The sequence below is a fragment of the Roseobacter sp. HKCCD7870 genome (genome assembly GCF_037830315.1).
Lineage (GTDB): Bacteria > Pseudomonadota > Alphaproteobacteria > Rhodobacterales > Rhodobacteraceae > M30B80.
In genome coordinates, this window is sequence record NZ_JBBLYO010000002.1 from 448,329 (window position 1) to 505,560 (window position 57,232).

The following is a 57,232-nucleotide window of genomic DNA, read 5'->3' on the forward strand; positions in this document are numbered from 1 at the left end:
AGTCGAAAAACCGCGAGATTGCGGATGGTGCGGGCTATATCGAACCCCATCTTTGGACGGGTGTTGGCCGCGCGCGGTCTGGCTGTGGGGCGGCGCTTGTTGGCTCTACCGATCAGGTTTTGTCACGGCTTGAGGATTACCAGAAAATGGGCATCCGCGCCTTTATTCTTTCGGGGTATCCGCACAAAGGCGAGGCAGAGCATTTTGGCGGCCGCGTGTTGCCGCAGATGAAAACTTGCTCTTTGCCCCATGAATATGGCCGCGTGCCCGCTACATTGCCGAATACACCCCTAGGCGGAGGCGTTCGCAAATGACCAAAACACCCCCTACCATGCCCCGCGTCCAAATCGCCGAGGGCCTGAGTTTTAGCCGTCTTGTCTACGGGATGTGGCGGCTTGGCGATGACACGGATACCTCCACCGATCATGTCATCGCAAAAATCGAAACCTGCCTTGCCCAAGGGATCACAACCTTTGATCAGGCGGATATTTATGGCGCTTATACCGCTGAGGCCATTTTGGGTGCAGCGTTGCGCGCGCGGCCCGATCTGCGCGCCAAAATAGAAATCGTCACAAAATGCGATATCGTGGCCCCGATTGGCCGCTATTCCGATGCGCCCGTAAAATATTACGACACATCCGCAGCTCATATCACGCAATCTGTTGATACCTCATTGCGCGAGATGGGGATTGATCAGATTGATCTGTTGCTCATCCACCGCCCCGATCCGCTGATGGATCACCACGAGACGGGGGCCTGCCTTGATGGATTGATCAAAGCGGGCAAGATCCGCGCAGCGGGCGTGTCGAACTTCCGCCCTTGGGATTGGGAGTTGCTGCAATCTGCGATGAGCGCGAAATTGGTGACCAACCAAATTGAGCTGTCGCTGTCCCATGTCGCGCCCTTCACAAATGGGGATTTGAGTTTCCATCAACGCCATGCACAGCCCGTTATGGCGTGGTCGCCTTTGGGGGGTGGTGCGCTGATGACTACACGCGAGGGGCTGTTGGCCACGCGTCTTGACGCGATTGCGGCAGAGCAGGGCGTGGATCGTGCGGCTGTTGCTGCGGCCTTTCTCTTGGCCCATCCTTCGACAATCTTGCCTGTGCTTGGCACCAATGCGTTGCCGCGCATTGCCACTATTTCAGACGCGCTGCGCGTGCGTCTTGATCGGCGCGATTGGTTCTCGCTTTACGAGGCCGCACTTGGTCACGAGGTCGCCTGATGGATCAGAAGATGCGCCGCCACCCCCTCAGCAGCTTTGTGCCTGACCCGGCAAACCCGCGCGCCTTTCGCACGGCGCTTGGGTGTTTTGCAACGGGTGTGACCATTGTCACAGTCGCAAGCGATGAGGGGCCGGTGGCCATCACGGCGAATAGTTTTACATCCGTGTCGCTCGATCCTGCATTGGTCTTATGGTCGATTGATCGCGCTTCGCGCCGATACCCCTATTTCGGTGCGGCCCCAGCCTATGCCATTCATGTTTTGGGGGCGGATCAAGAAGATCTTTGCTGGCGCATCGCGCGCGATGCAAAGGGGCTTGGGCCCGATGATTTTGATATGAATGCCGAAGGTGTGCCCGTGCTGCATGACTGTCTTGCGCGGTTTGAATGCACAGCTTGGGCCAATTACGCGGGCGGTGACCATGATATCATGGTCGGCCAAGTGCAGCGTGCGGGCTATCGCGACTTCGGTGGGTCGCTGGGATTTTTCCGCGGCAAACTTGGCACGTTCACCGTGAGGGAGACTGAGCCCGCATAACTAAGTTACCCCGATCAAAAGGGGGAAAGTGAGACGACCAAAACCAACGGGAATGTTTAAGGGAGGAATTACATGACCGCTAAGTTTACCAGCACTGCAATTGCAGCACTTATGGTTGCAAGCGCAGCCCCCGCTTTTGCGGATGAAATTACGTTTTTGTGCTACCAAGACGGCAATGAATGCGATGTGATTGGCGAAATGCTGCCCGAATTCACCGCTGCCACAGGCCATACTGTTAACATGGAGACCGTTGCCTATGACGTGATCCGTGATCAGTTGGAAAACCAGTTGCAAACGGATGCGGCCCCTGATGTCGCGCGCGTGACCAATTTGGGCGGCTTGAACCAGTATTACCTTGATCTCGCGCCCTATGTCGATCGTGGCACATGGGAAGCCGCCTATGGCGCGACCCTGCCGTGGTTCCGCGCACCAGGTGTGGGGGATGATGGGATTTACGGGTGGATGACCCAGCTGACTGTGACAGGCCCCTATGTCAACGTCTCGCTCTTTGAAGATGCGGGCGTGGATATGCCAGGGGATGGCGCAACATGGGACGATTGGGCAACGGCCTTGGCCGAAGTTCAGGCCGCAACAGGCGTGACTGCAGGCTTGGCAATGGATCGCACGGCGCATCGTATGGCGGGCCCCGCGTTTTCCTATGGCGCGCGCTTCTTTGATGATGCGGGCAACCCGATCCTCGTGGATGAAGGGTTCCGTAACTTTGCAGAAACATTTGTGGGTTGGCACGCCTCAGGCCTGATGCCTGCTGAAGGTTGGCCTGCGGGTGAGGGCACGCAATATCGCAACGCTGCACCGCTGTTCCAATCGGGCGAAGCTGTGATGCATATGTCGGGCTCGTGGATGATCAATTCCTACTCGGAAAACATCACCGATTTCGAATGGCGCGCGGTTCCAGCGCCATGTGGCGTAGGTGGCTGTGGCGCAATGCCAGGGGGTGCCGCGATCACGGCGTTCAAATCGACCGATGCACCTGAAGCAGCTGCGGCCTTTATCGATTTCCTCGCCTCTGAGGAAAATGCAGCCCGCTTTGCATCTGCAACCCGCAACATCACCGCGCATCAGGGCCTTCAGGCTTCGGGTGTTGATTATGGTGATGCATCCCCCGCGGTTGCGGCGGCGCTGTCTGTCTTTGCGGCAAATGCTGGCAAGGCAGCAGAAACCACACCACAGGCTTACACCTTCCAAGGTTATGCCAAGAATTTCGTAATCTATGGTGTTGTGCCTGACTACCTGACCAAAGCGATCACAGGCGAAATGAGCCTTGATGATGCCTTGGCCGCGATTGATGCGGATGTTGCCGCACAAATCGCCCAGTAAGTGAACCAAAGGACGACCCTGCAATGATTGACGCCTTCATCGCCGCATTTGCAGGGTCACCTTGGCCGCTTTATCTGGCCCTCTACTTGGCCGTGGGGTGGGTGTTGATCCGCCCCACTGGCCCAATTATGGGGCAATTGGCCTCGATCATGGGATGGCCGATTGAGATGACACAGCGCCTCGCCGGCGCGACTGGTCTGCCCTATTTGTTCCTTTTGCCCAATATGTTGGTCTTTGGCCTATTCACCTTTGCCCCGATGTTTATCAATTTGGGTTTCGCGGTGACCGAAGGCCAATCCATTCTCTTTGATGAGCGCGCCTTCGCAGGTCTTGATAACCTGCGCCGTCTTGTGGCCGAAACACAGATTGACACGGGCGCCGCCAATCTTGAGGACGACAAATTTTTCTCGGCCGTCTACGACACGGCGATCTTCGTGATTTTCCAAGTGCCCGTTATGATCCTCGTGGCGCTTTTATCTGCGCTTGCCCTGAACCGCCAAATCATCGCGCGCGGCTTTTGGCGGGCGGTGTTTTTCTACCCTGTGATGCTGTCGCCCGTGGTGGTCGGATTTTTGTGGAGTTTGATCCTCAAGCGGCAAGGCGTGTTGAGCCAAAGCCTGATCATCTGGGGCTGGATTGAGGAGCCGATCCAATGGCTCACCGATCCGTCATGGACAATGTTTTGGTCTGTCTTTGTCTACACTTGGGCGCATCTTGGTTTCTATATGCTGATCCTGCTTGCAGGGCTGCAGGCAATCCCGCGCGATGTGTATGAGGCTGCTGAAATGGATGGCACATCAGCCTTTCGGCAATTGACCCGCATCACCATCCCGCTGCTTGCGCCGACCCTGTTGGTGGTCACGGTTTTGTCGCTGATCAAAGCCTTTCAAGCATTTGAGGAACTCTATGCCATGTCGGTGCGGTGGTCTTCGCTTGTGGCGTATATTTTTGAAACATCAGGTCTGCGGGGGCAGGCCACAGCCAATGGTCTGGGGGTTGCGGCGATGGCATCGTTGATTGTGGCTGCGGTTTTGATCGTGCTGTCGTTGTTGCAGGTTTGGCTCTCATCGCGGGGGGCACGGCAATGAGCGGGGCATGGGCATTTCTGACCCGCAAGGCAGGCGGGCCACGCGCCAACTGGTTGGATTACCTCACCTATGCCTATCTCTTGCTGGGTGTGGTTGTGATCCTCGTGCCTGTGCTGTGGCTGGGGTTGAATTCGCTGAAATCTTCGGCCCAGTTGGAGCGCCAAGACCTATCGCTTTTGCCTGCCCGCTATGAACAGGTGGCGCGCGCCACAGTCACAGGGCCGGAGGGCAAGCGCATTTTCTACATCAGTGATCTGCCCTATTGGGTTTTGGATTGGTCGGATCTGCCAGATGCGCAAAAGGCACGACACGATTTATCCGCCTTTTTGGCAGGGTATGAGGGGGATGCGCTTTATGCCTTGCGGGCGCATTTGGGCCTTTTGCCTAAGATGACGCGTGACTTGGTTGCACGGGAAAACCTGCCTGATTGGATTTTGCGCTATGTGTCCATGTCGGCGCAGGCCCGCAGTGAATACGATGTTGCGGCCATCATCGCGGGGCTTGGCCCCGAAGATCAGCGACTTTTGTCGGAATTTCTATCGCTTGATCCTTACGAGCCATCGGCCATTTCTGTTCAGATTTTGGCCCGCGCCCCTGATCCAGTTACAGGTATTGAGACACTGTTTGGGGTGTCGCGCATCAACCCCACGCGCGAAACAACGCCCGCGCGCTATGTTGATAACCGCAGCGCGGAGGTGGTGCAGCTTGCCACGGCCACCATTCGTACAGAGCGCAGCTTTGCCCCCAGTTGGGAAAACTACACCGATCCCCTTTTGGGGCGTGCCTTTGGCGTAAACGTGAATTTTGCGACCTGCTTTACCAATTCGGTTTTGGTCACGGCCATTGCCACGGCCCTGACCTTGCTCATCAATTCGATGGCGGCCTTTGCGCTGGCGAAATATAAATTCCGCGGCCAAGTTTTGTTCTTTGTGATCATCTTGGCCACGCTGATGGTGCCCCCCACCATCACGCTTGTGGGCTTGTTCAAGGCAATCAATGCCACGGGCCTGTCAGGGTCGATCTGGGGTGTTATCATTCCAGGGGCGGCCACCCCAACGGGGGTGTTTTTGCTCCGCCAATATATGCTGTCGATCCCTGATGAGTTGATCGAGGCAGCGCGCATGGATGCGGCGAGCGAATGGAAGGTCTATTGGCGCATCATTTTGCCTTTGGCCTTGCCCGCGATTGCAGCCTTGGCGATCCTATCGGTGATCTGGCGCTGGAATGATCTGATCTTGCCGATGGTGGCCATCGCGACCACCAAAGAGGCCTATACAATTCAACTTTGTCTGCTTGAATTCCGTGGCGAGCATCTCAGCCAAGAGCATTTCCGCCTCGCTATGACCATGGTCAGCCTCGTGCCTGCGACCTTGGTCTTTGTGTTCTTGCAGAAATACATCACCACGGGCATTGCCAATACGGGATTGAAATAGTGAGTGACCTACAGCTGAAATCAGTGATCAAGCGCTACGGCTCGGTCGAAGTGATCCATGGCATTGATCTTGAGATCAAGTCAGGCGAGTTTTGCGTCTTTGTTGGCCCATCTGGCTGCGGAAAATCCACGCTCCTGCGGATGATTTCGGGGCTTGAGGGGATCACGGGCGGCGATGTCGTGATCGATGGGGTTGTGGTCAACCACGTGCCCGCGGCACAGCGTGAATTGGCGATGGTGTTTCAATCCTATGCGCTTTACCCGCATATGTCGGTGCGCGGAAACTTGTCTTTCGGGCTTGAGAACCTCAAAATGCCGAAAGCCGAAATTTCCCGCCGCGTGGAGGAGGCCGCGCGTATGCTCCGCATTGAGGCGTATCTGAACCGCCGTCCTGGTCAATTGTCGGGCGGGCAGCGTCAGCGGGTTGCCATTGGTCGCGCGGTTGTGCGCGAGCCAAAGATTTTCCTTTTTGACGAGCCGCTGTCCAATCTTGATGCTGAGCTGCGCGTGACGATGCGCCGCGAGATTGGCAACCTCCATCGCCGCCTTGGGAACACGATGGTCTATGTGACCCATGATCAGGTCGAGGCGATGACAATGGCCGATAAAATCGCGGTTTTGCGCGATGGCAGGCTGGAACAATTTGGAACCCCGTTAGAGCTGTTCAATAATCCAGATAACCGCTTTGTTGCGGGCTTTATCGGGTCGCCTGCGATGAATTTCCTGAAGGGCGAAATCGCCGAAGGTGGGGTGGCTTTGGCCGCTGGGGGTCACATTCCCCTTGGGCCGCGCAGCGGTGTTGGTCAAGGCGATGCAATCGAATTGGGCATCCGCCCACGCGACATTAGCATTGCCAAAACAGGCGGCGTGAAGGGCGAAGTTACCGAAGTCGAACAATTGGGCAGCGAAAGCTATATCTTTGTCACCCTGCCGTCAGGGGAGCCGCTGGTGATCCACCAAGCGGGCCAGACTGATATCGCCATTGGCCAAACAGTTGCCGTCAAGCTTGCCCCTGAGGCCGTTCACATCTTCCGTGCCGATACAGGGCGTGTGTGTCGGTGACCCTGCGCAACGCTGACATCCTCTCTGGCCTTCAGCGCATTGGGCCAGGGTTTCTGATGGCGCTTTTGGTGGCGATGGCTGCGCAATTCCTGTCGGATCATTACGGCGCGCCTGTGATGCTGATTGCGATTTTGCTCGGCATCCCATTTCATTTCCTCTCGCAAGAGCCGCGTATGGCCGCAGGCATCCAATTTGCGGGCCGCACCGTTCTGCGCATTGGGGTGGCGCTGCTTGGCCTTCGCATTAGCGCGCAATTGTTAGAAGGCATTGGCGTGGCCGAAGCGGTCATGCTGGCGATGGCGGTCGTCACCACGATTGGCGCGGGAATTTGGCTGGCCCCGCGTTTTGGCAGATCGGGCTATTTTGGGTTTCTTGCGGGTGGCTCTGTTGCCATTTGTGGTGCCTCTGCGGCGCTTGCCATTTCAGCGTTGCTGCCAAAACGGCATGTGGCCGAAGATGATGTCACCTTCACTGTGGTGGGGGTGACGGTGCTCTCGAGTGTCGCGATGATCATCTATCCGATGATCGCCACCTCGCTTGGTCTGTCGACCCATATGGCAGGGATATTCTTAGGCGGCACCATTCACGATGTGGCCCAAGTTGTGGGGGCGGGCTATTCCATCTCGGATGAGACGGGGGATCTTTCCACCTTGGTCAAATTGTTTCGCGTGATCATGTTGGCCCCCGTGATTTTGGTGGCGTCTTTGATCCTGCGCAAAGCCCATCTTGAGGCGGGCGAGGGCGGGAAAGCCCCGCCGCTCATCCCTGCTTTCGTGGCGGGGTTCATTGTATTGGCCATTCTGGGCACGATGCAGCTTGTGCCGCCGTTGATCACAGAGAGCGTGAACATTGTCTCGCAAAGCTGCCTTGTGGTGGCCGTTGCCGCCGTTGGGATGAAAACCTCGTTGCAGGCATTTGCATCAGTTGGGCGCAGCGCCTTGGCGTTGTTGATCACACTGACGCTGCTGATTGCGGCTTTGGTGGCCATTGGCCTCGCGGTCTTAGTCTAGGCCTACTTGTTTTGCGGGGCTGATTTGCAGACCCGTATTTTGGCGCGCACCTTGTTCATGCCGATCTCAAAGGCGGCATGATCAGCCAATATCTTCGCGCGCGACCGATAGGGTTTTAAGGATGGCATAGACCGCCCGCCCTTCGTTCAGGCCCAATAGATGGGCCGAGCGGCGGGTCACACGGGCCAAGATCCGCCCCAATTTCGTGTCGACTGCGACCAAAACGGCGGGGCCATCGCCGCTGCGCATACTGTGAATTGTGCCTTCGATGACATTGAGCGCGGATAGTCCTTGTGGTTTTTGGGTGGCTAAAATCACTTCATGCGCGGCAATACGCAGTTGTAATTTTCGCCCCAAATCGCCACTCAGGCGCGGCACAAAAAGTGCCACATCGGCGTTGCGTAATTCGCTGACCCCATCCGCGTGATGCGCCGTCAGCGTGGCCTCAATAACGGCCCCCGCTTCGCGTGACCCTGCAGGCAGGCTATGGGGGTCAGAAAAGACCTCGCTTGGGCGCCCTTGCGCCTGTATCCGCCCCGCCTCAATCGTGATCACTTCTGTCGCTAAGCGCGCAACCTCGGTGGGGGCGTGACTTACATAAAGAATGGGAATGTCCATTTCATCGCGCAGACGTTCAAAATAGGGCAGGATTTCTTGCTTGCGCGCCTCATCAAGGGCTGCCAGTGGCTCATCTGCCAGAAGGATACGGGGGGCCGCTAACAACGCGCGCCCGATTGCCACGCGTTGCTTCTCGCCGCCTGATAGCATCGCGGGTCGCCGCTGCAAGAGGTGCCCGATCCCCAACATCTCGACAATATCTGCGAAATTCGGGGCAGGGCGCGCGCCGCGATAGCGCATCCCATAACGGAGATTTTTCGCAACGCTCAGATGCGGAAAGAGGCGCGCCTCTTGAAAAATATACCCGGCTTGGCGCTCATGCGCGGCAAGGTTTATCCCGCGCGCAGGGTCAAACAGATCCATATCCCCCACGCGGATATAGCCTTCATCAGGCGTGATAAGACCCGCGACTGCATTGATCACGGTGGTTTTGCCCGCGCCCGAGCGGCCAAAAAGGGCAGTGATCCCGCGGGCGGCTTGGAAGTTAAGATCAAGTGAAAACGCACCGATCTGGTGACGAAGCCTCAGATCAAGCATCACGTCCCCCGATACGTTTGGACAAAGCCCGCGCCAGAATTTCTGACAAAACGAGGGCAAGAATAGCGATAAAGATCGACACGGCAACTAAGATCAGTGCGCCCTGTTCCCCGCCTGGTTGCTGTAAAAATGTGTAAATCGCCGAAGGGATTGTGCGGGTTTGATTTGGAATATTCGAAACGAAGGTGATGGTGGCGCCAAATTCCCCCATGGCCTTTGCAAACCCCAAAATCGCGCCAGCCAGAACCCCGGGCAGGCTCAGAGGCAAGTTGAGGGTGGCAAAGACTGCCCAAGGCGGCGCGCCTAGGCTGCGGGCTGCATCCTCAAGTTTGGGGTCAACCGCCTCAAGGGATAGGCGCATCGCGCGCACCATCAGCGGAAAGGCCATGACCGCCGCGGCAAGGGCTGCACCCGTCCAATGAAAGGCAAAGCCCAGACCTAGTGCAGCCAAGGCTTGCCCCAAGGGGGCCTGCGCGCCAAAGGCCAAAAGCAGCACATATCCCGTCACCACAGGCGGCAAGATCAGGGGCAGATGAACCGCTGCATTCAATATTTGCTTTCCAAAAAAGTTACAGCGCGCCAACAGATAGGCAACCCAAAGTGCGACAGGCAGGCTGGCCAAGGTGGCCCAAAAACTGACCTTGAGGGATAGCGCGATTGCGGCCCATTCTGCGGGGCCGAGAAGATCACTCATTTCTCAGCCTCCGCCAGTGTCTCAAATCCATTCGCCGTGAAAATCATCGCCGCGTCATCCCCGCGCAGATAGGCGAGAAAAGCCGCGGCCGCAGGTTTTATCTCCGCACCAAGCGCGGCGGCAGGGTAGCGGATTGGGTCGTGACTGTCTGCCGGGAAGGTGCCAATGATATGCACCTGCGTGCTGATCATAGCATCGCTGCGATAGACCACTCCAAGGGGGGTTGCCCCCGCTGCAACTTGGGCAAGGGCGCTGCGCACATTGTCGAATTGCGCGACCCGATCTGCGACCGTGTCCCAAAGGTCGAGATGGCTGAGCGCGGCGCGACCATAAATCCCTGCAGGCACGGCATCAACAAGGGCCATGGTCAGATAACCGCCGTCTAGCAAATCGGCCAAATTGATCTCGGGCGTGATATTCTGATCCGATTGATCTAGACCTTCCCCATGCGCCACAAGAACCAATTGATTGCCCAAGAGATCAAACCTAGTATCCGGCGCAATCAATCCCGCTTGGGCGATGCGATCCATCCAGTCGGTATTGGCTGAGATAAAAATATCGGCAGGCGCGCCCTGTTCAATCTGACGGGCCAGCGTAGAGGACCCTGCATAAACCATGCTGACCTCGAAATCGCTTGCTGCCTCAAATTTCTGTTCGATTTCATCTAGGGCTGTCGCAAGGCTAGAGGCCGCGAACACCAATATCTCTTCAGCCCGTGTCAAAGTCGGGCTAAGGCACAGCATCAGGGCCAAAAACATAGGACGGATCGGGGCGTTCATAGGGGCAGAGTTTCCGCGACCAATGCCGCTTGTGCAAGGGTCTTATGCGCTATTGATAACCTCTGCTGGATAGCCACGCCACCGTGGGCGCGCATCGCCAACGCGGCGCGGTGTTATGACCAAAAGTCCCGCGGGGGGATATCTTTATGTGCATGATGCTGCCTCGGGCCATTTCTCTTTAACTGTATATCGACCCGCGCCCCCTGACAAGAAACCCCAACTTTAGCCCCCTTGTTGTTTCATGGCTTTGTCACCCTTCTGTTACGCGGTCGTAACTTAGATAGGGCAATGGCGTGGGGTACTCTGTTTTACCCAAGGGGGATACCTGATGAACCTGCGCATGCTTTTGGCCACAACAGGCCTTGCTTTGTTTGCAGGGCCTGCATTGGCCCAAGATATGAACTTTAACCGTATCGCGTCTTTTCCAGTTGCCGCGAATACGCCCGATGCCGAAGAAACCTCAGCCGAGATTATCGCGGCCACGGGCGATGGAATGACATTGGTCTATTCCGACAGCCCTGCAGGTGTGATCGGTTTTATCGACATCACCGATCCCGCGAACCCTGTTGCCGCAGGCGTATTCGCGCTGCCAAATGGCGAGCCAACAGCCGTATCCGCGCTTGGAAACACGGTGTTTGTCGCGGAAAACACATCGGAAAGCTTCACCAACCCGTCAGGCGTTTTGCATGCGATTGATGCAGGGAGCCGTGACGTTCTCGCCTCTTGTGATCTGGGTGGACAGCCCGACAGCACGGCTGTTGCCCCCGATGGCAGCTTCATCACTGTTGCGATTGAGAACGAGCGAGACGAGGATCTGGGCGATGGCCGCGTGCCGCAAATGCCTGCGGGTCATTTGGTGATCCAACCCTTGGGGGAAAATGGCGCGATGGATTGCGCGGCGCAGATCCGTGTTGATCTGACAGGGCTTGCTGATATCGCCCCAGAAGACCCTGAACCAGAATTCGTTGACGTGAACGCCAATGGCGACATCGTTGTGACGATGCAGGAAAACAACCACATGGTTGTCGTTTCTGCTACAGGTGAGGTGCTCAGCCATTTCTCGGCGGGTGAGGTGATGCTTAACGGCGTGGACACCGAGGAAGAACGCGCGCTGATCTTTGACCAGACCATCACAGTCCCGCGCGAGCCTGATGGGGTGCAGTGGATCGATACAGACCATTTCGCGATTGCAAATGAAGGCGATATGGATGGTGGCAGCCGCGGCTTTACCGTGTTCAACCGCGATGGCACCGAAGTTTTTGAGGCAGGCACGGCTTTTGAATACGCGATTGTGGAAATCGGCCATTACCCCGAGAAGCGCTCTGGCAACAAAGGTGTCGAGCCTGAAGGGATGGAATTTGCAACATTTGGCGGCGTGCCAATGATGTTCCTATTGGCCGAACGCTCCTCTATCGTGGGCGTCTATGATATGTCGAACCCTGCTCAGCCTGTATTGGCACAGCTTCTGCCCTCTGGCATTTCCCCTGAGGGTGCGATTGCGATCCCCTCGCGGAATATTTTGGCCACGGCCAATGAATATGACGCGCGGGGCGATGGCGGCGCGCCTGCCCATGTGATGATCTATGAATATCAAAACGCCCCTGCCGTATATCCGCATCTGACGAGCGCAGGTATGGATGAGTTGACAGGCTGGGGTGCGATCTCGGGGCAGGTTATGGCTGAAGATGGAACACTCTATGCAGTGGCTGACAGCTTCTATGCCATGCAGCCAACCATCTTCCACATCGATGTTAGCCAAACCCCTGCGCGTATTGTTGATGCAATTCGCCTCACCCGCGAAGGTCAGCCCGCGCAGTTGATGGATATGGAAGGCATCGCGCTTGATGGTGAGGGCGGTTTCTGGGTCGCCTCAGAAGGGCGCAGTGACCGCTTGGTGCCGCACGCGATCTATCACATTGGGGCCGATGGCGCGATTGAGGATTACATCGCCCTGCCAAATGAATTGCTGGCCGTGGAGCGGCGTTTCTCGTTTGAGGGGATCACCCGTGTTGACGATATGCTGTATATGGCCGTGCAGCGTGAATGGCGCGATGATCCTGAAAACCATGTGAAGGTTCTGGGCTATAACCTAGAAACCGAAGCGTGGAGCGTGGCACATTACCCGCTGACCGAAGCATCTACGGGTTGGGTTGGTCTTTCGGAAATCGTTGCGCATGGTGATGACCTCTACTTCCTCGAGCGTGACAATCAACTGGGTGACGCAGCAATGACCAAGCTGATCACCCGCGTCTCAATGGATCAGATGGCGGGGATGGTCGCGCTGGGCGAAACGCCACCCGTTCTGACCAAAGAGATTGTTGTCGATCTGCTGCCTTATCTGACCTCGACAGGCGGCTTTGTCTTGGACAAGGTCGAAGGCCTGGCAATCGCCGAAGATGGCACAATGTGGGTGTCCACCGACAATGATGGTGTGGACGACCATTCTGGCGAAACGATGCTGTTCGCGATCTCGGCGCAGTAACCATCGGTAGTTTGACTGAGCGAAAAACGCCCCTCGCAAAGCGATTTGCGGGGGGTTTTCTTATGCCAAATGTTGGCTTTCGATATGATGAAACCGCCCCGTCTCATCCTCGCCCATAAGGGCCAATGAGGCGACCTCAAAAGGCTGCGGGATCACAGGCGCGAAATGCGCATGCAGACGGGACACCAGATCATTAGCCTCGGATTGTGGCAGGCGGCCTGACAAGGTCAGATGAAAGCGGAATTCTTCCATCACATAGGGATAGCCCCATGCGACCAACATCTCCTCCTGACGGGGGGTGAGGTTGGCTGATCTGCGCTTGGCCAATTCCGCCTCGGATGCAGGCGCGCGAAACGGATCCAACCCTTTGACCATCGTTGCGGCCAGCTCTTGGAGCGCGGGATTATGACTTGCGGGGACAGCGGCGACAAAGCCCCCCAAACGGCGGATTTCCAAAACGGGGATTTCAACCCGCGATGTTGCTTTGCACAATTCCCGGAACCTTGCCGCAAGGTCATGGGCGCTTTGACCTTTGGCCAGTTTGAAAGGTGGCTTGATCGTAGCGTGAAACCCATATTTGCGGGGGGTGTCGGTGATTTGTGCGATGGGCCGCGATAGGCCCGCAAGCTCGGGATGCGTGCGCACAGCGCCTTGGCGGCTGCACCAGCCCAACCAATCCGCCCCAAGGCGATAAAACCCGCCATCAGGCAGAAAATATACCGCATATCGGCTATAGTCGGACATTCCGCGTTCCCCCTTTTGGCTTGGGGTCGGCCTAGGTTCTGCGTCCTGATTTGGCAATGATTAATTAACCAATAAGGTCTATCCTCTGGTTGTGGCAGATGGTGGACAACACTCCGCCTTTGGGGGCGCTGTCCCGAACACCGCTGCCCTCGGCCGAGTTTCACTTACCCGAACGGGGGATCGGTCGCACATATCATGGTTTAATCCTAATTCCGCTGCAAGGCATGCGCTATGGTCGCCCCTAATTCGTAATAGACCGCGCGCAATTGACCAAATCCCGTTACCGATTTTTGCAATGGTGGCATCGGCCAGAGGTTGCGGTTTTGTTGTAAAAGGGCCTGCGCGGCGGCTGTGCCAAATACGGTTCCAGGGCCTATCCCGCGCCCTGAATATCCAAACACCGCCGCACCATTTGACCTGATCTCCAAGACTTTGGGAATATGGTCGCCCGTCATGGCGATACGCCCTTGCCAGATATGGCTAAAGCCTTGACCTGCCAATTGCGGGAAGGTTTGCGCCAATTTGCGCGCTGCCCACGCGTGATGCGTGCCGCCCCCAAGCCGCCCTTCAACATTGCCAATCGCGCCCAAAATCAGGCGCCCTGCCGCATCCATGCGGAAGGAACTCATGACCATTGCCGTATCCCATGCCCCTTCACCGCCCGCTAGAATTTCGGCGCGCAAGCTCTGCGGCAGGGGTGTCGTGGCAAATTGGCTATAATAAACGGGGATGAAGCTGGGCCTGTAACTGGAAAATCTGGCCATGTGATAGGCATTGGTGGCAATCAAAGCGGATCGCGCGGTGATCTCGCGCCCTGCGGCGCGCGCCACCCAAGCGCGGCCCTGATGGGTTAAATCTTCAACTGTGAGGGGGGCAAAGATCTGTGCCCCTGCCGCTTGGGCCGCGCGGGCAAGCCCGCGTGCGTAAGCCAGAGGTTGAATCGTGCCAGCACGCGGATCAAACAGCGCGCCTGCAAAGTTAGGGCTGCCCGTGCGCACGGCGGTTTCCTCGACATCAAGCAACTGCAAGGGCGCGCCATATTGGTTGCCTTGGCGATGGCGGGTTTTCAGATCATCCAATCCCGCCGCGTTATGGGCCAGGTGCAAGGTGCCGTTACGCGTGGCTTCGCAGGCGATATTCTCGCGCGCGATCAGATCAAAGACACGGGCAGGGGCCGCGCCAAGCGTATCAATCAGCGCTTCACCCGTTTTGACGCCGAGGGTTTTGATGATCTCCTGCGGCGGCAACCACAGGCCTGCGTTCACGAGGCCCACATTGCGCCCCGATCCGCCATGGCCAATCTGTTGCGCCTCAAGAAGCGCGACCTTGGCGCCCATGCGTGCGGCCTCTAACGCCGCGGAAAGGCCCGTGAACCCGCCCCCGATGATCAAGAGATCAACCGCGCTTGGTAAAGCGTCTGCGCTGTCGGCTGTCACCTGCTCGCGCGCGGTGCTGTGCCACAGATTGCCCTTTGATCCAAAAGCCCTAGACGCCTGCATCGGCGCGCCCCTTTGTGATTAGAAAAACGCCTGAAGCCCTGTTTGCGCGCGCCCCAAAATCAGGGCATGCACGTCATGTGTGCCTTCATAGGTGTTGACCGTCTCAAGGTTCTGCGCGTGACGCATCACATGATATTCGGCCATGATCCCATTGCCGCCATGCATATCCCGCGCATCGCGCGCTACGGCCAAGGCTTTGCCGCAATTATTGCGTTTGATCAGGCTGATCAATTCGGGCGCGCAGCTGCCCTCATCCATCATGCGACCTGCACGCAAGGCCCCTTGTAGGCCAAGTGCGATTTCCGTCTGCATATCGGCCAGCTTTTTCTGAAACAGCTGTGTTTGCGCAAGGGGGCGGTCGAATTGGCGGCGGTCGAGCCCATATTGGCGGGCGCGATGCCAGCAATCTTCGGCGGCACCCATCACCCCCCACGCAATGCCATAGCGCGCGCGGTTGAGGCAGCCAAACGGCCCCTTCAGTCCCTCGACATTTGGCAAAAGCGCATCTTCTGGCACGGCAACCTGATCCATCACGATTTCGCCCGTGACCGAAGCCCGCAAGGAAAGTTTGCCCTCAATCTTGGGCGCAGACAGGCCCTTCATTCCTTTCTCAAGGATAAAGCCACGAATCTTGCCGCCATGCGCCTCCGATTTTGCCCAAACGATAAAGACATCCGCAATCGGCGCGTTGGAAATCCACATCTTTGCGCCGTTCAACACATAGCCATCTGCGGTTTTCGTGGCCGTGGTTTTCATCCCTGCGGGGTCAGAGCCCGCTTCGGGTTCGGTCAAACCAAAGCAGCCAATAAGCGCGCCGCTGATCAGTTTGGGCAAATATTTTTGTTTTTGTGCCTCTGACCCGTAAGCATGGATCGGGTAGATCACGAGGCTTGATTGCACGGACATAATCGAACGATATCCAGAATCGACCCGCTCTACAGCGCGGGCGATTAAGCCATAGCTGACATAGCTTGCGCCAATGCCGCCATAGGTTTCGGGCACAGTCACGCCTAAAAGGCCCATTTCTCCCATCATGGGAAACAGTTCGGGCGCAGTGGTTTCATTCAAATAAGCTTCGGTGACACGGGAGGCGAGGTGGTCTTGGGCGAAGGCCTCGGCGCTTTCGCAAATCATCACTTCCTCAGGCGCAAGCTGCGCTGCCAGATGAAAGGGATCGGCCCATTCAAAAGCCGCGAGAGCAGGGCCTGATTTTGCGCTGTGACCATCTGGCATCGTTACGTCCTCCAAAGCAAAAAACATATAGCCGACATTGCCGCGAAGCGCGGCAAGGTTCAACCCGTGCGCACCCGCCCAATAAAGGCAGAAAGCGCAAAGAACAGGGCGGCTGCACAGACAATGCTTGGCCCTGTGGGGGTGTCATAGGCGAATGATCCCCAAAGTCCAAGCGCCACCGATACCACCCCAATCAGCGAGGCCAAAATGGCCATCCCTTCTGGGTTGCGGACCAAGGGCCGTGCCGCTGAAGCGGGGATGAGCATCAATGCAATGATCAACAGCGCCCCCACCACCTTGATGGCCACAGCCACGCTGATGGCAAGTGCAAGGGTCAGCAGCATATTCTCACGCCGTGGCGCAATGCCACTGGCATGGGCCAATTCAGGCGACAGCGTCACAGTCAACAGCGCCTGCCAACGGCTGAGGATCAGCACCAAAACCACCGCCGCACCAAGCCAGATCACCGCCAAATCAGCACGACTAACCGCCAGAATGTCACCAAAAAGATAGGCCGATAAATCAGCACGCACCCCTTTGGTCAGGCTTACGGCTACAAGGCCAATGGCAAGCGCCGCATGGGCGAAGGTGCCAAGCAAGCTGTCAAGACCGAGTGAGCGTTCCGATAGGCTTGTCACCATCAAGGCCACGATCAGGCAGATCACCAGAACCCCTGTGAAAATCGACAGGTTCAACGCAAGCGAGATGGCAACCCCCAACAGCGCGGCATGGGCCGTGGCATCGCCAAAATAGGCCATGCGCCGCCAAACCAGAAAACAGCCCAAAACACCCGCAACCACAGCGACCCCGACCCCCGCAAGGGCGGCGCGGATCATGAAATCATCAAGCATCATTGCACCTTTTCGGGGCTGTGGTCGTGGCTGTGCTCATGGCCGTGATCGTGATCATGGCTGTGGCTATGTTCATGCCGATACAGGGCCAATGCCCCATGCGTGCCCGTTCCAAAAAGCGCGCGATATTCAGGCGCGCTTGCAACTGTTTCGGGGCGGCCTTCGCAGCAGATATGTCCGTTGAGGCAAATCACCCGATCCGAGGCACTCATCACAACGTGCAATTCATGGCTGACCATCAAAACCGCACAGCCCACCTCGCGCCGCAGATCTTCGATTTGGGTGTAGAAGGCGGCAGATCCCGGTTGATCCAGCCCTTGTGTGGCTTCGTCCAAAATCAGCAATGTTGGGCGGTCAAAAATGGCGCGGGCCAACAGGACACGCTGAAATTGCCCCCCTGACAATTCGGTCATTTGCCGCGCGCCCAAATCGGGCAAACCCGCTTGATGCAAGGCGGTTGCAATTTCTGCAGGGCTGTGACGGCGCGGCATCGACAAAAACCGCGCCACAGTCACAGGCAGGCTGCGGTCAATATGCAGCTTTTGCGGCACATAGCCGATCCGCAAATTCTCGGCCCTTGTGATTATGCCCCGCTCAGGCTGCAACGCCCCAATCAAGGCGCGCAAAAGCGAGGTTTTCCCCGATCCGTTCGGCCCCACGATTGTAACGATTTCACCAAGGGCAATTTCAAAATTCACATGATCCAACACCACGCGCCCCGCTTGGCTCAGGCGCAGATTTTGGGTTTGGATCAGGGGCAGTTTTGTAGGTGCGTTCATGGCCGTGCCTCGCGGCAGGCGGGGCAGAGCCCTTCCAATTCGACCGAACTGCGTTCAACTGCGAAGCCCAAATTTTTTGCCTCGCTCACCAGCCCCAATTCGGCCTCAGGCCTGCCCGTTTCTGCAACCATATCGCAGTTGCGACAAATCATGAAGGCAGGCATATGCGCCCCCTCATTGGGCAGGGTGCAAGCGATATAGGCATTGAGACGCTCAATGCGATGCGCGAAGCCATGGCTAACCAGAAAATCGAGCGCGCGATAGGCCACAGGGGGTTGGGCATTCTGCCCCTCAGCGGATAGTCGCGCCAAAATATCATAGGCCCCAAGGGCGCGATGCTCCTCAAGTAGGATTTCCAAGACACGTTTACGCTGCGCCGTCAGGCGCAGGCCTTCGGCGGCGCATCGTGCCTCGGCGGTGGCAAGCGCCGAGGCGATGCAGCCTTGATGGTCGTGGTCGTGGAATTGGTTTTGCGACATTGGCGCGCATAACCTTTCATGTTGCCGATTTTCAGTATTGATATGTTATAACATATCTACTAACTCTGACCCCGTTCTAATCATGAGGGTGCGCGGATGTCTATGAGATTCTTACTTGGCACAGGTGTGATTTGCGCCTTTTCAGCGGCAACGCCGTCTGCGGCGGTCGCAGAGGTGCCGAGGGTTGTAACAGATATCGCCCCCGTGCATTCGCTTGTGGCACAGGTCATGGCGGGGGTCGGTGTGCCTGATTTATTGATCGACCAAGCCACAAGTCCGCATCACTTTGCCTTGCGCCCCTCTCAGGCGCGCGCGCTGCAAGAGGCTGATTTGGTGATCTGGATTGGGGCTGGCCTGTCACCCGCCTTGTCGAGGGCGATTGCTGATCTTGCAGGGGCGGGTAAAGAGATGGCGCTTTTGTCGGCGCCGCAGACGGATCTCCTGCCCATTCGCGAAGATGTGCGTTTTGAGGCGTATCACCACGATGATCACGATGATCACGGCCATGATGACCAAGGTCACGATGATCATGACGACCACGGGCATGACGACCACGGACATGATGATCACGAAGATGAGGGTCACGAAGACCATGCCCACGATGGCGCGATTGATCCCCATGCGTGGCTTGACCCTGACAATGCCGCCCTGTGGCTGACTGCGATTGCCGAGGAATTGGCGGCGGCAGACCCCGACCATGCACAGACATATCTCAGAAATGCTGAAAACGCCGCGCGGCAGGTGGAAGATCTCGCGGATCAAATCGAGGCGGATTTTGCGGCAACGCCGCCGCCCGCCTTCATCGTGTTCCACGATGCTTATCAGTATTTTGAAGATGCGTTTGATATTTCCGCGCAAGGGGCCATTAGCCTGTCAGATGCAAGCGCCCCTTCGGCGGCGCGCCTGTCTGAAATTCGCACGATTGTGGCCGAGCAGGGGGTCGAATGCCTGTTTGCGGAACCGCAATTTGACCCAGATATCCTCAGCGCCGTGGCCGATGCGGCCCCTGTCTCAATCGCGGTGATTGACCCATATGGCGGGCACATCTCCACGGGTGTCGATTTCTACCCGGCGCTTTTGCAGGATTTGGCGACAGGTATTTCGGGCTGCAAGGGCTAATGGCCTAGCGTAGGCCAAGCCGCTTTTTGAGGCTGCGCTTCCAGCGGAACATCAGATGCACACGCCGCGCATGGCGCAAATCCGCTGCGGTGACAGCGGGGCGCTTGGTTACCGCAATGCGGCGCAAGATCGTCAGGCTGCCTGCGCGCGCCTCAATTTTGAAATCCGGGTTATGGGCGAGGAATGTGTCAATCGCCCATCCCACGCCGGGGAATGCCGCGCCGTGATCATGCAGGGCAATAACGCCACCTTTGGTGACGCAATCGGCCCATTGCAAATCCACAGTGACATAATAGTGACGATGGTCGCCATCAATGAAAACGAAATCAAACATCTGCCGTGATGCGCGAGCAGGATCGATGAAATCTTGGGTCACACCTTTCCAAAAGGTGACCAGATTGGGGTCAATCCCTGCCGATATCAGGTTGCGGGCGATGATATTTTCTTGATCGGGGTAATAGGTCAGCGGATCAATCACAAAAAAATCTGGGCGGGCATCGGGCGCGTATTGTCCCATCATCTCTTTCAATGTGCCGCCCGCCGCGGTGCCAATTTCCAAATGCGCCCCTGAAAATGCGGAATTTTTCAAGGTTTCCATCAAAAGTGCACGCTCTTCTGCGGTGCATTCGGATTCAAGCGTGGTCGCGCTAGGTCTGGCCATTGTGATATTTCCCTATAAATCGTGTCTGCGGCATTGCGCGAATATGGCAACAAGTCAAGCGTGCCACCCTTGCAGCCCCTGTCCTGCAAGACTAAGACTCTTGGTAATACTTCGATGATACAGCGCCAAAACAGCAATTAACCCCAGTTGAGGATGCACCATGAAAGATCCGATTGATACCTACATGAACACGCTTGTGCCTATGGTGGTCGAGCAAACCTCGCGCGGGGAGCGGGCCTATGACATTTTCTCGCGCCTGCTGAAGGAACGGATCATTTTCATCTCTGGCCCAATCCATGACGGCATGTCGAGCCTGATCGTGGCGCAGCTTTTGCACCTTGAGGCCGAAAACCCTTCAAAAGAGATTTCGATGTATATCAACAGTCCCGGTGGCGTAGTGACATCTGGCCTGTCGATCTATGACACCATGCAATATATCAAACCAAAGGTCTCGACCTTGGTGGTGGGGCAGGCGGCCTCGATGGGGTCGCTTTTGCTAACGGCAGGTGAGGCGGGTATGCGCTTTTCCCTGCCCAATAGCCGCATCATGGTGCACCAGCCCTCAGGCGGGTATCAGGGTCAGGCGACCGATATCATGATCCATGCACAAGAGACGCAAAAGCTGAAAGATCGCTTGAACCAGATCTATGTGAAACATACGGGCCAGAAATTCGAAAAAGTGGTCGAGGCGCTTGAGCGTGACAATTTCATGGATGCCGAACAAGCCAAGGCTTGGGGTCTGATCGACCAGATCGTGGAAAGCCGCGCAGCCTTGGAAGAAAAGTAAGAATGGCACGGGCGGGGCAGATATGACCTCGCCTGATGCAATTTGGCGTTGTGGTGGCGGTTTTGCTGTTCTACGCTACGAGCCAAAGATGAAACAGGCGCAGATAGTTTGCGGCAGGGGCCGTTCCTGCCGAACCGTTCGAAGGTGATTGAGATGGCAGATTCCGCCAGTGGCGACTCGAAAAATACGCTTTACTGCTCGTTTTGCGGCAAAAGCCAACACGAGGTTCGCAAGCTTATTGCAGGCCCGACAGTGTTCATTTGCGATGAATGCGTTGAGCTTTGTATGGATATCATTCGTGAGGAGACGAAATCCTCAAGCTTGAAATCCACTGACGGCGTGCCAAGCCCGAGCGACATTTGCGCGGTTCTCGATGACTATGTGATCGGCCAGGAGCATGCAAAGCGCGTGCTGTCTGTTGCGGTTCACAATCACTACAAACGCCTGAACCATTCGGATAAATCCGAGATTGAATTGGCGAAGTCCAATATCTTGCTGATCGGCCCGACTGGCTGCGGCAAGACCCTCCTTGCGCAAACCTTGGCGCGGATATTGGACGTGCCGTTCACGATGGCTGATGCAACCACCCTGACCGAAGCGGGTTATGTGGGTGAGGATGTCGAAAACATCATTCTCAAGCTATTGCAGGCCTCTGAATATAACGTGGATCGTGCGCAGCGCGGGATCGTCTATATTGACGAGGTCGATAAGATCACGCGCAAATCTGACAATCCTTCCATCACCCGTGATGTGTCGGGCGAGGGGGTGCAGCAGGCCCTTCTGAAAATCATGGAAGGCACGGTTGCAAGTGTTCCGCCCCAAGGGGGCCGCAAACACCCGCAGCAAGAATTTTTGCAGGTCGACACGACTAATATCTTGTTCATCTGCGGCGGCGCTTTTGCGGGCCTTGAGAAAATCATCGCGCAGCGTGGCAAAGGGTCGGCCATCGGTTTTGGTGCCGATGTCAAAGACAATGACAGCCGCGGTGTCGGTGAAATGTTCAAGGAACTTGAGCCAGAAGATCTTTTGAAATTCGGCCTGATCCCCGAATTTGTGGGCCGTTTGCCCGTGATCGCAACGCTGACCGATCTTGATGAGGCGGCTTTGGTCACGATTTTGACCGAACCTAAAAACGCGCTTGTGAAACAGTATCAGCGTCTTTTTGAACTGGAAGATGTGAAGCTGAAATTCACTGATGATGCCCTGAGTGCGATTGCCAAGCGTGCGATTGAGCGTAAGACGGGCGCACGCGGCCTGCGCTCAATCATGGAAGATATCCTGCTCGATACCATGTTTGAATTGCCAGGCGCGGAAGGCGTGTTGGAGGTTGTGGTCAATGATGAGGCCGTGACGTCAGACGTTCAGCCCCTGATGATCTATGCCGATCGCAAAAAAGATGAGGCCGCCTCCTCGGCAGGTTAAGGTCTAGCGCATCCAATAGCCTGAATTGCGCAGGACGATGTCAAAATTCTGCTCAGACGCAGGGTGCGCCTGTGATGTTTGTGCTTTGGCCATATGTCCCGTAACCCTTTGGACATCTTATGCTTAGGCCCGTTTCCCTGCGCTGTCACGGGGCAAATCACCACGCTGCCCTTGGCAAGGCCCTTTCGCGCTGCGATAGAGGGGGCAGATAGCAAGGGAATAGGGCAGGGGCAAATGGCGGCGATCATTTTCGACCTAGACGGCACGCTGATTGATGCGGCGCCTGATATTTGCGCCACCGCCAATACCGTCTTGGCCGAGGAGGGGGCCGCCCCCATCAGCCTTGATGAGACAAAGTCATTTATCGGCAATGGCGCGCGCGTCTTTGTCGAGCGGATGTCAAAGCTGCGCAACCTGCCTGAGGCGGGGTTTGAGGCGCGCCACCGCCGATTTCAACAGGTCTATGTCGAGGCGCATGATCACACCGTAATTTACGAGGGCGCAGTGGCCGCGCTTGATGATTTGCACGCGGCAGGGCATCGTTTGGGCCTGTGCACCAATAAACCGCTGCTGCCCACGCAATCGGTTTTGGCGCATTTCGATCTGGACGGCTATTTCGATCATGTCATCGCGGGCGATAGCCTGCCGCAGCGCAAACCAGATCCCGCCCCTTTGCAGGCCGTGATTGCGGCGCTTGGGGTTTCGCCTGTGATCTATGTGGGCGATAGCATGACCGATGCCCTGACCGCCAAATCGGCAGGCGTGCCGTTTTTGCTCTACACGGAGGGCTATAATCATGGCCGCTTGGCCGAGATGGAGCGCGCTGCAACCTTCAGCCATCACCGCGATATGGCCGCGCAAATTCAGGCAATTTTGGCCTGTGAGGCCTAAGCCAAACCACCAATTCCATGAGGGGGAAAATGGTGGGCGACCCTGGAATCGAACCAGGCATGGGTCTCCCCGGCGGAGTTACAGTCCGCTGCCGCACCTTGCAGCACGTCGCCCGACGCGAGAGGCGGGATAGCCGCCACAGGCCTCAGGGTCAAGGGCAAATGCGCGCTTTTGGCTTGCAGTTTTTCGCGCAGAGTGATCAAGGTCAGCCATGGCAAAAAAACCAACATGGGTGGTGGAAAAGGAACGCGGCGCAAAGGCGGCTGCGGCCGCTACGATTTGGCTGTTTGGACTGCACGCGGTGCGAGATGCGCTGATGAATCCTGCGCGGCAGAAATTGCGCCTGATTGTTACCAAAAACGCACATGACAAACTGGCCGATGCGATTGCAATGGCCGCGATTGAGCCAGAATTAGTGGATCCGCGCAAATTCAACGCGCCGCTTGATCCGCAATCTGTCCATCAAGGGGCAGCCCTCGAGGTTAAGGCGCTCGATTGGGGCAGTCTGGCTGATCTGGCGTTGTCGGATGGTCACGGGCCCGCGCGGCTGTTGCTGCTGGATCGGGTCACAGACCCGCATAATGTCGGTGCAATCCTACGCTCGGCCGAAGTTTTCGGCGCGCGTGCGGTGATCGCCCCCGCCCGCCATGCCGCGCCCGAAACAGGCGCGCTTGCCAAAACGGCCTCGGGCGCGTTGGAGCGGCAACCCTATCTGCGGGTCAAAAACCTTGGCGATGCGATAGAAGAACTTAAGGCGATGGGGTATATCTGCCTCGGCCTTGCGGGCGAGGCTGAGGATGAGATTGACAGCATCGCAGATCAATATCGGGATCGCCCCCTTGCCTTGGTTCTCGGGGCCGAGGGGCCAGGATTACGGGAACGCACCCGCGAGTTGTGCGACCATTTGGTCAAAATCCCCTTTTTGGGCGAGTTTGGATCGCTCAATGTCTCAAATGCGGCGGCAGTCTCCCTATATGCGGTAAGAGCAAAACCGTAATGAGGAGGGGGTGCCAATGCCCCATGATCGCAAAATTGCCACCTGCTGCTATTGCGGGCGGCGCACGGTTCTGGAACTAACCGCCCGAGGTGGGCATGAACTGGTCTGTGGATCATGTGGCGCGCCTTTGCATGAAATGAAGGCGCTGAAACCCCCAAGCGGGTCAGCGAAATATGCGCTGCCAAAACTGCGCCCCGTTACAGAATTTGGCCAAGGACGCAAGAAATCCGCTCAGAAGAAAAAGAAGAAGCTTTGGAAAAAGGCCTTTGGCGAGATTTTTGATCTGGTCGAAGACATCCTCGACTGATCTCACAAATTCGTGGGCGGGTCTTTTTCGCGCGCTGTGCATTCATATCTTTAACACATGCCAACGTGGCTTCGGAACGCCATGTTGGGCAATGTTACTGTCCCTCGTTCCGTAACTTATCGCCTGCGCGCCTTTGGCCCGCAGGCGTTTTTTTCAGCGGTTGGCTTTCTCGGAAATCCCGCTTTGGCTTGTGCGGCGCTCAAGCTCTGTAAGGACGTCTGAGAGCGCAACATCGCGCGCGGCAAGCATGACCATCAAGTGATAAATCACATCGGCGGCCTCCCGCGTCAGCGCCGCCTTGTCGCCCTTTACGGCCTCGATAATGGCTTCAACCGCCTCTTCGCCGAATTTCTCGGCGGCTTTTTCGGGGCCTTTAGACAGGAGTTTCGCTGTCCAACTGCTTTCGGGATCGGCGCCTTTGCGGGCTTCAATCGTTTTCGCCAATTGGATCAGAATATCACTCATGTCAGCCTCATTGGGATGCCTGCCTTGGCCATGTGCGCCTTGGCTTCGGCAATCGTATAGGTTCCGAAATGAAAAATCGAGGCGGCTAAAACCGCACTTGCCTTGCCGATGGTCACCCCTTCGACCAAGTGATCCAAATTCCCCACCCCGCCTGAGGCGATCACGGGCACATTCACCGCGTCAGAAACCGCGCGGGTGAGGGGCAGGTTAAAGCCCGATTTAGTGCCGTCCCGATCCATCGAGGTCAGCAAAATCTCGCCTGCGCCTTTTTGGGTGACCAGTTTTGCGAATTCCAGCGCATCAATCCCCGTGGGTTTGCGCCCACCATGGGTAAAAATCTCCCATTTGCCTGGGCTGACGGTTTTGGCGTCAATGGCCACGACAATACATTGGCTGCCGAATTTATCTGCCGCGCGGGCCACCACATCGGGGTTTGCTACAGCCGCGGAATTAAAGCTGACCTTATCGGCGCCTGCCAGAAGCAGATTGCGGACATCTTCCACTGTGCGCACCCCACCACCTATGGTCAGTGGCATGAAACATTGCTCCGCGGTGCGAGTGGCCAGATCATACATGGTGCCGCGGTTTTCATGCGTGGCATGGATGTCTAGGAAACACAGCTCATCCGCGCCTGCCTCATCATAGGCGCGGGCTTGTTCGACAGGGTCGCCTGCATCAATCAAATCCACGAAATTCACACCCTTCACCACGCGGCCATCGGCCACGTCCAAGCAGGGGATGATCCGTGTCTTGAGCATTACGCGCCCTCACGCAACGCGGCCAAGGCCGCCGCTAGATCAATCGCGCCATCATAGAGCGCGCGGCCCGAAATCGCGCCTGCAATTACGCCTGTGTCGCGCAATGCGATGAGATCAGCCAATGATGACACACCGCCCGATGCAATCACAGGCAGTGTGGTTGCGCGCGCCAAGGCCTCGGTCGCCTCGATATTTGGGCCAGCCATTGCGCCATCGCGATTAATGTCGGTGTAGATAATCGCGGCCACGCCTGCATCCTCAAAGGATTTGGCCAAATCGGTCACCATGATATCGGTTTCTTCGGCCCAACCACGGGTGGCCACACGGCCCTCGCGTGCGTCCAAACCCACAGCGATTTGATTGGGGAAGTGGCGCGCGGCTTCGCGCACCAAATCGGGGTTTTCCACGGCCACGGTGCCAAGAATCACCCGCGATATGCCGCGCGTAAGCCACATCTCTATCGTGGCCATGTCGCGGATACCCCCGCCAAGCTGCGTTGGCACATCGACATCCGCCAAAATTGCCTCAACCGCAGCGCCATTAATGGGCGTGCCTGCAAAAGCCCCATTAAGATCAACCAAATGCAGATATCCGCACCCCGCGTCCACAAAGGCGCGCGCTTGCGCGGCAGGGTTGTCGTTGAACACGGTCGCTTGTTCCATTTCGCCTTTGTAAAGGCGCACGGCCTGTCCATCTTTAAGGTCAATCGCGGGATAAAGGATCATCTTATCTATGGTCTTTCTAACCGAGGTTACGGCGCCCAATTGAGGAAATTTGCAATCAGGCGCAACCCCGCCTCTTGGCTTTTTTCTGGGTGGAACTGCGTGCCGATCACATTGGCATGGCCCACAATTGCGGTGACATCGCCGCCATAGTCACAATGGGCCAAACGATGGGCGGGGTCGCGCATCTCCATATGATAGGAATGCACGAAATAGGCATGCGCGCCGGTGGCAATACCCTCTAAAACGGGGTGATGTTGGTCGATGACCAGATCATTCCACCCCATATGTGGCACTTTGAGGGCGGGATCATTGGGTGCGATCTTGCGCACATCGCCCGCGACCCAACCAAAGCCTGTGACGGTTTCATATTCATGGCCCTCATTGGCCAACATTTGCATTCCCACGCAAATGCCCAAAAAGGGAATAGCGCGTTTGGTCACCGCTTCGACAATCGCCTCCTCCAGCCCGTCAATCGCGGCGAGGCCGCGGCGGCAGGCGGGAAACGCCCCATCGCCTGGCAAGACGATACGGCTTGCTGTTGCCACATCCTCGGGGCGGTTGCTGACCCGCACCATGCCTTGGCCCGTTTCGCGCGCCATGCGTTGAAAGGCTTTTTCCGCCGAATGCAGATTGCCGCTGTCGTAGTCAATCAGAACGGTGGTCACGGCGATTACAGCTTGCCCTTGGTGGAGGGGATTGCGCCCGCACGGCGCGGGTCTTCTTCCACCGCTTCGCGCAGCGCACGGGCAACGGCCTTAAAAGCCGCCTCTGCAATGTGGTGGCTGTTGACCCCGTCAAGCTGTGCAATATTCAAGGTGATCCCCCCATGGGTGGAGAGCGCCTGAAAGAATTCGCGCAGAAGTTCGGTGTCGAATGTGCCGATTTTGGGGGCTGTCATGGCCACATTCCATACCAGATAGGGTCGCCCCGACAGATCAAGGGCCGCCCGCACCAAGGCATCATCCATCGGCAAAAGGCAGGCACCGTAGCGGCGAATCCCAGCCTTGTCGCCAACAGCCTCGGCAATTGCCTGACCAAGCGCGATCCCGCTATCCTCGACTGTGTGGTGGTCATCAATGTGCAAATCGCCCTGCGCGCGCAATGTGATATCGATCATCGAATGGCGAGCCAGTTGTTCGACCATGTGATCAAAAAAGCCGACCCCTGTTTTCACATCATAGGCACCTGTGCCATCGAGATTGATCTCAACCTCAATGGATGTCTCGGTCGTGCTGCGGCTGATCTTTGCGCGGCGCATGGGGCATATCCTTATCGTGTGCTGTGTCACAGGGGGCTTATAGGCGGATGTGGCTTTCGTGCCAAGCCCGCCAATGCGTGGGGCAAATTTACGCGATGTGTCGGTTCCGACACGCAAAATTCGGGTACAAAATTCGGGCAGATGTGTCCTTTTCCGCCCATTGGTTCAGCACGCTCGGAAAACCAGAGCGAAATTAATATTTGATCCCTTGCTCCATCACCTTAACTCAACCTCCATGGCGTCGTTAATTGTCTAGGGAGGACATCGGATGAAACATACGCACAAACTGGCCTTTGCCTTGGCCCTGCTCGCTAGCCCCGTTGCGGCGCAAGAGCAGCTTTCCATCGCTACAGGCGGCACAGGCGGCGTTTACTATCCCATGGGGGGTGGTTTGGCTGAGGTGATCAACAATTACGTTGATGGGTATTCGGCAACAGCCGAAGTGACCGGCGCATCAGTCGAAAATATGGGCCTTGTGGCCACTGGGGACGCGGATCTGGCGATTGGTTTGGCCGATACTGTGTTTCAGGCGCAATCAGGCACAGGTCGCTTTGAAGGTCAGCAGCTTGAGATGATCCGCGGCGTTGCGGTTCTTTACGCAAACCTTGTGCAGATCGTGACCTTGGCCGATAGCGGCATCACCACGCTTGATGATCTGGTGGGCAAGCGCGTGTCAGTTGGCGCGCCCGGTTCGGGCACCGAAGTGAACGCAGAGGCTATTTTGACCGCCAATGGCATTTCCTATGATGACATTGACGAGCAGCGCCTGAACTTTAACGAAACCGCAGATGCATTGGCCAATGGCGATATTGATGCGGGTTTCTTCTCGGTGGGTGCGCCGACCTCGTCCATTTTGAACCTCGCCACCACCAATTCAATCCGCATGATCGCCCTCAGCGAAGAAGAGATTGCCGCAGCGCAAGCGGCTAATCCGATTTTCGCCAGCGCCGAGTTGGCAGGCGGCCTTTACGAGGGGGTAGATGCACCCGTGGCAGGTTTGGGTATTCCAAACGTCTTGGTTGCATCCTCTGAGATGAGCGAAGACACGGTTTACGAGATCACCAAAGCGATGTTTGAAAACATTGCAGATCTGCGCGCCGTGCATCCTGCGGCGAACCAAACCGAGATCAGCTTCACTTTGTCGGCTTCTCCGATCCCGCTGCATCCTGGTGCAATTCGGTATTACGAAGAAACAGGCGCAACAATTCCTGACCGTATGCGCCCCTAATGTTGGGACGTAATGCAAAGGGGTGGCGCATCTGCGCTGCCCCTTTTTTCTCTTTGATGGCAGGGGCGGCGCTGTTCCTGTTGCCGCAGTCCAGTCATGCCGCATCGCTTGAGGTAAGTTTGGCTGAGACCGGCGCGGTATTGGCCAAAATTGACCTTCCTGATCCCGCTGAATGGTGTGTGCTCTGGCGGCATTCCGTCAAAGGGTTTGAAGTGCAAGATTGCTACGCGATGCAGAACGGGCAAATGGTGCTTGTTTGGTCGCATCTGCCAGATTTTGCCGCGGGTCTTGACCATATCATTGGCCGCGGTCGACAAATCTCTGACGGGCAGGGCGGTTATATCATTGAAGACATTAACGAGCCTGTCGCAGGCAATGCCTATATCTTGCGGCCAGGTTCGATGGCGGTGGATCACCGTATCCACGCGGGCGCGACTGAAATCTCGCTCTCGCGCATGGCAGAACATCAGCGGGTGCGCATTGCGCTGATCCCGTAACGAACAAAAGGATTTGGGGTATGGCAGATCAAATCGACATCGCAGATATCGGCCCAAAAGACGCGGCTGTACCGAAATTGATCCTGCGCTTGATCGCTGTGGTGGGCATCGCGCTGTCGATGTTTCAACTTTACGCTGCGGGTGTTCAGCCCTTGGGGCTGTTCTATCAAAGGCCCATCCATTTGGGTTTTATCCTTGTTCTGTGTTTCTTGATCTATCCGCCCCGTGGCCGCGCCAAAGGGCGCAGTCCCTTAGACTATGCGATAGACGGCTTTCTCATTCTCGCCTCTATCGCGGTTGGGGCATGGGTGCCTTTAAACATTGACACAATCGCAAATCAAATCTTTCCCCGCGACATCGATGTTGCAATGGGGGTTTTGACTGTTCTCTTGGTGCTTGAGGCTGCGCGCCGCGCGGTCGGTTGGGTGATGACGGTGATCGCGGGCGTGTTCATGCTTTATGCTTTTGCAGGGTCGCGCGGGGAATTACCGTTTTTGGCAGATTTCATGCCCGGCATCCTAAACCATCGCGGCTATTCCTTGGATCGCTTGGCAAGTCAAATGACGTTGGGGGCCGAGGGGATTTATGGCATCCCCTTGGGTGTGGCTGCGACATTCATTTTTGTATTTGTTCTCTTTGGCGCTTTCCTTGAGGTAACGGGCGCAGGCAAATTTTTCATTGATCTGGCCTATGCGACAACAGGCCGTCAACGCGGCGGGCCTGCCAAGGCGGCGGTTGTTGCCTCTGCGGGGATGGGGTCAATCTCAGGCTCGGCCATTGCCAATGTGGTCACAACGGGGGCCTTCACAATCCCGCTCATGAAAAAACTCGGCTATCGCCCTGCCCAAGCGGGCGGGGTAGAGGCCGCTGCCTCAACAGGGGGGCAGATCATGCCACCCTTGATGGGGGCAGGCGCCTTTTTGATGAGCGAATTTACCCAATTGCCCTATGTTCACATCGTGTTGGTGTCGATTTTCCCGGCCTTTCTCTATTTTGGGGCCGTCTACCTGCTTGTGCATATTGCGGCTGTCAAACAGGGGATGCGAGGCTTGACTGCGGCAGAACTCCCCAGCGTGCGCCAAGTGATGCGCGAAGGGTGGCATTTCATCTTTCCGCTTGTGGCGCTCATCTTTTTGTTGGTGGCAGGATATTCACCGATGCGGGTGGGGTTCTATGCGATTGTGGCGGTGATGGCGGCGGCAGCGGCACGCGCGCTTTGGACATTTTCAAGGGGCGCGCCCAGTGTCGAAGGCTTTTTCGACCTGTGCAAACGTGGCGGGGCCTTGACCCTTGAGGCGCTTGAACTTGGGGCGCGCAACGCGGTTGCCGTTTCAGTCGCCTGCGCCGTGGCGGGGGTGATTGTGGGGGTTGTCGGGCTCACGGGGTTGGGTCTGAAATTCTCGGCCATGATGTTGGCCTTCTCAGGCGGTAATCTGTTCTTGGCGTTGATCCTCGTGATCTTGGCCTCCTTGATCCTTGGCATGGGCCTGCCTGTCACCGCGGCCTATATCGTTTTGATTATCTTGGTCGGCCCTGCCTTGACCACGGAATTTGGCGTTCCACTGTTGATCGCGCATTTGGTGGTGTTTTGGTATAGCCAAGACAGCAACGTCACCCCGCCTGTCGCATTGGCAGGGTTTGCAGGCGCGGCCATTGCAGGATCAAAACCGATGGAGACCAGTTTTCAGGCGTGGAAATACGCCAAGGGCCTCTATCTGATCCCGCTCTTCATGGTCTATAATGATGAGATCATCCTTGGTGGCCCGCTGCATATGGTCATTTTTGTAGGCATCTTGGCGCTTGCGGGGATTGTGGCCTTTGCCGCTGTTCTCGAAGGGTTCCTTTTCACCTCAATGGCGCTTTGGCACCGTGCGGCGCTGATCCCTGCGATTATTGCGGTCTTTTGGTCATCGGCCATGGTTGAGGCGCTCGGTCTTGTCGCGATCCTTGTCCTTTTGGGGCTTAACTGGTGGCAGGCCAAGCAGCACCCCTATCAGGCAAAAACCTAACCGCTTGGCTCTGATCATGACAAAAGAAAAAACCCTCTCGAAATCGAGAGGGTTTTTTTTCTGAAATCTTCGATTTTGAAGATTGGAGCGGGCGATGAGATTCGAACTCACGACCCTTACCTTGGCAAGGTAATGCTCTACCCCTGAGCTACGCCCGCTCTGTGAGGAGGGGTTCTATGACCATGGATCAGGGTTTGCAAGGGGGAAATTCCACAATGCGCGCGTTTTTTGCGCCATTTGCCATGCGCATTTTTGAGCTGATTTCAGGTTGGGAAAATCCCCGCCCCAAGGCCGTGGCCACAGGGCGGGAGATGTTCTGATCCGCGTGGCTCGGTAACTTACCTCGAAATTATCAAGGCCATATAATTCATTATCTATGCTTTCGTTCAGGTTGTTTGTCATGGCAAACGTCACCTCAGGAGGTGGGTTGTCCATGGTTAGGTAAACCCGCGTGATCGAGTCCTTCCAATAAGGATCGCCGCCGATATTCTCGTTGATACGGATTGTTTCATATCGCGCAGAAAACCCTGGAGGCGTGCCACCATCATTGCCAAGGAAGGCAAGGTTGGTTTCCTCGCTATCGGTTGGCCGGCTTTGCGAGTTGAGGTGGGTGATCAGCCCATCATTCAGATAAAAGAAGGCGGTTTCCAAATCCACTGTGTCGCCAGAGGCCACATCAAAGGAGAAGATCACCTGTTCAGTGCCTTCTGGAATCTCAACTGTGCGGGTCATCGTTTCGCTTGCGGCCATCACCAAAAGTTCACCAAATTGGTCGATATCCATCACCGTACCGCCCGTCCATCCTGCACGATCCCCGCCCGCGAACCCGTCAGACGCTAAGATATTTTGCGTCTGTGCGGATACCCCCATCAGTTCTGATGCGATGTTTTGCGCCAAGGTGTTGACGCCACCTGATACTGCCGCGGCGGTCGTCACACCAACGCCCGTGAGTGCGCCCGACAGGACGACATAATCCACGGTCACTGCGCCAGTTTCATCCGGTAAAAAACGGGTAATCCTCTCGCCATGTTTCATGTTGCTCTCCAAACTATGCCCCTGATGATGGCTACTGGCTTGGAAAGGCCAAATTGTGGCGAAACTGGTTAATTTCCGCTGAGTATTTTCTGATTTTTGAACGATTGGCGGGATGTTGCTGCACTATCCATAGCGCCGCAACAATCTCTTAGGCTTCGAACTCGATCAGTAGGTCTTTTGCGTCAATCTGGGCGCCAGGGATGACATGCACAGATTTGATTCGACCATTGCGTTCCGCGTGCAGGCCTGTCTCCATTTTCATCGCCTCGATGGTCAGCAAAAGATCTCCTGCCTTAACCTCGGCCCCGTTTGACACGGCGATAGAGGCCACAACCCCCGGCATGGGCGCACCGATATGCGCAGGGTTGCCGCCTTCGGCCTTGGCGCGTTTGGTGCTGCTTGCGGCGGCTTTGCGGTTTGGCACACGGATGGTGCGGGGTTGGCCGTTCAATTCAAAGAAGACTTTGGCCTCGCCTTCTTCGTTGGTGTCCCCGACCGCTTGCAACTGCACAACCAGCGTCACACCTGGATCAATTTCGACTTCGATTTGCTCGCCAACATCCATCCCATAGAAAAAGGTTTTTGTAGGCAAGGTGCGCACAGGGCCGTAATCGGCGTGACGCATGGCGTAATCGGTAAAGACCTTGGGATACATCAAATAGCCGTTAAGGTCTTCATCATCGACCGCCTCATCAAGTGTAGCTTCCAATTCCTTGCGCGTGGCCTCCAGATCAACGGGGGGCAGATGCTTGCCGGGCCGTTCGAAATTTGGTGCCTCGCCTTTGAGAACCTTCGCCACAATTGCAGGGGGGAAGCCACCATTGGGTTGGCCCAAATTCCCGCGCATCATGTCGATCACGCTATCGGGGAAGGAGACGTCTTTCTGCGGGTCTTCCACATCGGCGCGGCTCAGACCTTGGGACACCATCATCAGGGCCATATCCCCGACCACTTTGGAGGAAGGCGTCACTTTGACAATGTCGCCGAACATTTGGTTCACATCCGCATACATCTGCGCCACTTCGTGCCAGCGTTCTTCAAGGCCCATGGAGCGCGCCTGTGCCTTGAGATTGGTGAATTGGCCACCTGGCATTTCGTGCAAATAGACCTCGGATGCAGGGGCCTGTAGCCCTGATTCAAAGGCCAAATAATGGGCGCGCACCGCCTCCCAGTAGTCTGAAATCTCACGGATTGCCGCTATGTCCAGACCTGTGTCGCGTTCGGTATAGCGCAAGGATTCCACAATCGTGCCAAGGGTCGCTTGGCTGGTATTGCCCGATAGGGCATCCATGGCGCAATCGACCGCATCAACACCTGCCGCACTGGCCGCCAGAATGGTGCCAGAGGCAACACCTGCTGTGTCATGGGTGTGGAAGTGGATGGGCAGATCAACCGCATCCTTCAAGGCGGGGATCAGCACCGACGCCGCGGCAGGTGTCAACAATCCCGCCATATCCTTAAGGCCCAAAACATGCGCCCCTGCGGCCTCAAGCGCGCGGGCCATATCGACATAATATGTGACGTCATATTTCGCGCGATTAGGGTCAAGGATATTGCCCGTGTAGCAAATCGTGCCTTCACAGATTTTGCCCGTTTCACCGACCGCATCCATGGCAACGCGCATATTCTCAACCCAGTTGAGGCTGTCAAAGACGCGAAAGACATCGACCCCCGACTGCGCCGCCTGTTTGACGAAACTTTGCACCACATTGTCAGGGTAATTGGTATAGCCCACACCATTCGAGGCGCGCAAAAGCATCTGTGTCATGATGTTGGGCATTTTCGCACGAATATCGCGCAGGCGCTGCCATGGGCATTCCTGCAAGAAACGATAGGCCACATCGAATGTCGCCCCGCCCCAACATTCTACGCTGAACAGCTGCGGCAGTTTCTCGGCATAGGCAGGGGCCACTTGAATCATATCATGCGAGCGCATCCGTGTCGCAAGCAGCGATTGGTGGCCATCGCGCATGGTTGTGTCGGTGATCAAAAGCCGCGTTTGATCTTTCATCCATTTGGCAACCGCAAGCGGGCCTTCACGCTCAAGTAGCTGCCTTGTGCCATCGGTGACAGGATCGGTTCCCACACGCGGCGCGCGCGGTGGTTTAAGATCAGCCGCAGGGCGGGGGCGGCCAACCGTTTCAGGATGCCCGTTCACCGTAATATCCGCGATATAGCGCAAGATTTTGGTTGCGCGGTCGCGGCGCGGCGCAAAGTCAAAAAGTTCCGGCGTGGTGTCGATGAATTTCGTTGTATATTCGTAATTCAAAAATGTTGGGTGCTTGAGCAGGTTTTCGACAAAGGCGATATTGGTCGAAACCCCGCGAATACGAAATTCGCGCAAGGCCCGATCCATGCGCGCAATCGCGGCCTCGGGCGTGGGGGCCCATGCCGTCACCTTTTCCAAGAGGCTATCATAATAGCGCGTAATGACCGCGCCCGAATAGGCCGTTCCGCCATCAAGGCGGATGCCCATTCCTGTTGCCCCGCGATAGGCGGTGATGCGGCCATAATCGGGAATGAAATTGTTGGTTGGGTCTTCGGTTGTTACGCGGCACTGAATGGCATGGCCCGAAAGCGTGACCTCATCTTGCGCCGCGACGCCTGTGGCCTCAAGCAGGGTTTTGCCTTCGGCAATCAAAATCTGGGCGCGCACGATATCAATGCCCGTGACCTCCTCGGTCACAGTATGCTCCACCTGCACGCGCGGGTTTACTTCGATGAAGTAGAAATTCCCGCTGTCCATATCCATTAGGAATTCAACAGTGCCCGCGCATTCATAGCCCACATGGGCCGCAATCTTGCGACCAAGCTCGCAAATCTCGCTGCGCTGCGCCTCGGTCAGATAGGGGGCAGGGGCGCGTTCCACCACCTTTTGGTTGCGCCGTTGCACCGAACAATCGCGTTCATAGAGGTGATAGATATTGTCATGGCTGTCGCCCAAGATCTGCACCTCAACATGGCGCGCGCGGGTGATCATCTTTTCAAGATACCCCTCGCCATTGCCAAAGGCGGCTTCTGCCTCGCGGCGGCCTTCGCGAATTTTTGTTTCAAGCTCGTCTTCGCCAACGATTGGGCGCATACCGCGCCCGCCGCCGCCCCATGAGGCCTTCAGCATCAACGGATATCCAATTTCGCGCGCGACTTCGCGGGCGCGGGCCATGTCATCGCTTAAAACCTCGGAGGCGGGGATCACGGGCACCCCTGCGGCAATCGCCACCTGCCGCGCGCTGGCCTTGTCACCCAAGGCGCGCATCGTGTCGGCCTTCGGGCCAATAAAGGTGATACCTGCCGCGGCGCAAGCCTCGACAAAATCGGGGTTCTCGGACAAAAGCCCGTAGCCGGGGTGGATGGCATCAGCCCCCGCCATCTTGGCCACGCGAATGATTTCAGGGATCGACAGATAGGCCGCAACAGGCCCCAAACCTTCGCCCACCTTGTAAGCCTCGTCTGCCTTAAAGCGGTGCAGCGACAGCTTATCTTCTTCGGCATAGATCGCCACGGTGCGTTTTCCCAACTCATTGGCCGCGCGCATGATGCGGATGGCAATCTCACCGCGGTTCGCGATCAGGATTTTCTTGAATTCGGGCATATCATGTCCTTGAGCTGTCAAAACGGAAGGGAGGGGCAAGGAAACTCAGGTCGCGCGGTTCGGCCACCTGTCACAAAACTTTTTTATGATCTGTTCTATCGTCATCGCTGCAAAGCAGCATTAACTGCAACGCGGCAAGAGTCAATCAGCCGTGGAAATGGGGTTTTGCCTTTTTCAAATGCAATTATTGCGTCAGATCAGTGTCGATGCGGCGGTTGCGAAATAGCGCGGTCATTTACAGACGGATCAGGAAATCCCCATCAATCACGCGGTATGACACGCCCGTGGCCCGCGCTGCGGTTTCAACCTGAAATTCGGTTGGGTCTTCCCGCCGGTCTGTGTCGATCAAGATCACCATGGGCGCGCGATCCAAGAGCGCGCCGTAAAACAAGGCCTGTTGCAAACTGTCGAGGGACGAGCGGCGATCATCCAGCCCGATTTCGATGGCATGGGTGTCTGTGACGCAATCCACCCACACATAATGGGCGCTGTCGTTCAAGCTATAGTGCAGGCGCAATTCGGCCTCGCCGCCAAGCAGCATCGCGCAAATAATCGGGATCAGGTCAGCCTCGGTCATGAAGGCCATGTTAACATTTGTTAACAGGCACGGCGAGGGCAATTGCCCGTTTTGGTTAAAGGGTTAACAGCCGCGCGGGCAGGTCGGCAAAGCGGCGCGCGCCAATCTGCGCCATGTTTGAAATCATGTCTTTGCACAAGAGGTCAACCAAATGGTCAGGGCCATCCGCGCCAAGCGCACCTAGCGCGTAATGCCACGCACGGCCCATCATGACGAAATCTGCGCCAAGGGCCAAGGCGCGCAAAATATCCAAGGCCCCTTCAATCCCACTGTCAAAAATGAGGGGCAGGGTGGTGGCCGGGCGAATGGCGCGCAGGGCGTCAAGCGCCGCAGGCGCACCATCAAACTGACGCCCTGCATGGTTTGACACCCAAATCGCATCAGCAAGATCATCGGTTTGGGCTTGGGCGGCAACCTCAGGCTCCATCACGCCCTTCAGGATCAACGCGCCCTGCCATTCATCGCGCAAAATGCGCAGATAGTCCCAATCGGGCGCGGCGCGCAGAAGGTAACCGATATGCGCGGTCGAGGGCAGGGTGCCGCCCGTCATTTCGTTGGGCGCATATCCATCCATCAGCCGCATCCTGGGCATCCCCTGCCGCACTGTGCCAAATGCCCAAGACGGGCAGCGCGCCACCTGTAGCGCAAGGCGTGGGGTGAGTCGCGGGGGCTGTGTCAGCCCTCCCCGCGTCTGCCTTTCTCGGCGGCTTGCAGCAGGCACATCCACAGTTAGTACAAGTGTTTGAAACCCTGCCCCTTTTGCGCGCGCAAGCATATCGCGCCGAATGCCTGCATCGCGCGGCGGATACATCTGAAACCACCCTTGATCGCCAATGTGATCTGCCACCTCTTCGGGGGCGCGGGTGGCCACAGTCGAAAGGCAGTAGGGCATCTGCGCCCGCGCGGCGGATGCTGCCAAAATCCGCTCTGCATCGGGCCAGACAAGGCCTGACATCCCCACGGGCGAGATGCCAAAGGGCTGGGGATAGTCCCGCCCCAAGAGGCGGCAGGACAGGTCAGGTGTAATTTCTCCGCGCAAGGCGGCGGGCTGCATCAAGACGGCATCAAGCGCGGCACGATTGCGCCGCAGGACGGACTCGCTGCCAGTGGCGCTGTCCAGATATTCCCACACGAAATGCGGGATCCGCGCACGGGCACGCGATTTGAGATCGCTCAGGGCGGGATAGCGGCTGTGAAACTGTGTCATGGCGGCGATCCTGTGCGCAAAATTTAACCCTTGTAAACCCTGACATAAGGTTTTGCGAACAATTACAGAACATATCTTTTCGAGCCGCGCAAATATCGTTATGGTTCCGCTCATGAGCAGTTCTGAAAATAACACCCTTGCCGCCACCGTTCCCCTGTCGCAGAGGGCCGCCGCTCTGCAGCCCACGCCCTATTTGGAGGGGTTGAACCCAGAGCAGCGCAAGGCCGTAGAAACCTTGGACGGCCCCGTGTTGATGTTGGCGGGCGCAGGCACGGGCAAAACCCGCGCCTTGACCGCGCGGATTGCACATTTGATCTCCACAGGCCGCGCGACGCCGCGCAGTATTCTGGCCGTAACGTTCACCAACAAAGCGGCGCGCGAGATGCGCGAACGCGTCAGCGCGGCCCTTGGTCATCCGACCGAAGGCATGGCCTGGCTTGGCACGTTCCATTCGATTTGCGTTAAACTTTTGCGCCGCCATGCCGAATTGGTTGGGCTGAAATCCAATTTCACGATTTTGGACACGGATGATCAAATCCGCCTGCTGAAACAATTGATCGAGGCCGAGGGCATTGACGCAAAGCGCTGGCCGCCACGGATGTTGGCGGGGATCATCGATCATTGGAAAAACCGCGCATGGCGCCCCGATGCGCTGCCCGCCGCTGAAAGTGGGGCCTTCAACGGCAAGGGGCCAAAGCTATATGCGCTTTATCAACAGCGCCTTGTCGCGTTGAATGCCTGTGATTTTGGCGATTTGCTGTTGCATATAGTAACCATCTTTCAGGCGCATGAAGATGTTTTGCAGCAGTATCAGCGCCAGTTCGCCTTTATTTTGGTCGATGAATACCAAGATACCAATGTGGCCCAGTATTTGTGGCTGCGTCTTTTGGCACAGGGGCATTCCAATCTTTGCGTGGTGGGGGATGATGACCAATCCATCTACGGATGGCGTGGGGCCGAGGTGGGCAATATTCTGCGCTTTGAGGCGGATTTCAAAGGTGCCGCCGTAATCCGCCTTGAGCAGAATTATCGCTCGACTGGCCATATCCTAAAGTCCGCCTCTGCGGTGATTGCGGGCAATTCGCAGCGTCTTGGCAAGGAGCTGTGGACAGAAGGCGAGGACGGCGCGCCTGTGCGTCTGATCGGCCACTGGGATGGCGAGGAGGAGGCCCGTTGGATCGGTGAGGAGATCGAGGCGCTTGGCATTGGCACCCGCGGATTGCGTGCGATTGGCCCCGAGGAAATCGCCATTCTCGTGCGCGCCAGTCATCAGATGCGCGCCTTTGAGGATCGTTTCCTTACCATTGGCCTGCCCTATCGCGTCATCGGTGGCCCGCGCTTTTACGAGCGGTTGGAAATTCGTGATGCCATGGCTTATTTCCGCCTCGTGATCAGCCCCGAAGATGATCTGGCCTTTGAGCGGATCGTGAACACCCCCAAACGCGGGCTTGGCGACAAGGCGCAGGCCACTATCCATGACATCGCCCGCCGCAATGGCGTCAGCCTTTTGCAAGGGGCGGCAATGGCGGTGGAAAGTGGTGCGATTGGCGGCAAGGGGGGCAAGGAATTGGCCCGTTTCGTGCTGCAGATTGCCCATTGGCGCAATCTAATGCGCGAGGGGGTGGTTGCAGGCCCCGCCACCGATGATCTGATCGAGCGCGAAAACGCCGAAGGCCTGAGCCATATCGAATTGGCCGAAACGATTTTGGAGGAGTCGGGCTACACCGCGATGTGGCAAAACGACAAAACCCCCGAGGCCCCAGGGCGGCTTGAGAACCTCAAGGAATTGGTCAAGGCGCTTGAGCAATTCGAAAACCTGCAAGGCTTTCTCGAACATGTCAGCCTGATCATGGATAATGAGCAAGATGATGGTCAGGCCAAGGTCACCTTGATGACTTTGCACGCGGCCAAGGGGCTGGAATATCCCGCAGTCTTTTTGCCAGGTTGGGAGGACGGCCTGTTCCCAAGCCAGCGTGCGATGGATGAAGAAGGGATCAAAGGATTAGAGGAGGAGCGCCGCTTGGCCTATGTGGGTATCACACGGGCCGAGGAGCTTTGCACAATTTCCTTTGCGGGCAATCGCCGTGTTTATGGCCAATGGCAAAGCCAGATGCCCTCGCGCTTTATCGATGAATTGCCCGAAGCCCATGTCGAGATTTTAACCCCGCCAGGCCTTTATGGTCATCAAAGCCACGGAATGGGGCAGTTAGCGTCACCTGTTTCTCAAATGCAGATCGCCTCGAACCTGCCAGACCGCGCAGCGCAGGCAGATGCCTATAATTCACCGGGGTGGCGGCGCTTGCAGGCGCGGCAGGGGGAATATGGCCTCAGCCAACCCCGCGAAAGCAAGCGCGCGGGTTTTGACGAGGCGGCAACGGTTCCTTTTGATCTGGGCGAGCGCGTCTTTCACCAAAAATTTGGCTATGGGGCAATTACCGCGATTGAGGGTGACAAGCTTGATGTGGCTTTTGACAAGGCAGGCGTGAAAAAAGTGGTGGCGCGCTTTGTTGTTGCGGCGGACAGCGCGGGCGATCAGCCCTTTTAAACGCAGCTGATCTTAGCATTTCGAAAATAAAAAAGCGGTGATGCCAAGGGAGGAGGAGGCATCACCGCTTCTTTTTTTCAACCACACCCCCAAGGGAGGAGGAAGAGGGCGCAGTTGTGGCGGCGCGGATCCTATGGGAGGAGAGGATCCTCGCCGTGATACGGCCCCAAGGGAGGAGGAGGGGCGCGTCCTTGCGGGTCTTTCGACCCTTGTTCTTGCGAGAACCACTAAGGGAGGAGGAAGTGGTTCCCGCTAAATCCCGCGCTTCAAGGGAGGAGGAGAAGCGAGAGATGTTCCCGTGTTTCAGGCGTAACGCCCGTAAGCAGCCTCAAGGGCGATGTTGCGCAGGTTGCTGCGCGCGATGCCCAAATCGGCCAGGTCGCGGTCGCTCAGGCTATTCAGCTCATCAAATGTGCGCTGATAGACGCGGCGGGCATTGATCGCTGCGGTCAGGTGGGATTTCATTTCCCCCAGACGTTCGGCGAAGCTCAAGCTCGGTGCGTGGCGTGTGGCAAGATAGGCCATTTCAGTATTCCTTAGTTCATATTTATAACCGCTCGCGCTTTTGGGTTATCCGAAGTGCTTTGGTTCCAAGCCGTGTTGGCCTGACACGGATGAATGTAGGTAATTGCTGCGATTGCACAATAGGCCTTCTTATCAATTCTGCTATGCAGCAAATGCATAGCAAATGCTGACCTATTTCATAATTTTGTCACTTTCGTGTTTTTTGCCTATTTTATGAGCAAAAGAGGGGGTTGCAGCCGCGCATGCGCCGCGCGACATAAGGACGAGTGAGCCAAAACGTGGAGTTGCCACCCAATGTCGGACGGAAAGTCGCAGATCACCCGCGCAGAAGTTGATGCATTTTTAGCACAGTTTGCCCTTCCAGACGGCGGAAATCTGATTTCCCGCGATATGGTTCGGGCGTTGCGAGTCGAAGATGGCCGCGTCACATTCATCATCGAAGCAGAAACGCCGCAGGCGGCGCGCTCTCTCGAGGGGTTTCGGGCCGCGTTGCAACAGGCCCTTGAAGCGGAGGCGGGGGTGAGCGCCGTTTCAATAGCCCTGACCGCACCGACCCAAGCCCCGCAACAAACCCCTCAGCATGCGCCGCACTCTGCGAAACCTGCGCCCGATGGCCCCCCAAGTTTGAAAATCGGGGGCCATGCCAAGCCGCAATCGGAGCCGATGAACCCCAAGGGCGTTGCGCGGATCATCGCGATTGGATCGGGCAAAGGGGGTGTTGGAAAATCGACATTATCTTCTAACCTCGCCGTGGCCCTTGCGCGGCAGGGGCGCAAAGTGGGCCTGTTGGATGCAGATATCTATGGGCCTTCACAGCCGCGCATGATGGGTTTGACCAAGCGCCCCGCTTCGCCTGATGGCAAAACCATCCTGCCTTTGCACAATCATGGCGTCACATTCATGTCGATTGGTCTGATGCTGCCCGAAGAAAAGGCTGTTGTTTGGCGCGGGCCGATGTTGATGGGCGCGTTGCAGCAAATGATGACCCAAGTTGAGTGGGGCGAATTGGATATCCTTTTGGTCGACCTGCCGCCTGGAACGGGCGATGTGGCGATGACGCTGTGCCAGCGATCAAAGCTGACAGGTGCGATTGTCGTCTCTACCCCGCAGGATGTGGCCCTTCTGGATGCGCGCAAGGCGCTTCATATGTTTGCCACCCTCAAGACCCCCGTTTTGGGTCTGGTCGAAAATATGTCGGGCTTTGTTTGCCCCGAATGTGGGCATGAGGCGCATATCTTCGGGCAGGGCGGCGTGGCGGCTGAGGCCGAAAAGATGGGCGTGCCGTTTTTGGGTGCTTTGCCGATCTCACTTGAAACACGCTTAGCGGGGGATGCCGGCACGCCGATTGCCGCCAGCGAGGGCGCGGCCGCCGAAGCCTATGCACAATTGGCCGCCCATCTTGTGACTGGTGGTATGGCATAATCACCTAAAAACCAAAGATGATTCGTGCAATTGGGCGCGAAAACGCGCTGAATTTGCGAGATCTGGCGCGGTTGGGTGGAAATTTCCCCCATTTCGCCCCAAATCGCAGGCTGCCCCGAAAAATCAAGATATTGTGGTTATGATTTTCCAAACCACCCCATGCAGGGGTGGTTTTTTCATTTTGGCACAAGATGCTGCAATTTTCAGACCTTCAGGGGCACATATTGGGGAAAATTACCAAAAAAAGGGATTGATTGGGAAATATTTCCATGAGACAAAGATGACACAGCAAAAGAGACGCGCCCAGAACCTGAAACAGGCGGGCGCACATAATAAAAAAGAACTCTAGGCAGGTGTTCATACAGGCATCTCAATTGCTGAAGCGCCGTTGCGTAAGCGAGCAGACCATCCCCCCAGATGTGCTGCGCAATCGGCCCCCGATGACGGGATGAGGGCGGCGGATCGGGCATCAAACTGTCTTGGTCCGCCGTTGTCGTTTCACGGGTCGGGAAAGTTTGAAGATGTGACGGGGAAACGGCCATTGGGGCCATAACGAGGGCAGGGCAGTGGAGCGCAGGTTTCAGGGCGAGAGCCTGAACAAGGTGGACGGAAAGGGCCGAATTTCGATTCCGGTCAAGTTTCGCCGTGTGCTTGCCAATTCCGATGCCAAGGCTACGGCGGGCGCCTCTCCGCGCCTATACATTGCCTATGGCGATAAATCGAAGAATTACCTTGAATGTCTGTCTGGTGACGCCTTCGACCAAATTGACGCGATGATCCGCCGCGCGCCCTTGGGCACGCCTGTGCGCCGCGCTTTGGAATTTCTCTATTATCAGAAATGTGATGAAACCACCGTGGATGACACGGGCCGTTTGGTTCTGCCTCAGGCCGCGCGCGACAAGATCGCGCTTGCCGATGAGGCGCTGTTCCAAGGCATGGGCGACAAGTTTCACATCCTCAACCCAAGCGATGCAAAAGACGCTGAGGCGCAAATTGATGCGTTGATTGATAGTCTTGCCGAAGGTGACGAGTTCTTTGATCCGCTGTCCCTCGTGGCTGGTGGTGTTGGAGCGATGGATCATGACGGGGGCGTATGATCATGGCGGCGGCCAAGCTCAACGAACCCGCGAGGGCAGAGGGACCGCATATCCCTGTTCTATTGGATCGGATCTTGGCCGAGATAGCACCCGTGTCTGGGGACTGGCTCGATGGAACTTTCGGCGCTGGTGGCTACGCCCGTGGCTTGCTTGATCGGGGGGCGGTATCGGTGATTGGTGTCGACCGCGATCCTCTGGCGCTTGAGATGGCCGAAGCGTGGCGCGCTCAATATGGTGACCGTTTGAAATTGGTTGCGGGCGAGTTTGGCGCTCTTGATGATCATGCCCGCTCTGTGGGCTATGATGCGCTTGACGGCGTCGTGCTGGATCTGGGCGTTTCATCTATGCAGCTTGATTTGGCCGAACGTGGCTTTTCATTCATGCGTGACGGCCCGCTTGATATGCGCATGAGCCAAGCAGGGATGTCCGCCGAAGATCTGGTGAACGAGGCGCCCGAGGCGCATTTGGCCGATATTTTGTATCATTACGGCGAAGAACGCGCCGCACGGCGCATTGCCCGCGCGATTGTCGCCGCCCGCAAAGGCGCGCGCATCACCACCACTGCCGCCCTTGCCAAAATCGTTGAGGGCTGCCTGCCGCGCCCCAAACCCAATCAAAGCCACCCCGCAACGCGCAGCTTTCAGGCCTTGCGCATCGCGGTGAATGATGAATTGGGCCAATTGGTTAAGGGCCTTTTGGCCGCAGAGCGTATCTTGCGCGAAGGCGGCATTTTGGCGGTGGTCACCTTTCATTCATTGGAGGATCGGGTGGTCAAACGCTTTATGCAATTGCGCAGTGATACGGGCGGCGGCGGGTCGCGCCACGCCCCAGAGCGCGCGCGCCAAACCCCCAGTTTCCTACAAAATACCCGCAAAGCCATCGCACCAAGCCCCGAGGAAGCCGCGCAGAACCCCCGCGCGCGCTCGGCCAAATTGCGGTTGGCTGTGCGCAGTGGGGAAGCCGCTCCCGCCCCCCTTGATTTTAGTGCTTTGGGCCTGCCCCCGTTAGAGGTGACATAATGCGCGCTTTGATGTCCTTATTCACAGCAATTGCCGTTATTGGCCTTGGATTTTGGGCCTATCAGCAAAATATCCTAACCCAGCAAGCCGAACGCGAAGTGGCGCGCCTAGAGGCCGAGATTGCCGCCCATCATGAACGGCTTGCCATTTTGCGGTCGGAATGGGCCTTTCTCAATCGTCCTGATCGCTTGCGCGCATTGGTCGATATGAATTTTGATCGCTTGGGGCTGTTGCCGATGCAGCCAGATCAGTTTGCCACCATTCATGAAGTGTCTTTCCCTGATCCTCTGGCCGCGCTGACGGAGGCAAGCCTTGTGTCGGATGAGGCCGTGCTGGAGTATCAACCATGAGCGGTCAACGCATCCCCTTGCGCCCGTTGTCACGGGTGATTGAAGCGCGCCAAAAGGGTGAAAACCCCGATTACATCGAGCGCGAAAACCTGCGCCAACGCCACGAAGCCGAGCGGGACAAATTGCGCCTGCGGGCCGAGGGGCGGATTTTGGTCGTGGCTTTGTGCTTTTTGCTTGGCTTTGGCGCGGTTGGCGTGCGCATGGGCGCCTTGGCCGCCTCCGAACCGCAAGAGCCTGGTGTGACCTCTGTTGCAAGCGCAATTCAGACCGCCCGCGCGGATATTGTCGATCGGCAGGGGCGCATTTTGGCCACCAATCTTTTGACCAATGCGCTTTACGCCCACCCCCACGAGATGGTCGACCCGCTTGCTGCGGCTGAAGGTTTGGTCGAAATCTTCCCTGAGATGGATTATGACCGCTTGGTCGCGCAACTGACCTCTGAGCGCCGCTTCCTTTGGTTGCGCCGCTCCATCAGCCCCGAGCAGGAACAAGCTGTGCATGATCTGGGCGAGCCTGGCTTGCTCTTTGGCCCGCGCGAAATTCGGCTTTACCCTAATGGCGCGATTGCGGCGCATGTTTTGGGTGGCGCAGGGTTCGGGCAAGAGGCCGTGAATGCCGCAGAAATCGTAGGTGTTGCGGGGCTTGAGGCGCAGTTTGACGCCGAATTGCGCGATCCTGCCCGCGCACATACGCCGCTGCGCCTGTCGATGGATTTGGCCATCCAATCCGCCACCGAGGAAGTTCTCGCGTCTGGCATGGGATTGATGAATGCGCGCGGCGCTTCGGCGGTGTTGATGGATGCCCATACGGGCGAGGTGATCTCCCTTGCGAGCCTGCCTGATTTCGACCCCAATGCGCGGCCCCGTCCGCTGACATCGGGCAATGATCCGAGCCAAAGCCCGCTCTTTAACCGCGCGGTGCAGGGCGTGTATGAGCTTGGGTCTGTGTTCAAAATCTTCACCATGGCGCAGGCCTTGGAATTGGACATGGTGACGCCTGAGACATCAATAGACACAACAAGCCCGTTGCGGATTGCAGGGTTTAACATCCGCGACTTCCACAATTATGGGCCACGCCAAACCGCGACCGAAGTGATCGTGCATTCGTCAAATATCGGCACGGCGCGTATTGCTGATGAGATCGGGCCAGATCGCCAACGCCTGTTCCTCGAAGATTTGGGTTTGCTTGAACCAACCCCCCTTGAGATTGTCGAGGCCCCAACGGGCCGCCCGATGATCCCCGCGAGATGGGAACGCCTTTCAACTATGACTGTGTCCTACGGCCATGGTCTGTCGACGTCGCCTTTGCATTTGGCGGCGGGATTTGCCGCGATGGTCAATGGTGGCACGCGGGTTGCGCCGACTTTGATCGCACAGCGGGGCGCGCCGCAGACGGGGGCGCGCATCATTTCCGAAGATACCTCTGCACAAATCCGTGCCATGATGCGTGCCGTGGTCGATGGTGGCACGGCCAGCCTTGCCGAGGTCGAAGGCTATGAAATGGGCGGGAAAACGGGCACGGCCGATAAGCCCAACTCATCGGGCGGCTATTATGAGGATCGCGTGATTGCGACCTTCGCAGGGGCCTTTCCAATGAGTGACCCGCAATATGTGATTATCGTAACTTTGGACGAACCTGAAATTGTCGCCCTCGGTGAGACGCGCCGCACCGCGGGATGGACGGCTGCGCCAGTGGCCGCAGAAATCCTACGCCGCGTAGGCCCTTTGCTGAATCTGCAGCCGCGTGGTGCAGCAGAGATTGCGCAAAGTGGGGTTTCTCAGCTATCGAGCCATATCGAGTGATTTTGCCAAACCGACCAAAGGATTAACCCATGCCTGCGTCCCATCGCGATGAGACAATCCGCCTTTCATCGCTTGGGTTGACCCCAACGCGGGGTGGGGATGTGGCGGTGACGGGTTTGTGTCTTGATAGCCGCAAGATCAAACAGGGCGAGGTCTTCGCGGCCCTTGCAGGCAGCCATGCCCATGGGGCCAGTTTTGCGCAAGCGGTGCTTGCCGCGGGGGCTTCGGCGATTTTAACCGACCCTGAGGGCGCAAAGATAATTGGTGATTTCGCCGCTGATCACAATGCCAGCCTGATTGTCGTGGCTGAGCCGCGCGCAGCATTGGCGCAGGCCGCTGCCCTGTGGTTTGGCGCGCAGCCCGATACCATGGTCGCAGTGACAGGCACCAATGGCAAAACTAGTGTCGCAAGCTTTACCCGTCAGATTTGGAACGCCTTGGGTTTTGATGCGGTGAATATCGGCACCACGGGCGTGGAGGGCAGTTTTGCCGCCGCAGGCACCCACACAACGCCCGATCCTTTGACCTTACACGCCTTGTTGCGCGATATGGCCGAGGCGGGCGTCACCCATGCCGCGATGGAGGCCTCCTCACACGGGCTTGATCAATATCGCCTTGACGGTGTGCGCTTGGCTGCGGCGGGTTTTACCAATTTTACCCAAGATCACCTCGACTATCACGGCACGATGGAGGCCTATTTCGAGGCCAAAGCCCGCCTCTTTCGCCAAGTTTTGGATGAAAATGGCACTGTCGTGGTCAATCTGGATGATCCCAAAGGGGCGGCCATTGCCGCCATCGCCGAGGCGCGAGAGATTGAAGTGATCACCGTGGGTGAGGATGCGCCAAATGCACGCCTGCGTATTACGGCGCGGCGCTTGGATGAACGGGGTCAGGATTTACTCTTTACATGGCAAGATGACCCCTATCGCGCGCGGCTGTCCCTCATTGGTGGGTTTCAGGCCATGAATGTCTTGGTCGCGGCGGGTTTGGTGATTGCGGCAGGGGCCGCCACTGACGCGGTTTTTGCTACGCTGCCGCGCCTACAAGGCGTGCGCGGGCGAATGCAGCTTGCAGCAACCCGTGCCAATGGCGCGCCTGTTTTTGTCGATTATGCGCATACGCCCGATGCGTTGCGCACGGCGCTTTTGGCGCTCAGGCCGCATGTCATGGGGCGGCTTCATCTCGTCTTTGGTGCAGGCGGGGATCGCGACCGCGCCAAGCGCCCTTTGATGGGGGGCGAGGCCGCCGCCAATGCAGATTGCATCACTGTCACCGATGATAACCCCCGCAGCGAAGACCCCGCCGCCATTCGGGCCGCCATTCTTGAGTCCTGCCCGCAAGCCCGCGAGGTCGGCGATCGCGCCGAAGCGATTTTGCGCGCCGTGGCCGATTTGGCGCCAGGCGATGCGCTTTTGATTGCGGGCAAAGGGCATGAAACAGGGCAGATTGTCGGTGACGTTACCTATCCGTTCGATGATCTCGAACAGGCAAGCCTTGCCGTGAGCGCATTGGAGGGTCAGCAATGAGCGCGCTTTGGACATCAGCCGAGATTGGCGCGGCCACCCATGGCCGCACGCATGGGCCAGATTTTGAGGTCACAGGCATCTCGATTGACACCCGCAGCCTTATGGCAGGGGATTTCTTTGTGGCCTTGTCTGCCGCGCGCGATGGCCATGATTTTGTGGCGGATGCCTTGGCCAAAGGTGCCGCAGGCGCGTTGGTCAGCCGCATTCCTGACGGCGTTGCACAAGATGCGCCCCTGATCCTTGTGGAGGATGTGCAAACCGCGCTTGAGCATTTGGGGCGCGCAGGGCGCGCGCGTATGACGGGCCAGGTGGTCGCCATTACGGGGTCGGTTGGCAAAACCACCAGTAAAGAAATGATGCGCGCAGCCCTCGCACCCTTGGGGCGGGTGCATGCTTCGGTTGCCTCCTATAACAATCACTGGGGCGTGCCTTTGACCTTGGCGCGGATGCCGCGCGAGACAGATTTCGCGGTGATTGAAATCGGCATGAATGCGCCTGGCGAAATCGCCCCCTTGGCGCGCATGGCGCGGCCCCATTTGGCCATTGTGACCACTGTGGTCGCCGCCCATCTAGAGGCATTTGGCAGTCTTGAGGGGATCGCCCATGAAAAGGCGAGCATCTATGAGGGGCTTGAGACAGGTGGGATTGCCCTTGTTAATGCCGATGTTGAGACGAGCGCCATTTTGCAAGACAAAGCAACTGCCTGTGCCGCCCGCGTCCTTCGTTTTGGCGAGGCCGAAACCGCCGCGGCGTGCTTGGCTTCGGTTGAGATTATCGAGGATCGCACCATTGTCTCGATGGTCTTTGACGGTGACACGCATCTGTTCAAGCTGAACACCGCAGGGCGGCATTTGGCGCTGAATGCGGTGGCCGTTATGGCCAGTGTTGCTGCTTTGGGCGGGGATGTGGCGCTGGCGGCCCTTGGTCTGTCGGATTGGCAAGCCGTAACAGGGCGCGGCACCCGCGAGCGTTTGACCCTGTCAAATCGTCATGCCCATGCAGGCGAGATTGAAATGATAGATGATGCCTATAACGCCAATCCTGCCTCTATCGCAGCCGCGCTTGATGTTCTGGCTTCTGCAGAGGCACGCCGCCGTGTGGCGGTTTTGGGCGATATGTTGGAATTGGGCGCACAAGGCCCCGCGATGCACGCAGAATTGGCTGATCTTGCAAGCATCGCCAAGATCGAGCGCATTCATACAGTGGGCGGCTTGATGGAACATTTGCACGAAGCCCTGCCAAGCGATAAGCGCGGGCTGCATTGCGAAACCGCCGATGAGATGGCGCGCGCCCTGCCCAAAACCCTAGAGGAGGGCGATATTGTCCTTCTGAAAGGTTCAAACAGCGTAAAACTTGCGCGCGTGGTTGACGCATTGCGCAATCTCGGGCAATCCGTTGAGGAACGCTAAGGGGAGAACCGCCATATGTTGTATTGGCTCAGCGAATTGTCAGATGGCGGCGACCTCTTTAACCTGTTCCGCTATATCACCTTCCGTGCAGGTGCCGCGTTTTTTACGGCGCTGATCTTTGGTTTTATCTTTGGCCGCCCTCTGATCAACGCGCTGCGCCGCCGCTATGCCAAAGGACAACCCATTCGTGAAGATGGGCCTGCGCATCACATTGCAACCAAGGCAGGCACGCCCACAATGGGGGGCTTGCTGATCCTTGCGGCGCTGACGCTGTCCACGTTGCTTTGGGCGCGGCTTGATAATGGCTTTGTCTGGATTGTCTTGGGGGTGACTGTGGTCTTTGGCCTGATCGGTCTGGCGGATGATTGGGCCAAGGTCAGCCGCCAAACCACGGCGGGGCTTTCGGGCAAATTGCGCTTGGCGCTTGGCTTTGTGATCGCGGCTGTGGCCAGCATTTCAGCCTCAGCTTTGCACCCTGATGATCTGACGCTGCAACTGGCCGTGCCTGTGTTCAAAGATGTGCTGATCAATCTGGGCTATGTCTTTATCCCCTTTGCCATGATTGTGATTGTGGGCAGCGCCAATGCCGTCAACCTGACCGATGGTTTGGATGGCTTGGCCATCATGCCCGTGATGATCGCCGCAGCCACGCTTGGCGTGATTGCCTATGCGGTGGGGCGGGTTGATTTCACGGAATATCTTGATGTGCATTACGTGCCGGGAACGGGCGAATTGCTGGTGTTTTGCGCGGGTCTGATCGGCGGCGGTCTTGGGTTCCTATGGTATAATGCCCCGCCCGCAGCCGTGTTTATGGGGGATACAGGCTCGCTCGCCTTGGGCGGGGCTTTGGGCGCCATTGCCGTTGCCACAAAGCACGAAATTGTGTTGGCCATCGTGGGCGGCTTGTTCGTGGCCGAAGCGATGAGCGTGATTATCCAAGTTCTCTATTTCAAACGCACAGGCAAACGCGTGTTCTTGATGGCCCCCATCCATCACCATTTTGAGAAAAAAGGCTGGGCTGAGCCGCAAGTGGTGATCCGCTTCTGGATCATTTCCCTTATCCTTGCGCTGATTGGCCTTGCGACATTGAAACTGCGCTAACAAAGCAAGGAGCGGTCAGATGATCCCCGTCACTGGGTTTTCAGGTCAAAAAATCGCTGTTTTGGGCTTGGGCCGTTCGGGTCTTGCCACAGCGCGGGCGCTGCAAGCAGGTGGGGCCATTACGCTTGTTTGGGATGATGGGCAAGAGGCGCGCACTCGCGCCGAGGCGGATGGGTTTGTGGTCATTGATCTAACAAAGGCAGGCGCTTTTGAGGGCGTGTCGCGCCTGATCACCTCGCCCGGTATCCCCAATCTCTACCCTGCGCCGCATCCCGCAATTTTGGCCGCCTATCGCGCCAATGTGCCTGTTGATAATGATGTTGGCCTGTTTTTCGCGGCGCTGGGTCAGGCGGATTGGGCGCAATTTGACCGCCCCCCACGCGTGGTTGCGGTGACAGGGTCAAACGGAAAATCGACCACCTCGGCGCTAATCGCCCATATTTTGGATGTTGCGGGGGTATCTGTGCAGCTTGCGGGCAATATTGGGCGCGGTGTTTTGGATATTGATCCGCCCGAAGATGGGGGGGTGGTCGTGTTGGAATTATCCTCCTACCAAACCGAGCTTGCCCGTGCCCTGACGCCCGATATTGGGGTCTTTACCAACCTGTCAGCGGATCATTTGGATCGTCATGGTGGGATGGGGGGCTATTATGCGGCCAAGCGCAGGCTCTTTGCCGAAGGTGGCCCAGATCGCGCCGTGATCGGGATTGATGAGGTTGAAGGACTGTCCTTGTCCAATCAACTGACCCAAGGGGCAGGGGATGATCGGGTGATCCGCATCTCCTCTGCGCAGAAATTAGACGGCACGAATTGGGATGTCTTTGCACGTAAAGGCTGGCTGTCGGAATGGCGCAAGGGGCGTCAGGTGGCCTCTATTGATTTGCGCGATATCGCGGGGCTTGCAGGCGCGCATAACCATCAAAACGCCTGTGCGGCCTATGCGGTGGCGCGCGCGCTTGGCCTTGCGCCGCGCGTAATCGAGGACGCGTTGCATTCCTTCAAGGGCCTGCCGCATCGCAGTCAGGTTTTGGGCGAACTGCGCGGTGTGCGTTTCGTCAATGACAGCAAGGCCACCAATGCTGATGCCGCCGCCAAGGCGCTTGCCGCTTATCCTGCCATCCGTTGGATTTGTGGCGGGCTTGAGAAAGAGGGCGGGCTTGATGTGGCACGGCCACATTTCGGCTCGGTCAAAAAGGCCTATGTCATCGGGCGCGAAGCTGCAAAATTTGCCTTGAATTTGGGGGATCTTCCCAAAGAGATTTGCACCGATGTGGCCACCGCCGTGGCCCGCGCTGTCGCCGAGGCCGAGCCGGGCGATGTAGTTCTATTGGCCCCTGCCGCCGCTAGTTTTGATCAATACGACAATTTTGAGGAGCGGGGCGATGATTTTGCCGCCCAAGTTGCGCAAGTTCTTGCGCAATCGTAGGGCTGATGCGGCTTTCTCTGGCTTTCGGGAATAAATTTCGCTAATTTGCCAATGAGACCCGAAAAATCGGGCGGTTGAGGCAGTATCGGGCGGTATATCCCATGACAGAAATGGCGCATGGCACAGTTCTTGTGCAATCAGGCGAAGCGGTTTTGCCCCGTTGGTGGCGCACCGTTGATCGCGGCACAATAGGCTGCATTTTGGCACTTTTTGCGATTGGCCTGTTATTGGGCTTTGCCGCATCGCCACCTTTGGCCGAACGCAATGGTCACCCGCCCTTTCACTATGTAACACGCCAAGCCATCTTTGGCGGTGCGGCGATAATCGGGATGCTGTTAGTGTCGATGCTGTCGCCGCTCATGCTACGCCGCTTTGCGGTGGTGGGGTTTGGTGGCGCGTTTCTATCCCTTGCGGCGCTGCCGATTTTTGGCACTGATTTTGGGCAAGGCGCTGTGCGGTGGTATTCGCTTGGGTTTGCTTCGGTGCAGCCATCTGAATTTCTAAAACCCCTCTACATTGTCACAGTCGCTTGGATGGTCGCCGCAAGCCAAGAATTGGCAGGCCCGCCAGGCAAGCGCCTGTCCTTTGGATTGACCATTCTCATTGTTGGCATTTTGGTGATGCAGCCTGATTTCGGTCAGGCGGCCCTGATCTTGATGGGGTGGTGCGTGATCTATTTCGTTGCAGGCGCGCCCATTATTCTCATGGTCAGCGTTGTGGCGCTTGCAGGGGTCGGGGGCATCTTTGCCTATCATGCCTCCGAGCATTTTGCGCGCCGTATTGATGGGTTCCTCAGCGCCGAAGTGGCGCCAAACACCCAGCTTGCTTATGCGGCCAATGCAATCCGTGAAGGTGGATTTTTTGGCGCAGGCTTGGGCGAGGGTGCCGTGAAATGGACATTGCCTGATGCGCATACCGATTTCATTATTGCGGTCGCTGCCGAAGAATATGGTGTGATCCTTGTGTTGATCATCATCGCCCTCTTCGCGGCAATCGCCTTTCGCAGTTTCCTGCGTTTGCTCAAAGAACGCGACCCGTTCATCCGCCTTGCAGGCACGGGTCTTGTGACCATGTTCGCGCTACAGGCCTTTATCAATATGGGCGTTGCGGTGCGGCTTTTGCCTGCAAAGGGCATGACCTTGCCCTTTGTGTCCTATGGCGGCTCTTCTATCCTTGCAACAGGTCTTGCGATGGGGATGATTTTGGCCTTTACCCGTGCGCGGCCACAGGGTGATTTGGCCGATATCTTTAGCAAACGGGGGCGTTGATCCGATGGGGACTGGAGGCGCGCGTCACGCTATCATCGCGGCAGGGGGAACGGGGGGGCATATGTTCCCCGCCCAAGCTTTGGCCGAGGCCTTGGTGCGGCAGGGGTGGCAGGTGACGCTTTCGACAGATGCGCGCGGCGCGCGCTATGCGGGGGGATTTCCCCATGTGGTGTCTGTGCAAACAGTGGCGGCGGCCACATTCGCCCAAGGGGGGCTGGCCGATAAACTTAAGGCGCCCTTTAAAATCTTGGGGGGTATTCTATCGGCCTTGCTGCTGCAGCGCCGCCTTCAGCCCGATATTGTCATAGGCTTTGGCGGTTATCCGACCATTCCCGCATTGGCCGCGGCGTGGATTGCGCGGCGTCCGCGGGCCTTGCATGAGCAAAATGGCGTCCTTGGTCGCGTCAATCATCTGTTTGCGCGGCGCGTGGATCGGGTGGCCTGTGGCACATGGCCCACGCGCCTGCCTGAGGGCACACAGGCGGATCATATCGGCAACCCTGTGCGGGCTGCGGTGATGGCGCGCGCAGGCGCCGTTTATACACCGCCCGGCGATTGGCCCCTGTCACTTGTGATCATCGGTGGCAGCCAAGGCGCGCGTATCCTGTCTGAAATTGTGCCAAATGCGCTGGCGAAACTGCCCAAAGGAATTTTGGCGCGCTTGCGCGTGGCCCAACAGGCCCGCCCCGAGGATATTGATCGCGTCATCCGTGCCTATGATTATTTGGGTGTCACCGCCGAGGTGCAGCCGTTTTTCGATGATATCCCTCGCCGGATCGCGGAGGCGCAATTGGTAATCAGCCGCGCAGGCGCGTCCTCGGTTGCGGATATTTCGGTCATTGGGCGGCCTGCGATTTTCATCCCCTTTGCCGCCGCCACCGCAGATCATCAAACCGCCAATGCCGGCCCTATGGTCGCCGCAGGGGCAAGCCTTGCGATTGCGGAACATGAGCTGAACGCCGACAGCCTATCAGAAGCCATGTTTGAGGTTTTGGCTGACCCTGCACAGGCCCAAGCCATGGCAAATGCCGCGCTTGCGCAATCCGTGCCAGATGCCACCGATCGTCTTGTTGCGATGGTCGAGGAAATTGCAGCGAAAGGAAGATCATGAACGCCGCCGCCACAAAACTGCCCACACAGCTTGGGCCGATCCATTTCACAGGCATTGGCGGCATTGGCATGTCGGGTATTGCTGAGGTGCTGTTGAACCACGGCTATGCGGTGCAAGGATCTGACCTGAAGGAAAGCAAGATCACCGAACGTCTTGCGGCATTGGGCGCGCGGATCTTTATCGGGCAGGCGGCAGAAAATTTGGACGGGGCCGAGGTGGTTGTGATCTCCTCCGCCATCAAACCGGGCAATCCTGAATTTGACGCAGCGCGCGCGCAGGGCTTGCCGATGGTGCGCCGTGCCGAGATGTTGGCCGAATTGATGCGCCTGCGCTCGAATGTGGCGATTGCAGGCACGCATGGCAAAACCACCACCACCACCCTTGTGGCGACCCTGCTCGATGCGGGCGGCATTGACCCCACTGTGATCAATGGCGGCATCATCCACGCTTATGGCTCAAACGCCCGCGTGGGCCAAGGCGAATGGATGGTGGTCGAGGCCGATGAATCGGATGGCACCTTCAACCGCCTGCCCGCCACCATCGCCATCGTCACCAATATCGACCCCGAACATATGGAACATTGGGGCACGATCGAAAATCTGCGCAAAGGCTTTTACGATTTCGTCTCGAATATCCCCTTTTACGGGCTCGCGGTCTGCTGCACCGACCATGCTGAGGTGCAGGCACTGGTTGGGCGCGTCACGGATCGCCGCGTGGTGACATATGGGTTCAACGCGCAGGCCGATGTGCGCGCGGTGGGCTTGCATTACGTCAAGGGTGTCGCGCATTTCGACATCGCACTGCGCGGCGAGGATCGGGTGATTGCAGGCTGCACCCTGCCTATGCCCGGCGATCACAATGTCTCAAACGCGCTGGCCGCCGTTGCCGTGGCGCGCCATTTGGGCATGAAATCGGATGAAATCCGCGCGGCCCTTGCGGGCTTCAAGGGGGTCAACCGCCGCTTCACCAAATTGGGCGAGGTGGATGGCATCACCATCATTGATGATTACGGCCACCACCCCGTGGAAATCGCGGCCGTTTTGCGCGCCGCAAGGCAGGCCAGCGAGGGGCGCGTGATCGCGTTGCATCAACCCCATCGCTATACGCGCCTCTCCTCCCTGTTCGAGGATTTTTGCAGTTGCTTTAACGATGCTGATGTGGTGGGCATTGCCGAGGTTTACGCCGCAGGCGAGGCGCCCATTGCGGGCGCATCCCGCGATGATCTGGTCGCGGGCCTCACCCGCCACGGCCACCGCAACGCGCATGCAGTCGACAGCGAAGACGCGCTCGAGGCGCTTGTGCGCGCCGAGGCCAAATCAGGCGATATCGTGGTCTGCCTAGGCGCAGGCACGATCAGCGCATGGGCGCATGGCCTTGTGGGGCGGTTGCAAAAATAGGTTTGCTATTTAGGTCTGAATTGATGCACTCCTGACCCGAGTAACGGAGTCAGGGGTTTGGCTGCATGAAGGCGAAAGATATTCAATCGGCAGATGATCTGAGGGCTTGGTTGAAGGGCCTGCCTGAGGAGCAGGCATTGCGGGTAGCGCCGCTGATTGCTTGCCGCGCGGCCATGCGAGTTTTGCCTTTTTGGGCGCGGTCAAAACAAGATGATCTGGCTGCCTTACCTGTTTTTTGGTGCAGTCTATCAAACGTTGCTTCACATGAGAATCGCGCCACGATTAGAAAGTTTGGGCGTAGAGCCTCCCAACCTACCGCCGCCGACTCCTCCTCCGTTGCCTTGGTCGCCTACGCCGCTGCCTCCGCCGCCGACGCGGCTGTCGCTTCCGCCGCCAACGTGGCCGCCGCTTCCACGTCCCTCGCGGCCATCGCCGCCGTCGACTCGGCCGCTGTCACCATTGCTGTCCATGCCGCCTACATCGCCGACGCCACCGCTGTCGAGCAGGGAGAGGACCTAACGAAGTTACCTCTCTTGCCTGATGGCGCAGACCCGCATGCCGAAGTTTGGGAAAACGCCACACCGCTTTTCCAACGTCACCCCGCATGGTCCGTGTTCAAAGACCTCTACGAAAACGCCCTTCACGCCCGCCCGCAGAACTGGCCGCTTCTGAACGAATTGGCGCAGAAGGGCGAGGCGTTTTGGACGGGGACGGATACGGAGTTTCTGGATCGCATCGCGGGGGTGATGGAGGGGTTTGCTATCTCGCGTGCTATTCCATTTGATTATACCTTCGATCAGATAGCACGAATGATGCGCATCGTTGGCATTGACGATGACACCGCTCACCTCCGCGACCCCCAAGCCAACAGGCGTTTTCTTGATGACGCGAGGGAAGCGCGGGATCTGCTTCAAGATTTTGTTGATTATACCGAGAGCATGGGTGGCGGCAGAAATACCGTAGGCGCAACCCGCGTTGCCGCCGAAAAATTGCTGAATGAGCTAAATCGCGTTGAGAACATAGATCACTTGCGGGTGCGGATACTGATGAACCGAGCCAAGTATCTTGAAATGTTCATGGGGGACCCGCAACAAGGGGATGATCTGACTGAGTCATTAATTAAAATCTTGGCGGACGCTGTCACGAATTTGCGCGCCGTGTTCCGAACCCACTTCGGACCCGCCTTTGCTGCGCTTGCGCCGCTCTCACAGTTGTCATGGGACCAGTTAGACCGAGACGCCGTCTTGAGCTTATTCGACCAAAAGATCGATGAAATAAGGGGAATTTCTTCTGAGAAGGTTCCACTTGATCCA

General features: G+C 57.3%; 53 protein-coding genes and 2 tRNA genes (2 of these 55 only partly in view). 33 read left to right on the forward strand and 22 right to left on the reverse strand.

From position 1 onward, the window contains the following. From AAC637_RS10665 to AAC637_RS10700, 8 genes are all read left to right on the forward strand, one after another. Window positions 1-314, forward strand: partial view of an LLM class flavin-dependent oxidoreductase gene (locus tag AAC637_RS10665; protein WP_340303544.1) — the final stretch only. The gene continues 841 nt to the left of window position 1, outside the view; only the last 314 of its 1,155 coding nucleotides appear in the window; its start codon lies beyond the left edge, outside the window; its stop codon occupies window positions 312-314. Window positions 315-331: 17 nt separating this feature from the next. Continuing rightward, window positions 332-1,225, forward strand: a complete 894-nt coding sequence (locus tag AAC637_RS10670; protein WP_340303675.1) for an aldo/keto reductase — start codon at window positions 332-334, stop codon at window positions 1,223-1,225. Beyond that, window positions 1,225-1,761 carry a flavin reductase family protein gene (locus AAC637_RS10675; RefSeq protein ID WP_340303545.1) on the forward strand — a complete coding sequence of 179 codons (537 nt, stop codon included), beginning with the start codon at window positions 1,225-1,227 and terminating at the stop codon, window positions 1,759-1,761. The genes AAC637_RS10670 and AAC637_RS10675 overlap by 1 nt, the downstream gene beginning before the upstream one ends. Before the next feature lie 72 nt (window positions 1,762-1,833). After that, window positions 1,834-3,099: an ABC transporter substrate-binding protein gene (locus AAC637_RS10680; RefSeq protein WP_340303546.1), complete on the forward strand. Its 1,266-nt coding sequence runs from the start codon at window positions 1,834-1,836 to the stop codon at window positions 3,097-3,099. 23 nt (window positions 3,100-3,122) lie between these two features. Beyond that, window positions 3,123-4,187 carry a carbohydrate ABC transporter permease gene (locus AAC637_RS10685; protein WP_340303547.1) on the forward strand — a complete coding sequence of 355 codons (1,065 nt, stop codon included), beginning with the start codon at window positions 3,123-3,125 and terminating at the stop codon, window positions 4,185-4,187. After that, window positions 4,184-5,620 (forward strand): carbohydrate ABC transporter permease, encoded by a 1,437-nt coding sequence (locus AAC637_RS10690; protein ID WP_340303548.1) that lies wholly within the window; start codon window positions 4,184-4,186, stop codon window positions 5,618-5,620. Before AAC637_RS10685 ends, AAC637_RS10690 begins: the two co-directional genes overlap by 4 nt. Next, the gene (locus AAC637_RS10695) at window positions 5,620-6,681 is read left to right on the forward strand and encodes an ABC transporter ATP-binding protein (protein ID WP_340303549.1); all 1,062 of its coding nucleotides are present in this window, start codon (window positions 5,620-5,622) and stop codon (window positions 6,679-6,681) included. The genes AAC637_RS10690 and AAC637_RS10695 overlap by 1 nt, the downstream gene beginning before the upstream one ends. Then, complete coding sequence (locus AAC637_RS10700) at window positions 6,678-7,691, forward strand: YeiH family protein (protein WP_340303550.1); 1,014 nt, start codon at window positions 6,678-6,680, stop codon at window positions 7,689-7,691. The genes AAC637_RS10695 and AAC637_RS10700 overlap by 4 nt, the downstream gene beginning before the upstream one ends. A gap of 81 nt (window positions 7,692-7,772) precedes the next feature. Here AAC637_RS10700 and modC read toward each other — a convergent pair whose 3' ends face one another. Genes modC through modA form a run of 3 tightly spaced genes read right to left on the reverse strand, consistent with a single transcriptional unit; the run spans window position 7,773 to window position 10,319 of the window. Next, window positions 7,773-8,846 (reverse strand): molybdenum ABC transporter ATP-binding protein, encoded by a 1,074-nt coding sequence (gene modC, locus AAC637_RS10705; protein ID WP_340303551.1) that lies wholly within the window; start codon window positions 8,844-8,846, stop codon window positions 7,773-7,775. Continuing rightward, a complete protein-coding gene (modB, locus tag AAC637_RS10710; RefSeq protein WP_340303552.1) occupies window positions 8,839-9,540 on the reverse strand; it encodes a molybdate ABC transporter permease subunit in 702 nt (233 codons plus the stop codon). The genes modC and modB overlap by 8 nt, the downstream gene beginning before the upstream one ends. Further along, window positions 9,537-10,319, reverse strand: a complete 783-nt coding sequence (gene modA / locus AAC637_RS10715; RefSeq protein WP_340303553.1) for a molybdate ABC transporter substrate-binding protein — start codon at window positions 10,317-10,319, stop codon at window positions 9,537-9,539. Before modA ends, modB begins: the two co-directional genes overlap by 4 nt. Before the next feature lie 328 nt (window positions 10,320-10,647). Here modA and AAC637_RS10720 point away from each other — a divergent pair, with 328 nt between their 5' ends. Beyond that, entirely contained in the window at window positions 10,648-12,801 is a 2,154-nt protein-coding gene (locus AAC637_RS10720) for an esterase-like activity of phytase family protein (protein WP_340303554.1), read from the forward strand. Window positions 12,802-12,861: 60 nt separating this feature from the next. Here AAC637_RS10720 and AAC637_RS10725 read toward each other — a convergent pair whose 3' ends face one another. The 6 genes from AAC637_RS10725 to AAC637_RS10750 all read right to left on the reverse strand — a co-directional run bounded on the left by AAC637_RS10725 (window position 12,862) and on the right by AAC637_RS10750 (window position 18,386). Then, window positions 12,862-13,545, reverse strand: a complete 684-nt coding sequence (locus tag AAC637_RS10725; RefSeq protein WP_340303555.1) for a DUF1045 domain-containing protein — start codon at window positions 13,543-13,545, stop codon at window positions 12,862-12,864. Window positions 13,546-13,751: 206 nt separating this feature from the next. Beyond that, window positions 13,752-15,044: an NAD(P)/FAD-dependent oxidoreductase gene (locus AAC637_RS10730; protein ID WP_340303556.1), complete on the reverse strand. Its 1,293-nt coding sequence runs from the start codon at window positions 15,042-15,044 to the stop codon at window positions 13,752-13,754. An 18-nt stretch (window positions 15,045-15,062) separates the two neighbouring features. After that, a complete protein-coding gene (locus AAC637_RS10735; RefSeq protein WP_340303676.1) occupies window positions 15,063-16,277 on the reverse strand; it encodes an acyl-CoA dehydrogenase in 1,215 nt (404 codons plus the stop codon). 59 nt (window positions 16,278-16,336) lie between these two features. Next, window positions 16,337-17,128 (reverse strand): metal ABC transporter permease, encoded by a 792-nt coding sequence (locus AAC637_RS10740; protein ID WP_340303557.1) that lies wholly within the window; start codon window positions 17,126-17,128, stop codon window positions 16,337-16,339. Further along, window positions 17,128-17,889, reverse strand: a complete 762-nt coding sequence (locus AAC637_RS10745; protein WP_445322739.1) for a metal ABC transporter ATP-binding protein — start codon at window positions 17,887-17,889, stop codon at window positions 17,128-17,130. Before AAC637_RS10745 ends, AAC637_RS10740 begins: the two co-directional genes overlap by 1 nt. A 14-nt stretch (window positions 17,890-17,903) precedes the next feature. Then, entirely contained in the window at window positions 17,904-18,386 is a 483-nt protein-coding gene (locus AAC637_RS10750) for a Fur family transcriptional regulator (protein ID WP_340303559.1), read from the reverse strand. A 102-nt stretch (window positions 18,387-18,488) separates the two neighbouring features. Here AAC637_RS10750 and AAC637_RS10755 point away from each other — a divergent pair, with 102 nt between their 5' ends. Further along, the gene (locus tag AAC637_RS10755; protein ID WP_340303560.1) at window positions 18,489-19,505 is read left to right on the forward strand and encodes a zinc ABC transporter substrate-binding protein; all 1,017 of its coding nucleotides are present in this window, start codon (window positions 18,489-18,491) and stop codon (window positions 19,503-19,505) included. A gap of 4 nt (window positions 19,506-19,509) precedes the next feature. Here the strand turns inward: AAC637_RS10755 and AAC637_RS10760 are convergent, their stop codons facing one another. After that, window positions 19,510-20,166 (reverse strand): class I SAM-dependent methyltransferase, encoded by a 657-nt coding sequence (locus tag AAC637_RS10760; RefSeq protein WP_340303561.1) that lies wholly within the window; start codon window positions 20,164-20,166, stop codon window positions 19,510-19,512. A 160-nt stretch (window positions 20,167-20,326) separates the two neighbouring features. Here AAC637_RS10760 and AAC637_RS10765 point away from each other — a divergent pair, with 160 nt between their 5' ends. The 3 genes from AAC637_RS10765 to gph all read left to right on the forward strand — a co-directional run bounded on the left by AAC637_RS10765 (window position 20,327) and on the right by gph (window position 23,266). Beyond that, window positions 20,327-20,953 carry an ATP-dependent Clp protease proteolytic subunit gene (locus AAC637_RS10765; RefSeq protein ID WP_317655253.1) on the forward strand — a complete coding sequence of 209 codons (627 nt, stop codon included), beginning with the start codon at window positions 20,327-20,329 and terminating at the stop codon, window positions 20,951-20,953. A 153-nt stretch (window positions 20,954-21,106) separates the two neighbouring features. After that, complete coding sequence (gene clpX, locus AAC637_RS10770; protein WP_340303562.1) at window positions 21,107-22,375, forward strand: ATP-dependent Clp protease ATP-binding subunit ClpX; 1,269 nt, start codon at window positions 21,107-21,109, stop codon at window positions 22,373-22,375. A gap of 93 nt (window positions 22,376-22,468) precedes the next feature. After that, window positions 22,469-23,266, forward strand: coding sequence for a phosphoglycolate phosphatase (gene gph / locus AAC637_RS10775; RefSeq protein WP_340303563.1), 798 nt, complete (start codon window positions 22,469-22,471; stop codon window positions 23,264-23,266). A 30-nt stretch (window positions 23,267-23,296) separates the two neighbouring features. Here the strand turns inward: gph and AAC637_RS10780 are convergent. Next, a tRNA-Tyr gene (locus tag AAC637_RS10780) sits at window positions 23,297-23,380 on the reverse strand. 97 nt (window positions 23,381-23,477) lie between these two features. On the opposite strand from AAC637_RS10780, the gene rlmB reads away from it, so the two are divergent. Both rlmB and AAC637_RS10790 read left to right on the forward strand, forming a co-directional pair. After that, a complete protein-coding gene (gene rlmB / locus AAC637_RS10785; RefSeq protein ID WP_340301200.1) occupies window positions 23,478-24,263 on the forward strand; it encodes a 23S rRNA (guanosine(2251)-2'-O)-methyltransferase RlmB in 786 nt (261 codons plus the stop codon). Window positions 24,264-24,279: 16 nt separating this feature from the next. Then, the gene (locus tag AAC637_RS10790) at window positions 24,280-24,570 is read left to right on the forward strand and encodes a hypothetical protein (protein WP_340303564.1); all 291 of its coding nucleotides are present in this window, start codon (window positions 24,280-24,282) and stop codon (window positions 24,568-24,570) included. Between the two features lie 153 nt (window positions 24,571-24,723). Here AAC637_RS10790 and AAC637_RS10795 read toward each other — a convergent pair whose 3' ends face one another. From AAC637_RS10795 to hisB, 5 genes are read right to left on the reverse strand one after another with little or no spacing between them, the layout of a single operon-like run. Further along, a complete protein-coding gene (locus AAC637_RS10795) occupies window positions 24,724-25,035 on the reverse strand; it encodes a phosphoribosyl-ATP diphosphatase (RefSeq protein ID WP_340255333.1) in 312 nt (103 codons plus the stop codon). Further along, window positions 25,032-25,793: an imidazole glycerol phosphate synthase subunit HisF gene (hisF, locus tag AAC637_RS10800; RefSeq protein WP_340303565.1), complete on the reverse strand. Its 762-nt coding sequence runs from the start codon at window positions 25,791-25,793 to the stop codon at window positions 25,032-25,034. The genes AAC637_RS10795 and hisF overlap by 4 nt, the downstream gene beginning before the upstream one ends. Next, window positions 25,793-26,518: a 1-(5-phosphoribosyl)-5-[(5-phosphoribosylamino)methylideneamino]imidazole-4-carboxamide isomerase gene (hisA, locus tag AAC637_RS10805; RefSeq protein WP_340303566.1), complete on the reverse strand. Its 726-nt coding sequence runs from the start codon at window positions 26,516-26,518 to the stop codon at window positions 25,793-25,795. The genes hisF and hisA overlap by 1 nt, the downstream gene beginning before the upstream one ends. A 26-nt stretch (window positions 26,519-26,544) precedes the next feature. Continuing rightward, window positions 26,545-27,183: an imidazole glycerol phosphate synthase subunit HisH gene (gene hisH / locus AAC637_RS10810; protein ID WP_340303567.1), complete on the reverse strand. Its 639-nt coding sequence runs from the start codon at window positions 27,181-27,183 to the stop codon at window positions 26,545-26,547. Window positions 27,184-27,188: 5 nt separating this feature from the next. Beyond that, window positions 27,189-27,776: an imidazoleglycerol-phosphate dehydratase HisB gene (hisB, locus tag AAC637_RS10815; RefSeq protein ID WP_317655243.1), complete on the reverse strand. Its 588-nt coding sequence runs from the start codon at window positions 27,774-27,776 to the stop codon at window positions 27,189-27,191. A gap of 268 nt (window positions 27,777-28,044) precedes the next feature. On the opposite strand from hisB, the gene AAC637_RS10820 reads away from it, so the two are divergent. The 3 genes from AAC637_RS10820 to AAC637_RS10830 are packed head-to-tail and all read left to right on the forward strand — an operon-like array spanning window position 28,045 to window position 31,510. After that, window positions 28,045-29,004 (forward strand): TAXI family TRAP transporter solute-binding subunit, encoded by a 960-nt coding sequence (locus AAC637_RS10820; protein WP_340303568.1) that lies wholly within the window; start codon window positions 28,045-28,047, stop codon window positions 29,002-29,004. A gap of 56 nt (window positions 29,005-29,060) precedes the next feature. After that, window positions 29,061-29,501 carry a DUF1850 domain-containing protein gene (locus AAC637_RS10825; protein ID WP_340303569.1) on the forward strand — a complete coding sequence of 147 codons (441 nt, stop codon included), beginning with the start codon at window positions 29,061-29,063 and terminating at the stop codon, window positions 29,499-29,501. 20 nt (window positions 29,502-29,521) lie between these two features. Further along, a complete protein-coding gene (locus AAC637_RS10830) occupies window positions 29,522-31,510 on the forward strand; it encodes a TRAP transporter permease (protein ID WP_340303570.1) in 1,989 nt (662 codons plus the stop codon). 83 nt (window positions 31,511-31,593) lie between these two features. Here the strand turns inward: AAC637_RS10830 and AAC637_RS10835 are convergent. The 5 genes from AAC637_RS10835 to AAC637_RS10855 form a co-directional block, all read right to left on the reverse strand. Then, a tRNA-Gly gene (locus AAC637_RS10835) sits at window positions 31,594-31,668 on the reverse strand. A gap of 16 nt (window positions 31,669-31,684) precedes the next feature. Next, window positions 31,685-32,545, reverse strand: a complete 861-nt coding sequence (locus AAC637_RS10840) for a hypothetical protein (RefSeq protein WP_340303571.1) — start codon at window positions 32,543-32,545, stop codon at window positions 31,685-31,687. A gap of 148 nt (window positions 32,546-32,693) precedes the next feature. Next, a complete protein-coding gene (locus AAC637_RS10845) occupies window positions 32,694-36,137 on the reverse strand; it encodes a pyruvate carboxylase (protein WP_340303572.1) in 3,444 nt (1,147 codons plus the stop codon). 235 nt (window positions 36,138-36,372) lie between these two features. Then, window positions 36,373-36,714: a hypothetical protein gene (locus AAC637_RS10850; protein WP_340303573.1), complete on the reverse strand. Its 342-nt coding sequence runs from the start codon at window positions 36,712-36,714 to the stop codon at window positions 36,373-36,375. Window positions 36,715-36,769: 55 nt separating this feature from the next. Then, window positions 36,770-37,921, reverse strand: coding sequence for an alpha-hydroxy acid oxidase (locus AAC637_RS10855; protein WP_340303574.1), 1,152 nt, complete (start codon window positions 37,919-37,921; stop codon window positions 36,770-36,772). Window positions 37,922-38,033: 112 nt separating this feature from the next. Here AAC637_RS10855 and AAC637_RS10860 point away from each other — a divergent pair, with 112 nt between their 5' ends. Next, the gene (locus AAC637_RS10860; RefSeq protein ID WP_340303575.1) at window positions 38,034-40,466 is read left to right on the forward strand and encodes an ATP-dependent helicase; all 2,433 of its coding nucleotides are present in this window, start codon (window positions 38,034-38,036) and stop codon (window positions 40,464-40,466) included. A 303-nt stretch (window positions 40,467-40,769) separates the two neighbouring features. Here the strand turns inward: AAC637_RS10860 and AAC637_RS10865 are convergent, their stop codons facing one another. After that, complete coding sequence (locus AAC637_RS10865) at window positions 40,770-40,991, reverse strand: DUF1127 domain-containing protein (protein ID WP_340303576.1); 222 nt, start codon at window positions 40,989-40,991, stop codon at window positions 40,770-40,772. A gap of 294 nt (window positions 40,992-41,285) precedes the next feature. Between AAC637_RS10865 and AAC637_RS10870 the strand changes: the two genes are divergently transcribed. From AAC637_RS10870 to AAC637_RS10935, 14 genes are all read left to right on the forward strand, one after another. Further along, window positions 41,286-42,413: an Mrp/NBP35 family ATP-binding protein gene (locus AAC637_RS10870; RefSeq protein ID WP_340303577.1), complete on the forward strand. Its 1,128-nt coding sequence runs from the start codon at window positions 41,286-41,288 to the stop codon at window positions 42,411-42,413. Beyond that, the gene (locus tag AAC637_RS10875) at window positions 42,400-42,762 is read left to right on the forward strand and encodes a hypothetical protein (RefSeq protein ID WP_340303578.1); all 363 of its coding nucleotides are present in this window, start codon (window positions 42,400-42,402) and stop codon (window positions 42,760-42,762) included. Before AAC637_RS10870 ends, AAC637_RS10875 begins: the two co-directional genes overlap by 14 nt. A gap of 217 nt (window positions 42,763-42,979) precedes the next feature. Beyond that, window positions 42,980-43,510, forward strand: coding sequence for a division/cell wall cluster transcriptional repressor MraZ (locus tag AAC637_RS10880; RefSeq protein ID WP_340303579.1), 531 nt, complete (start codon window positions 42,980-42,982; stop codon window positions 43,508-43,510). 2 nt (window positions 43,511-43,512) lie between these two features. Continuing rightward, entirely contained in the window at window positions 43,513-44,529 is a 1,017-nt protein-coding gene (rsmH, locus tag AAC637_RS10885; RefSeq protein WP_340303580.1) for a 16S rRNA (cytosine(1402)-N(4))-methyltransferase RsmH, read from the forward strand. An 11-nt stretch (window positions 44,530-44,540) separates the two neighbouring features. Beyond that, window positions 44,541-44,879 (forward strand): cell division protein FtsL, encoded by a 339-nt coding sequence (gene ftsL, locus AAC637_RS10890; RefSeq protein ID WP_340303581.1) that lies wholly within the window; start codon window positions 44,541-44,543, stop codon window positions 44,877-44,879. Continuing rightward, window positions 44,876-46,681 (forward strand): peptidoglycan D,D-transpeptidase FtsI family protein, encoded by a 1,806-nt coding sequence (locus tag AAC637_RS10895; RefSeq protein ID WP_340303582.1) that lies wholly within the window; start codon window positions 44,876-44,878, stop codon window positions 46,679-46,681. Before ftsL ends, AAC637_RS10895 begins: the two co-directional genes overlap by 4 nt. 29 nt (window positions 46,682-46,710) lie before the next feature. Beyond that, the gene (locus AAC637_RS10900) at window positions 46,711-48,207 is read left to right on the forward strand and encodes a UDP-N-acetylmuramoyl-L-alanyl-D-glutamate--2,6-diaminopimelate ligase (protein WP_340303583.1); all 1,497 of its coding nucleotides are present in this window, start codon (window positions 46,711-46,713) and stop codon (window positions 48,205-48,207) included. Next, window positions 48,204-49,616, forward strand: coding sequence for a UDP-N-acetylmuramoyl-tripeptide--D-alanyl-D-alanine ligase (locus AAC637_RS10905; protein ID WP_340303584.1), 1,413 nt, complete (start codon window positions 48,204-48,206; stop codon window positions 49,614-49,616). The genes AAC637_RS10900 and AAC637_RS10905 overlap by 4 nt, the downstream gene beginning before the upstream one ends. 15 nt (window positions 49,617-49,631) lie before the next feature. Next, window positions 49,632-50,717: a phospho-N-acetylmuramoyl-pentapeptide-transferase gene (mraY, locus tag AAC637_RS10910; protein ID WP_340303585.1), complete on the forward strand. Its 1,086-nt coding sequence runs from the start codon at window positions 49,632-49,634 to the stop codon at window positions 50,715-50,717. A 19-nt stretch (window positions 50,718-50,736) separates the two neighbouring features. Continuing rightward, complete coding sequence (gene murD / locus AAC637_RS10915; protein WP_340303586.1) at window positions 50,737-52,143, forward strand: UDP-N-acetylmuramoyl-L-alanine--D-glutamate ligase; 1,407 nt, start codon at window positions 50,737-50,739, stop codon at window positions 52,141-52,143. A 101-nt stretch (window positions 52,144-52,244) separates the two neighbouring features. Continuing rightward, window positions 52,245-53,411, forward strand: a complete 1,167-nt coding sequence (locus tag AAC637_RS10920) for a peptidoglycan glycosyltransferase FtsW (RefSeq protein ID WP_340303587.1) — start codon at window positions 52,245-52,247, stop codon at window positions 53,409-53,411. A gap of 4 nt (window positions 53,412-53,415) precedes the next feature. Next, complete coding sequence (locus tag AAC637_RS10925; protein ID WP_340303588.1) at window positions 53,416-54,522, forward strand: UDP-N-acetylglucosamine--N-acetylmuramyl-(pentapeptide) pyrophosphoryl-undecaprenol N-acetylglucosamine transferase; 1,107 nt, start codon at window positions 53,416-53,418, stop codon at window positions 54,520-54,522. After that, a complete protein-coding gene (murC, locus tag AAC637_RS10930) occupies window positions 54,519-55,919 on the forward strand; it encodes a UDP-N-acetylmuramate--L-alanine ligase (RefSeq protein WP_340303589.1) in 1,401 nt (466 codons plus the stop codon). The genes AAC637_RS10925 and murC overlap by 4 nt, the downstream gene beginning before the upstream one ends. Before the next feature lie 65 nt (window positions 55,920-55,984). Further along, a protein-coding gene (locus tag AAC637_RS10935; protein WP_340303590.1) for a hypothetical protein crosses the window boundary here: on the forward strand, window positions 55,985-57,232 show its 5' portion. Its footprint extends 264 nt past the window's final position; 1,248 of the gene's 1,512 nt are visible here — the first part of the coding sequence; the start codon lies at window positions 55,985-55,987; its stop codon lies beyond the right edge, outside the window.

Coding starts and splice junctions, on each gene's coding strand:
- AAC637_RS10795 (WP_340255333.1), bottom strand. CDS start 25,035: ATGAGTGATATTCTGATCCAATTGGCGAAAACGATTGAAGCCCGCAAA.
- gph (WP_340303563.1), top strand. CDS start 22,469: ATGTCCCGTAACCCTTTGGACATCTTATGCTTAGGCCCGTTTCCCTGC.
- AAC637_RS10685 (WP_340303547.1), top strand. CDS start 3,123: ATGATTGACGCCTTCATCGCCGCATTTGCAGGGTCACCTTGGCCGCTT.
- AAC637_RS10925 (WP_340303588.1), top strand. CDS start 53,416: ATGGGGACTGGAGGCGCGCGTCACGCTATCATCGCGGCAGGGGGAACG.
- modA (WP_340303553.1), bottom strand. CDS start 10,319: ATGAACGCCCCGATCCGTCCTATGTTTTTGGCCCTGATGCTGTGCCTT.
- AAC637_RS10730 (WP_340303556.1), bottom strand. CDS start 15,044: ATGCAGGCGTCTAGGGCTTTTGGATCAAAGGGCAATCTGTGGCACAGC.
- AAC637_RS10680 (WP_340303546.1), top strand. CDS start 1,834: ATGACCGCTAAGTTTACCAGCACTGCAATTGCAGCACTTATGGTTGCA.
- AAC637_RS10820 (WP_340303568.1), top strand. CDS start 28,045: ATGAAACATACGCACAAACTGGCCTTTGCCTTGGCCCTGCTCGCTAGC.
- rsmH (WP_340303580.1), top strand. CDS start 43,513: ATGGCGGCGGCCAAGCTCAACGAACCCGCGAGGGCAGAGGGACCGCAT.
- AAC637_RS10740 (WP_340303557.1), bottom strand. CDS start 17,128: ATGCTTGATGATTTCATGATCCGCGCCGCCCTTGCGGGGGTCGGGGTC.
- AAC637_RS10920 (WP_340303587.1), top strand. CDS start 52,245: ATGACAGAAATGGCGCATGGCACAGTTCTTGTGCAATCAGGCGAAGCG.
- AAC637_RS10670 (WP_340303675.1), top strand. CDS start 332: ATGCCCCGCGTCCAAATCGCCGAGGGCCTGAGTTTTAGCCGTCTTGTC.
- AAC637_RS10850 (WP_340303573.1), bottom strand. CDS start 36,714: ATGACCGAGGCTGACCTGATCCCGATTATTTGCGCGATGCTGCTTGGC.
- AAC637_RS10860 (WP_340303575.1), top strand. CDS start 38,034: ATGAGCAGTTCTGAAAATAACACCCTTGCCGCCACCGTTCCCCTGTCG.
- hisA (WP_340303566.1), bottom strand. CDS start 26,518: ATGATCCTTTATCCCGCGATTGACCTTAAAGATGGACAGGCCGTGCGC.
- AAC637_RS10735 (WP_340303676.1), bottom strand. CDS start 16,277: ATGCCAGATGGTCACAGCGCAAAATCAGGCCCTGCTCTCGCGGCTTTT.
- AAC637_RS10840 (WP_340303571.1), bottom strand. CDS start 32,545: ATGAAACATGGCGAGAGGATTACCCGTTTTTTACCGGATGAAACTGGC.
- AAC637_RS10900 (WP_340303583.1), top strand. CDS start 46,711: ATGCCTGCGTCCCATCGCGATGAGACAATCCGCCTTTCATCGCTTGGG.
- AAC637_RS10720 (WP_340303554.1), top strand. CDS start 10,648: ATGAACCTGCGCATGCTTTTGGCCACAACAGGCCTTGCTTTGTTTGCA.
- AAC637_RS10725 (WP_340303555.1), bottom strand. CDS start 13,545: ATGTCCGACTATAGCCGATATGCGGTATATTTTCTGCCTGATGGCGGG.
- hisB (WP_317655243.1), bottom strand. CDS start 27,776: ATGCGCCGCGCAAAGATCAGCCGCAGCACGACCGAGACATCCATTGAG.
- murD (WP_340303586.1), top strand. CDS start 50,737: ATGATCCCCGTCACTGGGTTTTCAGGTCAAAAAATCGCTGTTTTGGGC.
- AAC637_RS10855 (WP_340303574.1), bottom strand. CDS start 37,921: ATGACACAGTTTCACAGCCGCTATCCCGCCCTGAGCGATCTCAAATCG.
- AAC637_RS10760 (WP_340303561.1), bottom strand. CDS start 20,166: ATGGCCAGACCTAGCGCGACCACGCTTGAATCCGAATGCACCGCAGAA.
- AAC637_RS10825 (WP_340303569.1), top strand. CDS start 29,061: ATGGCAGGGGCGGCGCTGTTCCTGTTGCCGCAGTCCAGTCATGCCGCA.
- murC (WP_340303589.1), top strand. CDS start 54,519: ATGAACGCCGCCGCCACAAAACTGCCCACACAGCTTGGGCCGATCCAT.
- AAC637_RS10895 (WP_340303582.1), top strand. CDS start 44,876: ATGAGCGGTCAACGCATCCCCTTGCGCCCGTTGTCACGGGTGATTGAA.
- rlmB (WP_340301200.1), top strand. CDS start 23,478: ATGGCAAAAAAACCAACATGGGTGGTGGAAAAGGAACGCGGCGCAAAG.
- modC (WP_340303551.1), bottom strand. CDS start 8,846: ATGCTTGATCTGAGGCTTCGTCACCAGATCGGTGCGTTTTCACTTGAT.
- ftsL (WP_340303581.1), top strand. CDS start 44,541: ATGTCCTTATTCACAGCAATTGCCGTTATTGGCCTTGGATTTTGGGCC.
- AAC637_RS10905 (WP_340303584.1), top strand. CDS start 48,204: ATGAGCGCGCTTTGGACATCAGCCGAGATTGGCGCGGCCACCCATGGC.
- mraY (WP_340303585.1), top strand. CDS start 49,632: ATGTTGTATTGGCTCAGCGAATTGTCAGATGGCGGCGACCTCTTTAAC.
- AAC637_RS10675 (WP_340303545.1), top strand. CDS start 1,225: ATGGATCAGAAGATGCGCCGCCACCCCCTCAGCAGCTTTGTGCCTGAC.
- AAC637_RS10865 (WP_340303576.1), bottom strand. CDS start 40,991: ATGGCCTATCTTGCCACACGCCACGCACCGAGCTTGAGCTTCGCCGAA.
- hisF (WP_340303565.1), bottom strand. CDS start 25,793: ATGCTCAAGACACGGATCATCCCCTGCTTGGACGTGGCCGATGGCCGC.
- modB (WP_340303552.1), bottom strand. CDS start 9,540: ATGAGTGATCTTCTCGGCCCCGCAGAATGGGCCGCAATCGCGCTATCC.
- AAC637_RS10750 (WP_340303559.1), bottom strand. CDS start 18,386: ATGTCGCAAAACCAATTCCACGACCACGACCATCAAGGCTGCATCGCC.
- AAC637_RS10845 (WP_340303572.1), bottom strand. CDS start 36,137: ATGCCCGAATTCAAGAAAATCCTGATCGCGAACCGCGGTGAGATTGCC.
- AAC637_RS10755 (WP_340303560.1), top strand. CDS start 18,489: ATGAGATTCTTACTTGGCACAGGTGTGATTTGCGCCTTTTCAGCGGCA.
- AAC637_RS10830 (WP_340303570.1), top strand. CDS start 29,522: ATGGCAGATCAAATCGACATCGCAGATATCGGCCCAAAAGACGCGGCT.
- AAC637_RS10870 (WP_340303577.1), top strand. CDS start 41,286: ATGTCGGACGGAAAGTCGCAGATCACCCGCGCAGAAGTTGATGCATTT.
- clpX (WP_340303562.1), top strand. CDS start 21,107: ATGGCAGATTCCGCCAGTGGCGACTCGAAAAATACGCTTTACTGCTCG.
- AAC637_RS10790 (WP_340303564.1), top strand. CDS start 24,280: ATGCCCCATGATCGCAAAATTGCCACCTGCTGCTATTGCGGGCGGCGC.
- AAC637_RS10690 (WP_340303548.1), top strand. CDS start 4,184: ATGAGCGGGGCATGGGCATTTCTGACCCGCAAGGCAGGCGGGCCACGC.
- AAC637_RS10765 (WP_317655253.1), top strand. CDS start 20,327: ATGAAAGATCCGATTGATACCTACATGAACACGCTTGTGCCTATGGTG.